Origin of the sequence: Pseudomonas sp. BN414, from assembly GCF_029871275.1 — a bacterium.
Lineage (GTDB): Bacteria > Pseudomonadota > Gammaproteobacteria > Pseudomonadales > Pseudomonadaceae > Metapseudomonas > Metapseudomonas resinovorans_C.
Genome location: NZ_SSOL01000075.1, coordinates 39,160 through 96,830, shown reverse-complemented (window position 1 = coordinate 96,830; position 57,671 = coordinate 39,160). Strand labels below are relative to the sequence as shown.

At 64.0% G+C, this 57,671-nt stretch carries 38 protein-coding genes and 1 tRNA gene (1 of these 39 running past the window's edge); 15 read left to right on the top strand and 24 right to left on the bottom strand.

Annotated elements, in window-relative coordinates:
* Nucleotides 1-1,279: the 3' portion of a deoxyguanosinetriphosphate triphosphohydrolase gene (locus tag E8E95_RS22920; RefSeq protein WP_280354135.1), read on the top strand. It extends 53 nt beyond the left edge of the window; only the last 1,279 of its 1,332 coding nucleotides appear in the window; the start codon falls outside the window, past its left edge; it ends in the stop codon at nucleotides 1,277-1,279.
* Nucleotides 1,280-1,303: 24 nt separating this feature from the next.
* Nucleotides 1,304-2,371 carry an FUSC family protein gene (locus E8E95_RS22915; protein WP_280354134.1) on the top strand — a complete coding sequence of 356 codons (1,068 nt, stop codon included), beginning with the start codon at nucleotides 1,304-1,306 and terminating at the stop codon, nucleotides 2,369-2,371.
* Between the two features lie 9 nt (nucleotides 2,372-2,380).
* On the opposite strand, the gene E8E95_RS22910 is transcribed toward E8E95_RS22915, so the two are convergent.
* Both E8E95_RS22910 and E8E95_RS22905 read right to left on the bottom strand, forming a co-directional pair.
* The gene (locus E8E95_RS22910) at nucleotides 2,381-6,001 is read right to left on the bottom strand and encodes a transporter substrate-binding domain-containing protein (RefSeq protein ID WP_280354132.1); all 3,621 of its coding nucleotides are present in this window, start codon (nucleotides 5,999-6,001) and stop codon (nucleotides 2,381-2,383) included.
* A 7-nt stretch (nucleotides 6,002-6,008) separates the two neighbouring features.
* The gene (locus tag E8E95_RS22905; RefSeq protein WP_280354130.1) at nucleotides 6,009-6,686 is read right to left on the bottom strand and encodes a response regulator transcription factor; all 678 of its coding nucleotides are present in this window, start codon (nucleotides 6,684-6,686) and stop codon (nucleotides 6,009-6,011) included.
* Nucleotides 6,687-7,037: 351 nt separating this feature from the next.
* Between E8E95_RS22905 and E8E95_RS22900 the strand changes: the two genes are divergently transcribed.
* Nucleotides 7,038-9,992, top strand: coding sequence for an HD domain-containing phosphohydrolase (locus E8E95_RS22900; protein WP_280354128.1), 2,955 nt, complete (start codon nucleotides 7,038-7,040; stop codon nucleotides 9,990-9,992).
* 175 nt (nucleotides 9,993-10,167) lie between these two features.
* On the opposite strand, the gene E8E95_RS22895 is transcribed toward E8E95_RS22900, so the two are convergent.
* On the bottom strand, nucleotides 10,168-10,509 hold the full coding sequence (locus tag E8E95_RS22895) for a 50S ribosome-binding protein YggL (protein WP_280354126.1): 342 nt from the start codon (nucleotides 10,507-10,509) through the stop codon (nucleotides 10,168-10,170).
* A 224-nt stretch (nucleotides 10,510-10,733) separates the two neighbouring features.
* Here E8E95_RS22895 and dacB point away from each other — a divergent pair, with 224 nt between their 5' ends.
* On the top strand, nucleotides 10,734-12,191 hold the full coding sequence (gene dacB, locus E8E95_RS22890) for a D-alanyl-D-alanine carboxypeptidase/D-alanyl-D-alanine-endopeptidase (protein WP_280354125.1): 1,458 nt from the start codon (nucleotides 10,734-10,736) through the stop codon (nucleotides 12,189-12,191).
* A 35-nt stretch (nucleotides 12,192-12,226) separates the two neighbouring features.
* On the opposite strand, the gene E8E95_RS22885 is transcribed toward dacB, so the two are convergent.
* Entirely contained in the window at nucleotides 12,227-15,004 is a 2,778-nt protein-coding gene (locus tag E8E95_RS22885) for a diguanylate cyclase (protein ID WP_280354123.1), read from the bottom strand.
* A 257-nt stretch (nucleotides 15,005-15,261) separates the two neighbouring features.
* Nucleotides 15,262-17,439, bottom strand: a complete 2,178-nt coding sequence (gene rlmKL, locus E8E95_RS22880) for a bifunctional 23S rRNA (guanine(2069)-N(7))-methyltransferase RlmK/23S rRNA (guanine(2445)-N(2))-methyltransferase RlmL (protein ID WP_280354122.1) — start codon at nucleotides 17,437-17,439, stop codon at nucleotides 15,262-15,264.
* 436 nt (nucleotides 17,440-17,875) lie between these two features.
* Here rlmKL and E8E95_RS22875 point away from each other — a divergent pair, with 436 nt between their 5' ends.
* Nucleotides 17,876-18,091: a ribosome modulation factor gene (locus tag E8E95_RS22875; RefSeq protein ID WP_120651711.1), complete on the top strand. Its 216-nt coding sequence runs from the start codon at nucleotides 17,876-17,878 to the stop codon at nucleotides 18,089-18,091.
* 91 nt (nucleotides 18,092-18,182) lie between these two features.
* Here E8E95_RS22875 and E8E95_RS22870 read toward each other — a convergent pair whose 3' ends face one another.
* A complete protein-coding gene (locus E8E95_RS22870; RefSeq protein WP_280354120.1) occupies nucleotides 18,183-19,208 on the bottom strand; it encodes a quinone-dependent dihydroorotate dehydrogenase in 1,026 nt (341 codons plus the stop codon).
* Nucleotides 19,209-19,265: 57 nt separating this feature from the next.
* Nucleotides 19,266-19,487, bottom strand: a complete 222-nt coding sequence (locus E8E95_RS22865; protein WP_280354118.1) for a DUF2835 domain-containing protein — start codon at nucleotides 19,485-19,487, stop codon at nucleotides 19,266-19,268.
* A 147-nt stretch (nucleotides 19,488-19,634) separates the two neighbouring features.
* On the opposite strand from E8E95_RS22865, the gene E8E95_RS22860 reads away from it, so the two are divergent.
* Entirely contained in the window at nucleotides 19,635-20,507 is an 873-nt protein-coding gene (locus E8E95_RS22860) for a DUF6685 family protein (protein WP_280354116.1), read from the top strand.
* 66 nt (nucleotides 20,508-20,573) lie between these two features.
* On the opposite strand, the gene E8E95_RS22855 is transcribed toward E8E95_RS22860, so the two are convergent.
* A complete protein-coding gene (locus E8E95_RS22855; RefSeq protein ID WP_280354114.1) occupies nucleotides 20,574-20,951 on the bottom strand; it encodes an NUDIX domain-containing protein in 378 nt (125 codons plus the stop codon).
* A gap of 325 nt (nucleotides 20,952-21,276) precedes the next feature.
* Nucleotides 21,277-26,139, bottom strand: coding sequence for an NAD-glutamate dehydrogenase (locus tag E8E95_RS22850; RefSeq protein ID WP_280354112.1), 4,863 nt, complete (start codon nucleotides 26,137-26,139; stop codon nucleotides 21,277-21,279).
* Between the two features lie 352 nt (nucleotides 26,140-26,491).
* Between E8E95_RS22850 and E8E95_RS22845 the strand changes: the two genes are divergently transcribed.
* The 6 genes from E8E95_RS22845 (at nucleotide 26,492) to E8E95_RS22820 (ending at nucleotide 33,364) form a co-directional block, all read left to right on the top strand.
* Nucleotides 26,492-27,508, top strand: coding sequence for a MoxR family ATPase (locus E8E95_RS22845; protein WP_280354111.1), 1,017 nt, complete (start codon nucleotides 26,492-26,494; stop codon nucleotides 27,506-27,508).
* 122 nt (nucleotides 27,509-27,630) lie between these two features.
* Entirely contained in the window at nucleotides 27,631-28,500 is an 870-nt protein-coding gene (locus tag E8E95_RS22840) for a DUF58 domain-containing protein (protein ID WP_280354389.1), read from the top strand.
* Nucleotides 28,497-28,988, top strand: coding sequence for a DUF4381 domain-containing protein (locus E8E95_RS22835; protein WP_280354109.1), 492 nt, complete (start codon nucleotides 28,497-28,499; stop codon nucleotides 28,986-28,988). The genes E8E95_RS22840 and E8E95_RS22835 overlap by 4 nt, the downstream gene beginning before the upstream one ends.
* On the top strand, nucleotides 28,981-30,000 hold the full coding sequence (locus E8E95_RS22830; protein ID WP_280354107.1) for a VWA domain-containing protein: 1,020 nt from the start codon (nucleotides 28,981-28,983) through the stop codon (nucleotides 29,998-30,000). Before E8E95_RS22835 ends, E8E95_RS22830 begins: the two co-directional genes overlap by 8 nt.
* The gene (locus E8E95_RS22825) at nucleotides 29,997-31,715 is read left to right on the top strand and encodes a VWA domain-containing protein (protein WP_280354105.1); all 1,719 of its coding nucleotides are present in this window, start codon (nucleotides 29,997-29,999) and stop codon (nucleotides 31,713-31,715) included. The genes E8E95_RS22830 and E8E95_RS22825 overlap by 4 nt, the downstream gene beginning before the upstream one ends.
* The gene (locus E8E95_RS22820) at nucleotides 31,715-33,364 is read left to right on the top strand and encodes a BatD family protein (protein ID WP_280354104.1); all 1,650 of its coding nucleotides are present in this window, start codon (nucleotides 31,715-31,717) and stop codon (nucleotides 33,362-33,364) included. Before E8E95_RS22825 ends, E8E95_RS22820 begins: the two co-directional genes overlap by 1 nt.
* Nucleotides 33,365-33,775: 411 nt before the next feature.
* Here the strand turns inward: E8E95_RS22820 and E8E95_RS22815 are convergent, their stop codons facing one another.
* The 10 genes from E8E95_RS22815 to E8E95_RS22770 all read right to left on the bottom strand — a co-directional run bounded on the left by E8E95_RS22815 (nucleotide 33,776) and on the right by E8E95_RS22770 (nucleotide 48,071).
* Nucleotides 33,776-36,151, bottom strand: coding sequence for an RND family transporter (locus E8E95_RS22815; RefSeq protein WP_280354102.1), 2,376 nt, complete (start codon nucleotides 36,149-36,151; stop codon nucleotides 33,776-33,778).
* An 18-nt stretch (nucleotides 36,152-36,169) separates the two neighbouring features.
* Nucleotides 36,170-37,243 (bottom strand): YCF48-related protein, encoded by a 1,074-nt coding sequence (locus tag E8E95_RS22810; protein ID WP_280354387.1) that lies wholly within the window; start codon nucleotides 37,241-37,243, stop codon nucleotides 36,170-36,172.
* A 216-nt stretch (nucleotides 37,244-37,459) separates the two neighbouring features.
* The gene (locus E8E95_RS22805; protein ID WP_280354100.1) at nucleotides 37,460-38,827 is read right to left on the bottom strand and encodes a DUF1329 domain-containing protein; all 1,368 of its coding nucleotides are present in this window, start codon (nucleotides 38,825-38,827) and stop codon (nucleotides 37,460-37,462) included.
* A 63-nt stretch (nucleotides 38,828-38,890) separates the two neighbouring features.
* Nucleotides 38,891-40,927 carry a DUF1302 domain-containing protein gene (locus E8E95_RS22800; RefSeq protein ID WP_179057907.1) on the bottom strand — a complete coding sequence of 679 codons (2,037 nt, stop codon included), beginning with the start codon at nucleotides 40,925-40,927 and terminating at the stop codon, nucleotides 38,891-38,893.
* A gap of 522 nt (nucleotides 40,928-41,449) precedes the next feature.
* Nucleotides 41,450-44,110 (bottom strand): aminopeptidase N, encoded by a 2,661-nt coding sequence (gene pepN / locus E8E95_RS22795; RefSeq protein WP_280354098.1) that lies wholly within the window; start codon nucleotides 44,108-44,110, stop codon nucleotides 41,450-41,452.
* Between the two features lie 106 nt (nucleotides 44,111-44,216).
* Nucleotides 44,217-45,047 (bottom strand): DUF2797 domain-containing protein, encoded by an 831-nt coding sequence (locus tag E8E95_RS22790; RefSeq protein WP_280354096.1) that lies wholly within the window; start codon nucleotides 45,045-45,047, stop codon nucleotides 44,217-44,219.
* Nucleotides 45,047-45,307, bottom strand: a complete 261-nt coding sequence (locus E8E95_RS22785) for a DUF1315 family protein (RefSeq protein WP_077525404.1) — start codon at nucleotides 45,305-45,307, stop codon at nucleotides 45,047-45,049. Before E8E95_RS22785 ends, E8E95_RS22790 begins: the two co-directional genes overlap by 1 nt.
* Nucleotides 45,308-45,346: 39 nt before the next feature.
* Nucleotides 45,347-46,213, bottom strand: a complete 867-nt coding sequence (locus E8E95_RS22780) for a rhomboid family intramembrane serine protease (protein WP_280354093.1) — start codon at nucleotides 46,211-46,213, stop codon at nucleotides 45,347-45,349.
* Entirely contained in the window at nucleotides 46,210-47,184 is a 975-nt protein-coding gene (locus tag E8E95_RS22775; protein ID WP_280354092.1) for a metallophosphoesterase, read from the bottom strand. Before E8E95_RS22775 ends, E8E95_RS22780 begins: the two co-directional genes overlap by 4 nt.
* Nucleotides 47,184-48,071, bottom strand: a complete 888-nt coding sequence (locus tag E8E95_RS22770; RefSeq protein WP_280354090.1) for an NAD(+) kinase — start codon at nucleotides 48,069-48,071, stop codon at nucleotides 47,184-47,186. The genes E8E95_RS22775 and E8E95_RS22770 overlap by 1 nt, the downstream gene beginning before the upstream one ends.
* Before the next feature lie 94 nt (nucleotides 48,072-48,165).
* On the opposite strand from E8E95_RS22770, the gene E8E95_RS22765 reads away from it, so the two are divergent.
* On the top strand, nucleotides 48,166-49,107 hold the full coding sequence (locus E8E95_RS22765) for a DUF1853 family protein (protein ID WP_280354385.1): 942 nt from the start codon (nucleotides 48,166-48,168) through the stop codon (nucleotides 49,105-49,107).
* A 69-nt stretch (nucleotides 49,108-49,176) separates the two neighbouring features.
* Here the strand turns inward: E8E95_RS22765 and E8E95_RS22760 are convergent, their stop codons facing one another.
* The 4 genes from E8E95_RS22760 to E8E95_RS22745 form a co-directional block, all read right to left on the bottom strand.
* Nucleotides 49,177-50,283: a cyclic nucleotide-binding domain-containing protein gene (locus E8E95_RS22760; RefSeq protein WP_280354088.1), complete on the bottom strand. Its 1,107-nt coding sequence runs from the start codon at nucleotides 50,281-50,283 to the stop codon at nucleotides 49,177-49,179.
* A gap of 4 nt (nucleotides 50,284-50,287) precedes the next feature.
* Nucleotides 50,288-51,253, bottom strand: coding sequence for a pyridoxal-phosphate dependent enzyme (locus E8E95_RS22755; RefSeq protein WP_280354384.1), 966 nt, complete (start codon nucleotides 51,251-51,253; stop codon nucleotides 50,288-50,290).
* 69 nt (nucleotides 51,254-51,322) lie between these two features.
* Nucleotides 51,323-52,693: a chromosome partitioning protein ParA gene (locus tag E8E95_RS22750; protein WP_280354086.1), complete on the bottom strand. Its 1,371-nt coding sequence runs from the start codon at nucleotides 52,691-52,693 to the stop codon at nucleotides 51,323-51,325.
* Nucleotides 52,694-52,944: 251 nt separating this feature from the next.
* Complete coding sequence (locus E8E95_RS22745) at nucleotides 52,945-54,981, bottom strand: NADPH-dependent 2,4-dienoyl-CoA reductase (protein ID WP_280354085.1); 2,037 nt, start codon at nucleotides 54,979-54,981, stop codon at nucleotides 52,945-52,947.
* 202 nt (nucleotides 54,982-55,183) lie between these two features.
* On the opposite strand from E8E95_RS22745, the gene E8E95_RS22740 reads away from it, so the two are divergent.
* Both E8E95_RS22740 and E8E95_RS22735 read left to right on the top strand, forming a co-directional pair.
* A complete protein-coding gene (locus E8E95_RS22740) occupies nucleotides 55,184-56,116 on the top strand; it encodes a hydrolase (protein ID WP_280354084.1) in 933 nt (310 codons plus the stop codon).
* Nucleotides 56,113-57,150: an AraC family transcriptional regulator gene (locus E8E95_RS22735; protein WP_280354083.1), complete on the top strand. Its 1,038-nt coding sequence runs from the start codon at nucleotides 56,113-56,115 to the stop codon at nucleotides 57,148-57,150. The genes E8E95_RS22740 and E8E95_RS22735 overlap by 4 nt, the downstream gene beginning before the upstream one ends.
* A 283-nt stretch (nucleotides 57,151-57,433) precedes the next feature.
* Here E8E95_RS22735 and E8E95_RS22730 read toward each other — a convergent pair.
* Nucleotides 57,434-57,510 (bottom strand) — tRNA-Asp (locus E8E95_RS22730).
* Nucleotides 57,511-57,671 lie beyond the last annotated feature (161 nt).

Genomic DNA, 57,671 nt, shown 5'->3' with positions numbered 1-57,671 from the left:
CACCGATGAGCTAGGCCGCAGCCCTTTCCACAAAGATCATGATCGCATCGTCTTTTCCGGCGCCTTTCGCCGCCTTGGACGCAAGACCCAGGTGCATCCAGTCTCCAGCAACGACCACATCCATACACGCCTGACCCACTCGCTGGAAGTGAGCTGCGTGGGACGATCCCTGGGCATGCGCGTTGGCGAAACCCTGCGTGACGCACTGCCGGATTGGTGCGATCCATCGGACCTCGGGGTCATCGTCCAGTCGGCCTGCCTGGCCCATGACATCGGCAACCCTCCTTTTGGTCATTCCGGGGAAGACGCCATTCGCCACTGGTTCGAGCAGGCTGCAGCGCGGGGCTGGCTGGACGCCATGAGTGAGGCCGAGCGAGCGGACTTCCTCAGTTTCGAAGGCAACGCCCAGGGCCTGCGAGTGCTGACCCAACTGGAGTATCACCAGTTCGACGGCGGCATGCGCCTGACCTACGCCACGCTTGGCACCTACCTGAAGTACCCCTGGACCTCGCGCCATGCCGAGGCACTGGGCTACAAGAAGCACAAGTTCGGCTGTTACCAGAGCGAGCTGCCATTGCTGGAACAGATCGCGGCCAAACTGGAGTTGCCGCGTCTCGGTCAACATCGCTGGGCGCGCCATCCACTGGTCTACCTGATGGAGGCTGCGGACGACATCTGCTATGGCCTGATCGATCTGGAAGACGGCCTGGAGATGGACCTGCTGGACTACGCGGAAGTCGAGTCCCTGCTGCTGGGGCTGGTGGGCGACGATCTGCCGGAGACCTATCGCCAGCTGGGCCCGAAGGATTCCCGCCGACGCAAACTTGCCATCCTGCGCGGCAAGGCCATCGAGCACCTGACCAATGCCGCCGCCCGCGCCTTCGTCGAGCAGCAGGACGCCCTGCTCGCCGGTACTTTGCAAGGCGACCTCGTGGAACACATGCACGGCGCGGCCAAGCGATGCGTGCTCCGCGCCAAGGCCATCGCTCGCGAGAAAATCTTCCAGGACAAGCGCAAGACGCTTCACGAAATCGGCGCCTATACCACCCTGGAAATCCTCCTGAACGCATTCTGCGGCGCCGCATTGGAGCAACATGGCGGGCGCACGCCGTCGTTCAAGAATCAGCGCATCCTCGACCTGCTCGGCAACAATGCGCCTGATCCTGCCTGGCCGCTGTATCAGTCCTTCATTCGGATGATCGATTTCATTGCCGGGATGACCGACAGCTACGCAACCGAAATGGCCCGCGAAATGACCGGCCGATCCAGCCCGACCTGATCCAGCGCCCTCAGGAGACGCTTGATGCGTACGTTGCTCAGACAAAGCCTGCACTGGCACGCGGGCGCACCCGCCTGGGGACCTGCCCTGGTTGCCGGCCTGGGCTGTGGGTTGCCGCTGGTGCTTGGCCTGTTCACCAGCCACACCGGCTTTCTCTGGGCCGCCACCGGCGCCTTCCAGGCATCACTGGCCAATCCCCTGCACCGCCTGGGCATGCTGCGCATGACGCTGCTCACCGGCTTGGGAGCGCTCGCTGCGGGGACGGGCTTCTGGGTGGCGAGTCATCCTTTGCTGAGCCTGTTCAGCTTCGCCCTGATGGGGCTCCTGCTCGCCGCTCTGCAACGATTCGGCAATGAACTGGGCAAGCTCGGTGCGGGTCTCGCGGTGTGCCTCTGTCTCGGCCAGGGTCAGGCGGGGCTCGGCAACCTGCACAATGGCATGGCAGTGGGGGCGCTGTTCGCAATCGGCGGGCTGTGGGTGATGCTGCTGGCCTTCGCCCTGCGGGCCTATCACGGGCTGCGGTTCTGGCCCGCACTTCCCGGCCCAGGCAACCTGGCGAAAGTGATGCGTCGTCTTGCGCAACGCGTTTCCCATCGCCTCTGGCTCATACACGCCCTGGCCTGCAGCCTTGCTGGGGCGCTCGCCGGGCTTGCGGTCAACCTGACGGGTATGCCGCGTGGCTACTGGCTGACGTTGACGGTACTGACCACGATCCAGATGGACCTCAACAGCAGCCTGCAACGTGGCATCCAACGGTGTGTGGGAAGCCTCGTAGGCGCCTTGATCCTGATCGGGATGGGGAGCTGGTTGCAGAGCCCTGCCCTGCTGGTGGCCTGCCTACTGCCACTGATCGTTCTCAGCCGGGCCTTCATTGCCCAGCATTACGGGCTGTTCGTGGTGCAGACCACCGTATGCTTCGTGCTGCTGGCCGAGAGCTTGTCCCGTGACTGGCATCTTCCGGAGCTGCGCCTGTACAACTCGCTGCTGGGCGCCGGGCTGGCGATGCTTGTAGCCTTCCTCGCTTACCGTGCGCGACTGCGCTGGGGCACCGGCCCGACGCCCACAATGGAAATGGCACGTCAGGTCGAGTAATCCCGGTCATCAGTCTTGCAGGTGATGCGCCAATTCGGCCTGCACGCTGCCCAGGCTTTTCCAGACTGCACGCGCCCGTCGCATCAGCTCGAGGCTCTCGGCACCGTTGTCATGAGCTCGACCAAAGGCCATGCAACGGTCCAATAGTGGCTCGGCGCCGATCAACTCCACAGCGCCCTTGATCCTGTGCACCAGGCGCTCCAGATCATCCCAGCGCTCAGCCTCCAGAAGGACTTCCATCTCCTCGGCATCGGACTCGTTGGCGCGGTACAGCTCCTGCAGCAGCATGCGGATCACTTCCGGCGAGCCCCCCGCAGTGCGATCCAGCAAGCTCAGGTCCAGGCGGATAGGCTGATCATCGCTGCAAGGTTCAGCGCCGTCGGGCAGCAGACGCTGGAGATAGCGCTGCAGGCCTTCCAGGCCGATGGGTTTGAACAGGCAATCGTCCATGCCGGCTTCGCGGCAGCGCGCCAGTTCCTCCGGTTGGGCATTGGCAGTGAGGCCGATGACCAGCGCTGGATGCATGCCTCGCGCGCACTCCAGTTCGCGAATGCACCGCGTCAACTCATAGCCATCCATTACCGGCATGTTGCAGTCGGTGATCACGAGGTCGAAATCCGAGGCACTCCAGATAGCCAGCGCCTTTTCACCATTCTCCGCCTGCTCGGCCAACTGCCCCAGCAGCTCCAGTTGCTGGACCAGCATCATTCGGTTGACCGGGTGATCGTCCACCACCAGCACACGAAAAGCCCCCGGCGGCAGTTCCCGAGCCTCATGCAGCTCCGCAACCGGCGGCAATGGTGCCAGCGCTGGCAGACCGAGGCTTACGGAAACACGTGTACCTTCACCCGGCCGGCTATACAGCTCGATGCTTCCCCCCATGAGTTTCACCAGCCGGCGGCAAATGCTCAGGCCCAGGCCCGTACCGCCTTGCCCCGCCCCCACGCCGCCAGCCAGTTGGGTAAATGGCTGGAACAGGCGCTGCTGGCCCTCCTGGGAAATGCCGATTCCGCTGTCCTCGACTACCACGGTCAGCTGCAGTTGTTCATGTCCTTTGCAGGAAGCCTGCAGACGAACGCGAACCGTGCCCTCATCGGTGAACTTGATGGCGTTGCTGATGAGGTTCGACAGGATCTGCTTGAAGCAGGAGCCGTCCACCATCACATCGTCCCGGGACTGGAGGTCCAGCTCTAACACCAAGCGCAAGCCTTTCTGCCGAGCCAGCCCCTCGAACACACGGACCACAGATTCGATCAGCGCGCGCGGTGACTCGCGCCGTGGCTCCAGAGTCATGCGCCCGGACTCGATCTTGGCGATGTCGAGAATGTCGCCAATCAGCGCCAGCAGCGAATCCGCTGACTCCCGCGCGACGAGAATGGCTTCGCGATCCAGATGCTCACGCTTCAGGGCAAGCTCGAGCATGCCGATGATGGCGTTCAGCGGCGTGCGAATTTCGTGGCTCATGGTGGCGAGGAAGCGGCTCTTCGCGACGCTCGCGGATTCAGCCTGCTCTTTGGCCTGACGGAGTTCATCCATCAGTCGATTACGCTCGGTGATATCCACCCAGCCACAAATCAGGCCGCGAATCCTTTTCTGGGCATCGCGATAGGGAATGGCCCAGTAGGAAACCTCCAGGGTGGTGCCGCGCAGATGCAACTGATGGTCGCTGAACAGCGCCTCGCCCTCATCCAGCGCGAGCCGGCTCAATCCCTCCAACTCTTCCAGCTCTGCCACGGTGTTCGTCTTGAGACCGGGCACTTCGGTCAACCGCAGACCGATCAGCGCAGCGCGCGGTACACCAAGGGCCTCGATGAAGCTGCGGTTGCATGTGATGGTGCGACCGTCGAGCCCGCGTACGGACAGGGGAAAGGGAATCCCATCGATCAGTGAACGCTTGAATGCCAACTGGTCGTTCAGGCGGCGCTCCTCCCGTTCACGCCGCCGCACCTGCCGACGCAGGTACAGCGCCCAGGACGCGAACACTATCGCCACCAGCAGAAAAGCGAAGCCAATCTGGTAAAGCCGCGACCGATACTCGATCCAGTTGCTCGGCTCTTCGGCCTTGGTGTACCAGCGGTTGATGATGCTACCCAGCTCGTCGGGCGAAACGGACAACAACGCTTTCTCGAGGATGCTTTGCAGTTCGGGCGCGCTGCGGGATACGGAGAAGGCGAAGCGACCCGGATCGCGGCCGATCGTGTCGGCGATGCGGAGGCGCCCGGGATAGTAGCGATTGATCAGGAAGGTGGATGACGCCATCGCATGCACCGCTGCGTCGGCCTTGCCCTCCGCGACGTTCGAAAGCCCCTGGATAGCGGTTTCGACCTCTCGCAGCTCCAGCTTGGGGTAATTCTCGCGAATGTACGGGATCAGCGAATGCCCGGCAGGAACCGCCAGGACGTGCCCATCGAGTTCCCCAAGCGATTGCGGAGCACTATCCGAAGCCCGTACCACCAGCACGCTGCTGGTGCTGTAGTAGGGTCGGGTGAAGCCGAGGTACTGGCTACGTTCGGGGGTGAAGAACAGCGTGGCAGCCATGTCGACGCGCCCGTCCCGCAAATCCGCGAGCATGTCCCTGGCGGTGGACCTGGCGCTGACCTCGAACTCGAGGCCAGTCCTCTGCTGGATCAGCTCCAGGAGGTCCGACACGATTCCACGGAAACGACCCTGCCTGTTGAAGAAGGTCAGCGGCTCGAACGTCTCGTCGACCACCAGCCGGGCGGGACCGTGCTGTTCCATCCAGCGCTGTTCGCGTTCGGTGAGTTGGGGGCGGAGATTGTCCAGGAACATGCCCGCGCCGCCGCCCCAGCGCTTCGCGACGCCCATCCGTGCGGTATCCGGGATGGCCGCGATCGCACTGTCGACGATCCGCTGTAGTCGTTCGTTGCCCTTGGCAAGGGCGAAGCAGATGCCAACGCCATCGAAGCCGGCGAAGTTCGTCATGCGCAGGTTGATGAGGTAGCCCTGTTTGATCAGGTAGTCGGCAGCCACGGCGTCGCCGATGAAAACATCGCTCTGATCGAACGCGACCGACTGCAAGGCCCTTCGCACTGAGCTGTGCTTGACCGGCTGTGCATCGGGGTAGAGCCGCCGGAGTAACTCCAGGCTCGGACCGTCCGCTGAATAGGCGAGGCGCAGTCCGCGAAGATTACCGCTCGCGGCACGACGGTCGTCTATGCGCGTCACCATCACCGGCTGATGATGCATGTAGGGGATGCTCTGGATCAGGCCGGGGCTGGCAGCGTCGCCTTCCATGCTGTTGCCCAGCAGGTCGATTGTCCCGTTGCGCAGCGCCTCTCGCGCCGTTTCACGATCCGGAAAACGCAACACCTCGGCCTTGACCCCGAGGCCCTGGACGATCAGCCGCAGGAAATCCGCAGTGACTCCTTCGTAGTCCTGACCACTCGCCGTGATGTCGAAGGGCGGAAAGTCCGGCTCGTTGGTACCGACCCGCAGCACGCGTTTTCCTTTCAACCAGAGCCGGTCCTCTTCCTCCATGGGCACTACCAGGGTGGTGGATTCGGACCGACCCAACAGCTTCAGGGAAAGATTCCTGTCGTCGCCAACGCTGTTCGAGGGCAGGAGTGAGCTCCCGAGCAAGAGGCCTGCCAGCAGGTAAAGAGTGCGCATGAAGGTGTCAGATCAGGGAGTTGCGGGTGGCGAACTCCACCAGTTCGATCAACGTCCGGGCGTTGAGCTTGAGCAACAGGCGAGTCTTGTAGGTGCTGACGGTCTTGTTGCTGATGAACATCTCTTCGGCGATTTCCTTGTTGCTCAAGCCATTGGCGAGGTACTTGAGCACCACGAGTTCCCGATCGGAAAGGCGGCCAATCATCTCGACTTCATCGGGCAAGCCGATCTGCCGTTTGCCCGACTTGATCACGTCGCTGGGGAAATAGCTGTAACCGGAGAGGACCGCCCGAACCGCAGCGGTGACTTCGGCGAGGTCGCCTTCCTTGCAGACGAAGCCTGCCGCACCTGCCTGCATGCAGCGCGTGGCGTAGTGGTTGGGGTTCTGTCCGGTGAGCACCAGCACCCGCAGGGGCAGGTCCAGGGCATTGAGCCGGACGATGACGTCCAGGCCGCCAAGCTTGGGAATGCCGATATCGAGGATCACCATGTCCGGCTGGTGCTCTCGCGCAAGTGCTATCGCATCGACGCCGTTGTCGGTTTCCGCGACCACTGCATAGCCTTCGCGGTCCAGCAACAGTCTGACGGCGAGGCGAATCACCGGGTGATCGTCGACGATGATGACCTTGTAGGCGGACTCGCTTCCAGGCTCGAGGAAATCGTCCAGATTGACCAGTTTGCTCACAGCATCGCCCCCTTGGCACGGTTTAGTGGCTGCCACGATAGAGAAGCGCGTTGCACTGTCGACCCCCGGACGGCACCAGTCGAGCGAATCAGGACGGGACCTACCGTAGCTTGCGTCCTGTCCTACAGGCAGGGGCTGATTTCAATAGCCAGGGCGGCCCGCTTCCCGCACGGCGAGTATCAAATCCATGGTCCTGTGTGCACTCGGGAGAGCCAGGCTTTCGCATTTTCCCGGATCATTTCCTGCCGACACTGACATAGCTGTCCTTCATGGCAGATTGCACGACGCGCGCAACAAGCCTCATCTATGCTGCTGTAGGCCATCAGGGACAGGGCTCAAGGAGCTTCCGCAATGCCGCAAAAGTTCGCTGAGCGTCGCTTTCCGCTGCACGTCCACATCAGTGCACTCTTCACCCTGCTGCTGCTTATCACCGGCGTCGTCCTCGGCCTGTTCAATTACCGGCAAACCAGCCAGATCATTCTGTCCAGCAGCGATGAGCTTTTCGGCCGCATCAGCGCAGAGGTGGAAACCGACCTGCAGCACACCTACCAGCCGATCCACCACCTGCTCAATCTGCTGGCCCTGAGCGACACCGACCAGAACCTGGACAGTGCCGCTCGCCTGGACGCCTTGCTCAAACCCCTGACCCAGGCACTGAGAGACAATCCCAAGCTGGCATCGCTGTATCTCGGTTATGACGACGGCGACTTCTTCATGGTCCGACACCTGCGCAGCGAGGCGCTGAAGAAGGCATTCAAGGCACCGGCGACTGCGGCCTACCAGGTGTGGAGCATCGAGCGAGACAACCAGTCCTCGGCGCGATCGATGACCTTCTTCGTCGACGACCAGCTCAACCAGATCGCCAGCCGCGAGGAGCCCAACGAGCGCTACGATCCGCGCGGCAGGCCCTGGTACTACCGCGCCCTGGAGCAGGATGGTGCGATCACCACGGCGCCCTACGTGTTCTTCTCCAGTGGCGCCGTCGGTACGACATTGGCCCGCCCGAGTGGCGGTGATGCGGTGATAGGCGCCGACCTGACCCTGGAAGATCTGTCCGCCACCCTGGCCAGCCATCGCGTCACCCCATCCACCGAGGTGGTGCTGTACCAGCCCGACGGCCGCGCCGTGGCCTATCCCGATACCAGCAAACTGGTGAAGCGACTCAACGGCGCTCCCGAGTTGGGTGAGGTGAAGGAGTTCAGTCCCCCGCTCGCGGCACTGATCGGACTCGCGGGACAGGATGACCTGCGCACCAGCCTGGAGATCGACGACCGCCGCTGGATCCTCGCCCGCCAGCACCTCAAGGAGGGCGGCCCGCAGGGTCTGCAGTTGGCGATCCTCTCTCCTGAGGACGAGCTCCTGGATGATGCTTACCGCATCCGCTGGCAAGGCGCGATGCTGACCCTGGCCATCCTGTTGCTGTGCATCCCGCTCGGCGTCCTGCTCTCGCGCGTCGTGGTCAAACCCCTACGAGCCCTGGTAACCCAGGCAGAGGCCATCCGCAGTTTCAACTTCAGCCTGCCTGCCATGGGCCGTTCGCCGATCCTGGAAGTCGACCAGTTGGCGGTGGCCACCGCACGAATGAGGGAAACCATTTCCAGCTTCCTCGAAATCGCCTCCAGCCTTTCGGCGGAAACCCGCTTCGACAATCTGCTGCGCCGCGTCCTCGATGAAACCATCGACATCAGCGAAGCCTCTGGGGGACTGCTCTACCTGATCGACAACCAGAAGGGTCGCCTGGAACCCCACGGACTGTTCCTCAACGATCAGGAGCAGGACCTGGACGCCCACGGTATTCGCGGCTTCGGCCTGGAGAGCCCCGCCCTGCCCCACTGGCTGGACCTCCCGTCCCACGGCGGCCCCAGCCAGGTATGCTCCTTCGGCTATGACCAGGCAGGGGCCTACCGCGACCTGCTGCAAACCCTGGAAAGCCCTCGCGTGCATCTGGTCAGCACCGGCCTGCATAACCGCCAGGGCGTCACCATCGGCGTACTGGTCCTGCTGCACCGCGATACCGGCAAGGAGTCGCGCCCCTCCATCCTCAAGCCCGAGCGCATTGCCTTCGTCGAAGCCATCTCCGGCGTCGCGGCACTGTGCATTGAAAGCCAGCGGCTGCTGGAGAAGCAGAAGCAACTGCTGGACGCTTTCATCCAGTTGATGGCCGGCGCCATCGACGCCAAGAGCCCCTACACCGGAGGTCACTGCCAGCGAGTGCCGGAAATCACCCTGATGCTGGCCCGCGCTGCCGCCGCCAGCAACGAGACAGCATTCCGCGGCTTCAACCCCACGGACGAGGAATGGGAAGCGCTGCATATTGCCGCCTGGCTGCATGACTGCGGAAAGGTCACGACCCCGGAATACGTCGTGGACAAGGCCACCAAGCTGGAAACCCTGAACGACCGCATCCATGAGATTCGCACCCGCTTCGAGGTGCTCAAGCGCGATGCCTGGGTGCGCTATTGGCAGGCAATCGCCGAGGGTGCCGAGGAGGCCGGGCAAGCGCGGCTGCGCGACGAGGAGCTGGCCAGACTGGACGATGACTTCGCGTTCATCGCCCACTGCAACCTGGGCGGCGAAGCCATGGCGGATGCCGACCAGGCGCGCTTGAAGGACATTGCCGCACGCACCTGGACTCGCACCCTGGACAACCGTCTGGGCGTGTCCTGGGAAGAGGCCCAGCGCTTGGCCCGCACTCCGCCCCAGCCGCTCCCGGTGGAGGAAAATCTACTGGCCGATCGCCCCGACCACGTGGTCGAGCGCCCCGCCAGTGAGCTGCTCCCTCCGGACAATCCCTGGGGCTTCAAGCTGCAGGTGCCTGCACACAAATTCAATCGCGGAGAGCTGCACAATCTTTCCGTCGGTCGCGGAACATTGACCGAGGAAGAGCGTTACATCATCAACCACCACATCGTGCAGACCATCCTGATGCTCAATCACCTGCCCTTCCCGGCTCATCTGGCGAACGTCGCGGAGATCGCCGGCGGGCACCACGAGAAGATGGATGGCACCGGCTATCCGAAGCGCCTGACCCGCGAAGAGATGAGCCTGCCCGCACGGATGATGGCCATCGCCGATATCTTCGAGGCGCTGACCGCCGTGGACCGCCCCTACAAGAAGGGCAAGACCCTTTCCGAAGCGCTGGGAATCATGACCGGCATGTGCCGCAATGCCCACATCGACCCTGACCTGTTCGGCCTGTTCATCCGCTCCGGGGTCTACATGGATTACGCCCGACGCTTCCTGAAACCGGAGCAGCTGGACCAGGTGGATGAGACGGCGGTGTTGGCGAAAGCGGGTTTGGCCTGATTGGGTGACATAAATCTTGTGGGGGCGAATTCATTCGCCAAGGGCAGCGAAGCTGCCCCGGACATGGCCAGGGCAGACCTTCGGCCTGCTTGGCGAATGAATTCGCCCCTACAGTAATTTGCAGACAACAAAAAAGGGCGCCACCAGGCGCCCCTTTTTCAATCCTTCAACCCAATCAGGCGTTGACGGAGTTTTCCGGGTACCACACGTCGATCAGCGGGCTGACGGTGGAACCGGCCAGTTCTGCGTGGCCCTTCTTCAGCCAGGCTTCGACCAGGTCACGCTGCTCGGCGGTAACCGAACCACGCTTGCCAAGGCAAACGAAACCGTAGTCTTCGGAACCGATGAAGCCCAGGCCATTGCCTTCGATCGCTTCGTCGATGAAACGCTCGAAGAACGCCGAAACCGCTTCCAGATCCAGGCCCTCCTTGTAGTTGAAGGTGAGTTCGAAACCCAGTTCCTGGAATTCATCGACGCAAAGCTTTTTGCGCAGGCGGCGGGAGCGATTGGTGGCCATATGGCAGTTCCTCGGCATAAATGACGGGCGGCACTCTAGCAGCTTCCGTCGCAACTTGCCCGCCCGCAGCGCGTGCCAGGTTGCACGGGCAGACGAAATGAGCGGCGAACTCGCCCAGTCGGGACAGGCTTACGGCATAATGCGCCGATTTCCCGAACCCTCATGGGAACAGTTGCCATGTCATTCTTTTTTGTTACCCGCCCTCGCCAGGAGGGCAATCTTTGATGTTGAAATCCATTCGTACCCTCGCCTTTGCCGCCCTGATCCTGCCCTGTGCCCTGCCCGCTTCCGCCGCACAGGTGAATACCAACCTGCCTGCCAAGGTGCAGAAGGCGCTGACCGCCAACAAGATCTCCGCCAACTCGCTGTCCCTGGTGACCCTGCCGCTCACCGGCCCGGGTGCGCAGACGCTGGTAAATGCCGATGTGTCGGTGAACCCGGCATCCACCATGAAGCTGATCACCACCTATGCCGCCCTGGAGCTGCTCGGTCCGACCTACCAGTGGAAGACCGAATTCTTCACCGACGGAACGCTGAAGGACGGCGTGCTCAACGGCAACCTCTACCTCAAGGGTGGCGGCGATCCCAAGCTGAACATGGAGAAGCTCTGGCTGATGATGCGCGACCTGCGCGCCAATGGCGTGCGCCAGGTCACCGGCGACCTGGTGCTGGATCGCAGTTACTTCAACCACCCGCAACTGCCCTCCTTCAACGATGACGGCGGCGACGACAACAAGCCCTTCCTGGTCGGCCCTGACTCGCTGCTGGTGAACCTCAAGGCAGTACGCCTGATCGCCCGTGCCGAGAGTGGCAAGGCCAACCTGGCCATGGAGCCGCCGCTCGAGAATATCCGCATCGAGAACAAGCTGCAGGTGACCAAGGCCACCAAGTGCCCCTCCTGGCCAGACGTGCGCTACAACCCGGTGACCCAGTTCGATGGCACCACATTGATCGCCAGCGGCAAGCTGCCGGAAGGTTGCAGCGCCCAGACCTACATGTCCCTGCTCGACCACCCGGGCTATGCCGCCGGCGCCGTGCGCGCGTTCTGGAAGGAACTGGGCGGCAGCATCAATGGCAAGGACCGCCAAGGCGACGTACCCAAGAATGCCAAACTGCTGGCACGCTCCTTCTCGCCGGACCTCGTTGAAGTCATTCGCGACATCAACAAGTACAGCAACAACACCATGGCCCAGCAGGTGTTCCTCAGCATCGGCGCGCGCTATCGCACCGACGCCGATGGCGACGATGCCAAGGCCGCGCAGCGGGTGATCCGCAACTGGCTGGCGAAGAAAGGCATCACCGCGCCGCACCTGGTGATGGAGAACGGCTCAGGCCTGTCGCGCCAGGAGCGGGTCAGCGCCCGTGAAATGGCCACCATCCTCCAGGCCGCCTGGCAGAGCCCCTACGCCGCCGAATTCATCTCTTCGCTGCCACTGGTGGCGATGGACGGCACCATGCGCAAGCGCCTGCGCCGCACCGCTCTGGAAGGTGAGGCCCACATCAAGACGGGTACGCTGAACACCGTGCGCGCCATCGCCGGTTTCAGCCGCGACAGCAATGGCAACACCTGGGCAGTGGTGGCGATTCTCAACGACTCGCGTCCCTGGGGTGCCTCGGCGATCCTCGATCAGGTGCTGGTGGACCTCTATCGCCAGCCGAAGAGCGTCGCTGGCGCCAACTGAACCCGCATGGCCGCCCCGCGCGGGCGGCCATCGCGTCAGTCGGCTATCTGGATTCGATTACGCCCCGCCTGCTTGGCCGCGTAGACCGCAGCATCGACTCGCCGTAGCAGGTCATCCGCACTCTCCCCTTCGCGCCAGCCGGCGCAGCCGAAGCTGGCCGTTACCGACCCTACTCCCGCCACGTGCTCGCGCGACAGCGCTTGCCACAGCGCCTGGGCCACCTGGAATGCCTGGTCGACGTTGGTATCCGGACAGAGCACGACGAACTCCTCGCCACCCAGCCGGCAGAGCACGTCGATGCGCCGCAGGCGCTCGCCCACCCGCTGGCACAGCGTCTTGAGTACCCGGTCACCGGCCTCGTGCCCATGGCAATCATTGATCTGCTTGAAGTGGTCGACGTCGAGCATCACCAGCGCCAGCGGTCCTTCGCGACGTTCGGCGCGGGCGATTTCCAGGTCCAGTCGCTCCTGGAAGTAGCGCCGGTTGTAGACACCGGTCAGGGCATCGGTGACCGAGAGTGCGCGCAACTCCTGCTCCACCAGCTTGAGACCGGTGATATCGGTGATGTAACCGTGCCAGAGGAACGCCCCATCCTCGCCACGCTCCGGGACCGACTCTCCCCGCAGCCAGCGCAAACCCTGGCGCGGCAACAGCACACGGAAGTCCTCGCGCCAGGGCGCCAGCGCTTCCGCAGACCGCCGGATGGAGGTCTGGACCCGATCGACGTCGTCAGGATGGATGCGCTCCAGCAGCCACGTGGCATCGTCACGCACCTTCTCCGATTCGACTTCGAAGACTTCGAGGATTCCCGCGCTGGTGTAGGGAAAGCTGAAGTGCTCGTCCGGCTCCATGCGGAACTGATAGAGCACACCGGGCACCCGTGCGCTGAGTTTCTCCAGCAGGCGGTCGCGCGCCTCCAGCGCCTGCTGGACATGCTTGCGTTCGGTGACGTCGATCGCCACGCCCAGATAACCCACCAGCACATCGCGTTCGTCGCGCACGCCGGTGAGTATCAGGCTGCAGGTCAACTGGCTGCCATCGCGGCGCTGGAAAGTCCATTCGTGCTCGTCGTAACGATCGCCGGCAGTCACCTCTTCCACGTAGGCCTGATAGTCGGGAATCAGCTTGCCGAGTTGTTGCCCCAACTCGCGGCAGCGCGCTTCCACTTCGCTCTCGACGTGCAGCGCCACCGGGTGGCGGCCGATCATTTCCAGCGCGCGATAGCCGAACATGCGCTCGGCGCCGACATTGAACTGCAGGATGGCGCCACGCAGGTCGGTACTGATGATGGCGACCTGGGTCGCGGCGTTCAGCAGGCTGCGCAACTGCCCGTGAGCCATGGCCAGCTGCAGTTCCACCGCCTTGCTGGAACTGATGTCGGTCTGTGTGCCGATCATCCGCAAGGGCATGCCCGTGGCGTCCCGATCGACCACCCTGCCGCGGTCCAGTACCCAGAGCCAGCGGCCATCCTTGTGCAGCATCCGATGCTGGCTCTGATAAACCGTGCTGGCACCGCGCAGGTGACGCTCCAGTTCGGCGCGCGCCTGCGGCTGGTCTTGCGGATGGATCAGGCGAGCTCGCGCCTCCAGGCTGTCGCCCACGTCCTCCTCGGTGTAACCGAGCATGCTCTTCCAACCGCGGGAGAGGAATACTCGCCCACTCTGCGGCTCCCAGTCCCAGACGCCGTGCCCGGCGCCATCGAGGGCAAAGCTCCAGCGCTCTTCGCTCAACTGCAGCTCGATCTCCCGTTCGCGCAGTTCCATCGTGCGTTGCGCCACCAGCGCCAGAGCGTTTTGCCGTTGGTTGACCATCAGCAGCAGGTAGCCCGCCAGCAGAAAAGTGAAAGCCAGGCCGCTGATTGCGACCAGCTTGGCGGTGGACAGTGGCGGCCCCTCCAGGAAGGCCGCGCTCGGCACCACTTCCAACAGGTACTGGCGGTCGCCGAACGGCACCACGCGGCGAAGGCGCAGGTCGCTCTCCGGTACCTCGGCGCTCTGGTAGATCAGTTGTTCATGGCCATCCTCGCTGACGTCACTCACCCGCATCGACAGGTTCGCCAGGTTGTCCGGTGCGATGGCAGCTTCCATTTCCAGATTGAGGCTGAGCACCGACACCACGAAACCGCGCAGCCCTGAATCCTTCGGCAGGTTGTCGTCATACACCGGCGCCAACATGACCACGCCGCTGGCTTCACGCTCCACGGCACCCATCACCCTTACCCGCTCGGTGACGGTCACGCCGTGAGTCTTCCGCGCCTTGGCAATGGCGGCTCGCCGCTGGGGACTGGAGTTCAGGTCCATCCCCAGCGGCACCTGGTCGATGCGCGACGTCACGCTGTAGTAGACGGGGAAGTATTCGTTGCGTGGGGGGCTGGGTACCAGGCCGTCCCCCTTCAGGTCACGTATGGCAAAACCGGCCATGCCTTCCTCGCGCCCCCGGGATTCGAAGCGCTCGCGCTCGCTCCCCGTAACGCGCGGGACCCAGGAGTACACGAGCGTGTCGCCCAGCAGTGGGCCGACGAAACCCTGGAATTCGCTGAGGGTGACTTCATGGGAATTGCCGAAGAACCGCTGGACGGCATCCAACTCCTTGAGTTGCCCGTCCAGGCGCTCCTGGATGCGACTGATGCGTTCGGTGGCGGCGAGGCTGAAGCGCTCACGCAATTGCGCCTCTTCGGCGCTGCGCACTGCCTTGCTGAGCAGGAGGGTGAGCGCCGCACCGCCGAAGATGGCCAACAGGCAAACCAGCCACACCAGGGGGCGGCCGGACAGCAAAGCCGACAGGTTCAGTTTTTCCGTCGCAAGCGACTGCATGCTTACTTCTCGAATCTGGGTGTGGAAATACCGTCCCTGTGAGGATGAACATAGCTAGGTAGTGGCACTTTGCCTAGGCGCGAACGCAGGCAGCCGACCGTCCACGGTAAACGCCGGACGGCCGGAGCTGGCTGGAAGCGATGAGAGGGGCTTTGCGGGGATTTTGGTGAGGTGTTGCAGGCGGGAACGACGCGGTGGCGAGGGCCGCTCAAGGTGGAAGTCCGTGTCCGGAACTCCGCCTGGCGGCCCAGCCTGAATCAGCGAGTGGTCAGGCGCCAGGCGCGGTGGATCTTCGCATTGCGGGCGAAGTCCGGGTCCAGGGTTTCGGCGCTGATCTCGCTGACCGCATAACGCGATACCAGGCCCTCATCCAGCTGGAACTTGCGGAAGTTGTTGGAGAAGTACAGCGCGCCGCCCGGCGCCAGGCGCGCCATGGCCAGGTCCAGCAACTGGACATGGTCACGTTGAACGTCGAATACCCCTTCCATGCGCTTGGAGTTGGAGAAGGTCGGCGGGTCGATGAAGATCATGTCGTACTCGCCGCGATCCTCCGCCAGCCAGGCCATCACATCGCCCTGCTGCAACTTGTGCTTGTCGGAGAAGCCGTTCAACGACAGGTTGCGTCGCGCCCAGTCCAGGTAGGTTTTCGACAGGTCCACGCTGGTAGTGCTGCGCGCGCCGCCCTTGGCTGCATGGACGCTCGCCGTGGCGGTGTAGCAGAAGAGATTGAGGAAGCGCTTGCCGGCGGCTTCGCGCTGGATGCGCAGGCGCATCGGGCGATGGTCGAGGAACAGGCCGGTATCCAGGTAGTCGGTGAGGTTCACCAGCAGCTTCACGCCGCCTTCGCTCACTTCCATGAAGCGCCCTTCGCTGCCCTGGCGCTCGTACTGGCGAGTACCGCTCTGGCGCTCACGCCGCTTGACCACCACGCGGGACGGGTCCACATCCAGCGCCTGGGGAATCGCCGCCAGTGCATCGAGCAGACGCGCCTGGGCCTTCTCCGGATCGATGGAACGCGGCGGCGCATACTCCTGCACGTGCACCCAATCGCCATAGAGGTCGACCGCCAGGGCGTACTCAGGCATGTCCGCGTCATACAGGCGATAACACTGGATGCCCTCCTTGCGCGCCCACTTGCCCAGTTGCTTGACGTTTTTCTGCAGGCGATTGGCGAACATCTGGCCGCCTTCGGAGAGGCGCGCCGGCTCCGCGCGCGGGGCACTATGGTCGCCGTCCCCGGTTGAACGACGCTCACCGGTCACGAACTGTTCCGGCAGCACCTTGAGCAGCAGAAGCTTGCACGCCAGGGCACCGTTCCAGAAAGCGTATTGCTTGTGGCTACGGATACCCATGCGTTTGCCCAGCTCGGGCGCACCGGTGAACACCGCCGCTTCCCAGCCCAGGCAGGCCTGACGCAGGCGTTCACCGAGGTTCTGGTAGAGATAAAGCAGGCTGGCTTCGTCGCCGAGGCGCTCGCCGTAAGGCGGGTTGCTGACGACCAGGCCCTTCTGGTTCTGGTCCGGGCGCGGCTCGAAGGTGGCGAGCTCGCCCTGGTAGATCTTCACCCAGTTGCCGAGGCCGGCGCGCTCGATGTTGTTGCGGCCGGGCTGGATCAGGCGCGGGTCCGCCTCATAACCGCGAATCCACAGCGGCGGTTTGGCCAGGCCGGCGTCGGCGCGCTCACGGGCCTCTTCGTGAAGTTTCTTCCACAGCGCCGGGACATGGCCCAGCCAGTTGGAGAATCCCCAGCGCTCGCGCTTGAGGTTGGGGGCAATGTCGGCCGCCATCATCGCCGCTTCAACGAGGAAAGTACCGACACCGCACATGGGGTCGGCCAGGGCCCCGCCTTCAGCGGCAATCCGCGGCCAGCCGGAGCGAATCAGAATGGCTGCCGCCAGGTTTTCCTTGAGCGGCGCGGCCCCCTGCTGCAGACGATAGCCGCGCTGGTGCAGGCTGTGCCCGGCCAGGTCGATCGACAGGATGGCCTCGCCCTTCTCCAGGCGCAGGTGGATGCGCAGGTCCGGGTTCACCTTGTCCACGGATGGGCGTACGCCATCGGCGCCACGCAGCTTGTCCACCACCGCGTCCTTGACCTTGAGCGCGCCGAAGTGGGTGTTGTCGATGCCCGAACCGTGGCCGCTGAACTCCACCGCCAGGCTGCCGCTGGGCATCAGGTGATCGTGCCAGTCCACCGCCAGTACGCCCTGATAGAGGTCTTCGGCGTTCTGCACCGGGAAGCGCTTGAGTACCAGCAGCACCCGGTTGGCCAGACGCGACCAGAGGCACAGGCGATAGGCAGTTTCCAGGTCAGCCTGGCCGCGCACTGCAGCAACCTGCTCGCGTACTTCCTGCAGGCCGAGTTGAGTAGCCTCTTCGACCAGCAGGCCTTCCAGGCTCTTCGGGCAGGTGAGGAAAAGTTCGTAGCGATCCGACATTGTGGAATCCAGGGCCTATGCAGGCGATCAGCGGCACAGAACCTGATCTGTGCGGTAAGAAAATGTGTGACCAAAGGTCGCGGAACGGCCCTTCGTCGGAATGAAAAATCGTTTGTTTCGCGCGCCAAACCAAATAGCACTACGACATCACCGCTCTGGCCAGCCCCGAAGCCACGGGGCTTAGACCGAAAAGTGGCAAAAAACGTTTCCGTCAGCTTATGGCGGTTGCCACCATCAAGTTACGTCCTTATGACAAAACGATCATTCACAGGCCAGAGGGCATTGGTTAGAACTCAGCTTAACCCGCCGCCGCAATGGCAGTGGGATGAAGGCGCGTCACGCCGGCAACGCGTCTTCGAAGGCAGAACTTTTTTCTGCTGCGGTTCCGCCATTGGAACCAATGGACATAACAGTCAACAAATGAGGGCTACACCCTATGAGAAGACTTAAGCGTGATCCGATGGAACGAGCATTTTTGCGCGGCTATCAGCACGGCATCAACGGCAAATCCCGCGATCTTTGTCCTTTCACCCATCCCACCACACGGCAAGCCTGGATCAATGGTTGGCGCGAAGGCCGTGGCGATAACTGGGATGGCCTCACCGGCGCTGCCGGCATTCATCGACTGAACGAACTCCACGCCGTCGGCTGACACAGGATCACACCGACTTCACCAAGCACGCCCCATCCGGGCGGCGGGCGCAAGCCCAGGGGCTCCCAAGCGGGAGCCCTTTTTATTGTGCTCAGTTTCGTGGCAGACCGGCGATGGCATCCACCGCCTCGCGAATCAGGGCCGGTCCCTTGTAGATGAAGCCCGAGTAAATCTGCACCAGGCTCGCACCGGCGGCGATCTTCTCTGCCGCGTGACGCCCTTCGGTGATACCACCCACAGCAATGATCGGCAGGCGACCACCCAGTTCACCCGCCAGCACTTTCACCGTCTGGGTGCTCTTGTCGCGCACTGGCGCGCCGGACAGCCCACCCGCCTCGTCGCCGTATGGCAACCCTTCGACACCTTCGCGGCCAAGGGTGGTGTTGGTGGCGATCACCGCATCCATGCCGGACTCCAGCAGCGCCTTGGCAACCATCGCGGTTTCCTCGTCGCTCATGTCCGGGGCGATCTTGATAGCCAGCGGCACGTGCTTGCCGTACCGGGCGGCCAGGGCCTCCTGGCGGGTGCGCAGGGCCTCCAGCAACTGCTTCAGCGAGTCACCGAACTGCAGGCTCCGCAGTCCGGGGGTGTTCGGCGAGCTGACGTTGACCGTCACGTAGTTGGCGTGGTCGTAGACCTTGTCCAGGCAAATCAGGTAGTCGTCGACCGCGCGCTCTACCGGGGTGTCGAAATTCTTGCCGATGTTGATGCCCAGTACGCCGTCATAGTGGGATGCACGTACCCGGGCCAGCAGATGGTCGACGCCCAGGTTGTTGAAGCCCATGCGGTTGATGATGGCTTCGGCCTGGGGCAGGCGGAACAGGCGCGGCTTGGGATTGCCCGGCTGCGGACGCGGCGTCACGGTGCCGATCTCGACGAAGCCGAAACCGAGCTGGCCAAAGCCGTCGATGGCGTCACCGTTCTTGTCCAGGCCAGCGGCGAGGCCTACCGGGTTGGGGAACTCCAGCCCCATCACCTTCACCGGCAGGCTCGCCGGTGCCTTGGTCAGCAGACGGTTGAGGCCGAGACGGCCACCGGCTCCGATCAGGTCGATGGAGAGTTCATGGGAGGTTTCCGGGGACAGGGAAAAGAGCAGCTCGCGGGCCAGTTTGTACATGGTCGGTCGGGCATCGATCGGCGATATGGGCCGGCGATTATAGCTGCGCCGCCCCCTTCAGGCGAGGCGATGCAGGCTCAGGAGCTTGCCATCGGCCGAGAATTCCAGCTCGAAGGTGCCGCAAACGCCGGAGTGACCCAGATGCGGGCGCAGATGATGGGCCGGCAGGCTGACCTTCCGGCCATCGCGACTGCGTAGCAGCACACGGTTGGCCCGACCTTGATAGACTGCGCGGAATTCGTCCGCAGTCAGGGAAATATCCAGCATCACGCTGGGCATGGAGGCGTCCTCGACAATGAAGAGCAGGATTCTGCCACACCGTCCGTTCGTCCTGATTCCCCGCCAAGCGGAATTGTCCGACACCCGGTTCGCGCGGCCGGCAAGCCTCTGCCACACTGCCTGCCGTGACCGAGGAGTTTTCAGGCCATGAGTCAGATGCAGCCACCACCCCCATTGAGCGCCCGCCTGGCTGCAATCGCCCAGCGTTTTGGCCTTGGCAAGGCTCCGCGCCGCGTGTTCGAGCGCGCCAGTCAACTGCATCTGCCATTCCAGCAACTGCCCTGTCCCCAGGAAACCATCTGGTGGCAGGCAGGCCCGCCCCTGCAGCGTTTGGTGGAGCTACCGCGCAGCGCGTTGTCCGGCCCCGTCCAGGATGACAAGGCCGAAGCCCATGCCGTGCTGGTGGGCGTGATCAAACGCAGTGAGCAGCACCTCTCCACTTTCGACCTGCGCCAGGTCGATGGCTTCTGCGGCCAGGAAAACGAGCCGGCGCCCATCGCCAGCTTCGAGGACTACCTGACCGGCCTGCCCAGCCGCAAAGTGCGGATCATCAGCTACAAGGACTTCATCAAGGCCATCAGCCTGCCGTTGCCACGTTTCCTCGCCGGTTCGCCCATCAGCCTGTTCCGGGCCAATTGGTGCGGCAAACGCATGTTCTGGAACGGCGACCAGCATTCGGAAGCGTTTGCCGCGTCCATCGCCTACGCCCGCTTGCGAGAGCTGGAAGCTACCCTCCCCGCCGAGATCACCGACTACCGCATCGACGCTGGCGGCCTCGAACTGCTGGATGACCGCTACCATGTCCTCGCCATGCCCGTGCAGGCCTGGAGCGACCCCTCCTTCATGGGCCTGCTGCTGGATGGCGGCATTCCCTATTCCCGCCTGACCATCCTGCGCCATGCGGGCGCGCCGGAATTCATCCTGCTGCCCAAGAAACACGCCGACGCCACCGCCCTCGGCGAAGGCCTGCGGCTGGCCGGCGCGGCGGATGTCGTGAAGTACCTGCGAGCTCTGGCCTGAGGGCCGGACACACTCCCCCACCGAAAGCGACTCTTCCCTCAGTTCGCCCTCGCTCAGTTCCAGGCCTTACTGGATCTTCTCGCCATGTAGCCTGAGCAGCGCCATGTTGGTCGGTTTCACCGACACGCTTCCCAGCTCGTCCAGAGTGAACCAGCGGCATTCGACGATTTCGCCGTCGGGGTGAGGCTCAAGGGATTCGGGCACAGCCATCCGATAGAAATGGTGGTCTTCCGCCTCGAACACATGCCGCCCGAGGAACTGGGCATTCTCGAAGGGCAACGTCGTTTCCTCCCTCAGCTCGCGCCGAGCGGCCTCGACCGGCAGCTCGTTCACTTCGATCTTGCCGCCGGGCAAGGACCATTCCGGTGCCTCCTTCCGCACGAACAGGATCCTGTCGGCCTGGTGGCAAAGGACAGTTGCATGCAGCTCTATGGGTGCAGTCATGATTTCTCCTCCTCTGTTTCCTAAGGGCCAGGACAGGAGAGGAAAAGTTCAGGCAAAGTCGAACCCACCGGCTGAGTCCATTGCATAAGCGCCCATGGACGGAAAACGCCTGAGGCCATTTCAGGGGACTGAACCCGAATCCCGACTCCGATTGTCAGGTTGAAGTCGGATCTTCTGTAGGAGCGAGCTTGCTCGCGAAGCATCGTGCTCGGACTGTTCGCGAGCAAGCTCGCTCCTACCGGAAGTATTCGTGACTCCCCGTCGGACAAAAAAAGCCCCGCCGAAGCGGGGCTGAGAGCACAAAACCTTTACGAAGCCACAGGCATCACGGAATGCAGATGCCGTGCTGGCCGCTCTGGGCCAGGTCCATGAGTTCGCGGTTGGCCACCGCGTACATGGCGTAATCAGTCGCTGTGGCGGCGCGCAGTTCGATCAGCATGGCCTTCCAGCGCTCCACCAGGGCGCGATGCTGGTCCAGCCACAGCGCCACGCGCTCCTCGATGTCCGCCGGACCTTCGTTCATCTGCAGGACGGAGATGGTGATCGCACGCTGCTGCCAGTCCAGGTCGTCACGGAAAGCTTCCCGCGCCAGCGCTTGCCAGTTGTTCTCCACCGGCAGGCTGGTGATCTGCTGCAGGTACCAGGACAGGTCCAGTGCGCCGCCCACCGCGAAGTAGGCAGTGGCCACTTCGGCAGTGTCCTTGCCGGTGACATCCGATGCCTCGATGATCGGCAGCAGCGTGTAGAGGTGGCTGGTACCCGCCACGACACGAGCCAGGTCCTCCGGCGCGCCGGCTTCCACGTAGGACTGGAAGCGTGCAAGCCACTGCTCGCGGGACGGGCCTTCGAGCAGTTCGTCCAGACGGCCGGCCAGGGCCTCCACACGCGGGGCAAAGTGGTTGACGTCGCGCGCTGCGTTCTGGTCTTCGCGACGGCTGCGCAGGAACCAGCGGGTAGCACGGCGGCCGAGGCGCATCAGCTCATCCATCAGGGTCAGCTGCAGTTCGGCCGGCACCTTGTAGTCCAGCGCCTCGATCTGCTTCCACCAGTGCGGCAGGCGGAACACGTCACGCACCACCACGTAGGCGCCAGCCACGTTGGCCGCGCTCATGCCAGTGGACTCCTTCAGGCGTTGCACGAAGGTGATGCCCATGTGGTTGACCAGGTCGTTGGCGATCTGGGTGCTGATGATTTCGCGCTTCAGGCGGTGGCGACGCATGGACTCGCCGAAGGTCTCGGCCAGACGTGACGGGAACGCGGTTTCCATTTCCTGGGCCAGGTAGTCGTCGTCCGGCACCAGGGATTTGAGCAGCGACTCCTTGAGATCGATCTTGCTGTAGGAGATCAGCACCGACAGCTCGGGGCGGGTCAGGCCCTGGCCATTGGCGATGCGCTCGTTCAGCTCCTCGTCTGCGGGCAGGAACTCCAGGCCACGGTCCAGCTTGCCGGCCGCTTCCAGAGCGTTCATCAGGCGCTTGTACTCGCCGATCTTCTCGCGAGCGCGGCGTTGCGCCAGGGACAGCGCCTGGGTCTGCTTGTAGTTGTTGCCCAGCACCAGGTTGCCCACGTCGTCGGTCATTTCGGCCAGCAGCTTGTTGCGCTGTTTGCCGGTCATGTCGCCGTTGGCCACGATCTCGTTGAGCAGGATCTTGATGTTGACCTCATGGTCCGAGCAGTCCACGCCGCCGGCGTTGTCGATGAAGTCGGTGTTGCTGGCACCGCCATTGAGGCCGTACTCGACGCGACCCAGCTGGGTCATGCCGAGGTTGCCGCCCTCGCCCACCACCTTGGCACGCAGTTCGCGGCCATCCACGCGCAGGGCGTCGTTGGCCTTGTCGCCGACGTCGGCGTGGCTTTCGCTGCTGGCCTTGACGTAGGTGCCGATGCCGCCGTTCCAGAGCAGGTCGACCGGCGCCTTCAGCAGTGCGTTGAGCAGTTCGGTCGGGGTCAGCTTGTCGGCCTCGATCTCGAAGCGCTGCTGCATCTGCGGGCTGATGGCGATGCTCTTGGCGCTGCGCAGGAAGATGCCGCCACCCTCGGAGATCAGCTTGGTGTCGTAATCGGCCCAGGAGGAGCGCGGCAGATCGAACATACGTTTGCGCTCAGTGAAGCTGGATGCCGCGTCCGGGTTCGGGTCGATGAAGATGTGCATGTGGTTGAAGGCCGCGACCATCTGCAGCTTGTCCGACAGCAGCAGGCCGTTGCCGAAGACGTCGCCGGCCATGTCGCCGATGCCGATCACGGTGACATGATCCTTCTGCACGTCGATGCCGCGCTCACGGAAGTGCCGCTGCACCGACACCCAGCCGCCCTTGGCGGTGATGCCCATGCCCTTGTGGTCATAGCCGGCCGAACCACCAGAGGCGAAGGCGTCGCCCAGCCAGAAGCCGTATTCACCGGCAATGCCGTTGGCGATGTCGGAGAAGGTCGCGGTGCCCTTGTCGGCCGCCACCACCAGGTAGGGGTCGTCGGCGTCGTGGCGCACCACGTTGGCCGGCGGCACCACCTTGCCTTCCTTCAAGTTGTCGGTCACGTCCAGCAGGCCGGAGATGAAGATGCGGTAGCAGGCGATGGCCTCGTTCTGGATGTCGTCGCGGGTGCCACCAGCCGGCAGGCGACGCGGAATGAAGCCGCCCTTGGCGCCCATGGGCACGATGACCGCGTTCTTCACCTGCTGCGCCTTCACCAGGCCCAGCACTTCGGTACGGAAGTCTTCCTCGCGATCGGACCAGCGCAGGCCGCCACGGGCCACGTCGCCGAAGCGCAGGTGCACGCCCTCGACGCGCGGGCAGTAGACGAAGATTTCGAACTTGGGCACCGGACGCGGGATTTCCGGAATCAGGCGCGGACTCAGCTTGAAGCTGAAGTACGACTTGTTCTGGCCGGATGCGTCGGGCTGGTAGAAGTTGGTGCGCAGGGTCGCCTTGATCAGGTCCAGATAGCGACGCAGGATGCGGTCTTCGTTGAGCACCGCAACGTTGTCCAGCTCACCGAGGATGGCCTGCTCCAGCTTCTGCTGCTTGTCTTCCAGGTCGTCCGTCGCCAGCTTGCGCGCCAGGTAGAAGCGGGTCTTGAACAGGCGCACCAGTTCCTTGGCAATGTTGGCGTGGTTCAGCAGGGTGCTGGCGATGTAGGAGAGGTCGAAGCCCAGACGAATCTGTTTCAGGTAGCGCGCATAGGCACGCAGCAGGGCAACGTCGCGCCACGGCATGGCGGCGGTCAGCACCAGGCGGTTGAACGCATCGTTCTCGGCATGGCCGCCAACGATATGGACGAAGGCGTCCTGCAGGGTGTCGTTCAGCTCCTGCAGGTCCACCTCATCGCCCAGGGCGCTGGTGAAGGCGAAGTCGTGAATCCAGTACTGGCGGCCATCCTGGCGAGCCAGTCGGTAGGGGAACTCGCCCAGCACACGCAGGCCGAGGTTCTCCAGGATCGGCAGGACGTCGGACAGCGCCAGCGGGGTGTCGGCGTGGTAGAGCTTGCAGTGCAGCTGCTGCTCACCCTGGGCCAGCGGCTGGTAGAAGCTCATCACCAGCGGACGCTCGTCGGACAGGCTGTGCAGGTGCTGCATGTCCACCACCGCCGAGTGTGGGGCGAAGCGCTCGCGATAGCCAGCCGGGAAGCCTTTCGGGAAGTCGGCCAAGACACGGGTGCCCTGCCCTTCGCCGAAGCTTTCGTTGACCAGGCTGGCGTAGTCGTCCTTCCAGGAGCGGCAAGCCTGGATGACTTCTTTCTCCAGCAGCGCGATATCGACGTTCAGCTTGATCTTCGGGTCCAGGCGCAGGATGAACTGCACGCGCGCCAGCACGGACTCGGAGAAGAAGGTCCAGAACTCGCAGTCAGTGGCCTGCAGGCGATCCATCAGGATCTGCTGGATCTTCAGGCGGGTTTCGGTGGAGTACACGTCGCGCGGCACATAGGCCAGCGCATAGGCGAAACGGCCGTACGGATCACGGCGCAGGAACAAGCGAATCTTGTTGCGCTCCTGCATCTGCACGATGGACATGGCGGTGCTGAAGAGATCAGCCACCGGGGTCTGGAACAGGTCGTCACGCGGCAGGACTTCCAGAACCTGGGCCAGTTCCTTGCCCAGGTGAGCCTTGGCATCGAACCCGGAACGGCGCTGGATTTCCGCCACCTTGCGACGGATGTAGGGAATGTGCTCGACGCTTTCGGCATACACGGCGGAGGTGTAGAGGCCCATGAAGCGGCACTCCTTGATCACCTTGCCCTTGGCGTCCAGCTCACGGATGGAAACGAAGTCCGGGTAGGCCGGACGGTGCACACGGCTTGGCTCGGCTGCCTTGGCGAAGGACAGCAGATTGGGCTCGCGCAGGTACTCGAGGGCCTCGGTCTCGATGTGCACGTCGTCCTTCTTCAGGCCCGCGCGGCGAAGCTTGGAAACCCCCAGCAGGGACTTCTCGTCATAGACCAGATGACCGCCGTTCTTGTCGTCGGCCACGGTGAATTCTTCATAGCCGAGGAAGGTGAAGTGGTCGTCCAGGATCCAGTCCATGAACACCTTCACTTCCTTCAGCTCTTCGCCATCGACCTTCAGCTTGGCCTTGTCCAGCCAGGCCAGCAGCTCCTGGGCCTTGGCCTTCATCGGCTTGAAGTCGGCCACGGTCACACGGACTTCACCCAGCACTTCCAGCAGGGCTTTCTCCAGGGTCTTCATGGCACCGTTGTTGGCGCAGCGGTCGATCTCCAGGTACATCAGCGCTTCCTGGCGCACATCCTTGCCCTGGGTGCCCTTGGGCAGGACTTCCTGCAGTTCACCCTTGGCGTTGCGGCGCACGCTGAGCACGTTGTTCTGCAGGGTATGGATGCTGTAGCCGCGACGGTTCAGCTCCATGCGCACCGAATCCACCAGGAAGGGGATGTCGGGGTGCAGGACTTCCACGGCAGTGTGGGTGGACTGCCAGCCGTGCTTCTCGTAGTCGGGGTTGAACACCCGCACTTCAGGGCTGGCGGGGTCGAAGCGTTCCAGCAGGCGCCAGGACGATAGGGTGCAGCCGGCCAGGTCGGACATTCGGCGCTGGGTCAGCTCGTCGAGCGCGATGATGCCGAAAAATTGATCGGCGAACAGGGAAACTTGTGGCAATGCCTGTTCGCTGACGTGCTGCGCCAGGGCCGCTTGCAGTTGATGCTGGAAGTCGGCTTTGCTGGCCGCCGTGAAGAACGCCATGGTTGTGCTCCGCTAGGCTCGTTTTGTTGGGATTAAGCGTAGAACGCTTAAAAGGCGGAGAAAGGGCCACAGGTCGATCCGGGCAGTGCGACCCTGCTCCGGGCAAGCGCCGGGAAACAACTGCGACCCGGCGGTCACCATTGCCGCGAAAGCTTAACGAGGGAGCAATGCCGCGCGCTTACGGCGCTGCGACATATTCGTTCAATGAGCGTCCGCCTATACCCATGTACAAGTGCTTCTGCGGCGGTAAGCGAAGGAACCCGGCAGCGACGCCAAATATCCATACCCGTCACGGAACCAACGCCTGAATTCAGGCTCTTCTAGGCCGCCTCCCCTGGTCTGGATTAAAGTTATGCATCAACACCGGAGGGCCTACAGCTCTCTTTTCCCCAGCTCAACGAGTTCATCGATGGAACACCGTGACGCGCTAGTCGCCCTTCGAAACTTCCTTTCCACCCAGATCCTCGGCCAGGAAAAGCTCATCGACCGCCTACTGGTCGCACTGCTCGCCGACGGCCACCTGCTCGTGGAAGGCGCGCCCGGCCTCGCCAAGACCAAGGCGATCAAGGACCTGGCGGACGGTGTGGAAGCGGAGTTCCATCGCATCCAGTTCACTCCGGACCTGTTGCCAGCGGATATCACCGGCACCGAAATCTACCGCCCGGAGAACGGAAGTTTCGTCTTCCAGCAAGGGCCGATCTTCCACAACCTGGTGCTGGCGGACGAGATCAACCGCGCCCCCGCCAAGGTGCAGTCGGCCCTGCTGGAGGCCATGGCTGAGCGCCAGGTATCCATTGGCCGCTCCACCTACGCCCTGCCACCGCTGTTCCTGGTGATGGCGACCCAGAACCCGATCGAGCAGGAGGGCACCTATCCCCTGCCCGAAGCGCAGCTCGACCGTTTCCTGATGCACGTGCGCATCGGTTTCCCGGACGCCTCGGTGGAACGCAAGATCCTCCAGCAGGCCCGAGGCGAGGCACTGCACGGCGAGACGCGTGCCGAACACCAGGTCAGCCAGCAGGCGATCTTCGCCGCGCGCAAGGAAATCCTCGGGCTCTACATGGCCGACGCGGTGGAGGAATACCTGGTGCACCTGGTCATGGCCACCCGCACCCCGGCCAAGTTCGACAGCGAGCTGGCCGAGTGGCTGGCCTGGGGCGCCAGCCCGCGAGGCTCCATCGCCCTGGATCGCTGCGCCCGCGCCCATGCGTGGATGGCAGGTCGCGACTTCGTCAGCCCGGAAGACATCCAGGCGGTGCTCTTCGATGTGCTGCGTCATCGCCTGATCCTCTCATTCGAAGCCGAAGCCGCCGGTATCGACCAGGACCGGGTGATCCAGCGCATCCTGGATGTGGTAGCGGTGGCTTGATGCGCTTGAAAGCGGCGGCCTGGAAATTCCGGGTCAGGAAACGCCGTCCGGCGACGCCTGGCCTCGCGCCGCCCGCTGCCAGCGCGGAAGGCGTGCACGTGGACCTGGCGGACCTGATCGAAATGCGCCATCGGGTCCGGGAAGTGCAGCTGTTCTCCAGCCCCGCCCGGCGTAGCCCGCTGATCGGCCTGCACCATTCCAAGCTGCGTGGCCGCGGTGTGGACTTCGACCAGGTGCGTATCTACCAGGCCGGCGACGACGTGCGCACCATCGACTGGCGCGTCACCGCGCGCACCCAGGAACCCCACACCAAATTGTTCCATGAAGAACGCGAACGGCCAGTGTTCATCATGGTCGAGCAAAGCCAGCGGCTGTTCTTCGGCACCGGGCTGGTGTTCAAGTCGGTGCTCGCCGCGCAGGCCGCCAGCCTCATCGGCTGGGCCGCCCTGGCGCACAATGATCGGGTCGGGGGCCTGGTGTTCAGCGAACAGGACCACCACGAGATCAAGCCCCGACGCAGCAAACAGAGCCTCCTGCAACTGCTGAACCGCCTGGCCCGGGCCAACCAGGCCCTCGGCAGCCCGGGCGGCGCCCAGCGCGAAGGCTTCAGCCTGGCGCTGCGCCGCGCCCGCGAGGTACTGCGTCCGGGCAGTCTCGTCGTGATTCTCTGCGACGAACGCACCCTCTCCGATACCGCCGAGCAACAGATCAGCCTCCTCTCGCGTCACACCGACCTGATCCTGATGCCGGTGTCCGATCCGCTGGACCATGCACTGCCAGCCGCTGGCCTGCTGCGTTTCGCCGAGCAAGGTGCCCAACTGGAACTGGACACCCACGCCAGCGATTTGCGCCAGGCCTATCGCGAGATGGGCGAGGCGCGTGTCGCACGCTGGGAGCGCCTGGCCCAGCGACTCCGCGTACTACTGCTGCCGCTGTCCACCCAGGAAGACATGATCGAGCAGTTGCGCGACTACCTGGGCGGCAAGCGATGAACCCGCTGGACGGGCTGGAGCCCCTGATCACGCCAGCGCCAATCCCCTGGTGGCCACCGGCACCCGGTTGGTGGTGCCTGCCGCCCCTGCTCGCGTTGCTGGGATGGGCCATCTGGCAATGGTGGCGACGCCGCATGCACCCAGCCACCGAAGAAGCCGAACAACCCCTGGACCCGCTGCGCCAGGCCGCCCTGGAGGAACTGGCGCGCCTGCCCAAACCCTACGACGGCGCACCCGCTGGCCCCTGGCTGCAGGAACTCAACGGCCTGCTCAAACGTCTATGCCGCATGCACTATCCCGGAGACCAGAGCCACACCCTCAGCGGCCGCGCCTGGCTGGCCTACCTCGACAACCGTTGCCCGGCCGCCGGCCTGACACGCTGGATGCTCCTGGTCGAAGGTGCCTACCGCCCGCAGTGCAAGCTGGACGACAAGGCCATTGCCGGCCTGTACCAGTCCGTCGAGACCTGGATCCGCAAGCATGTTTGAGTTCGCCTGGCCCTGGATCTTTCTCCTTGCCCCGCTACCCTGGGTGCTGCGCCTGCTATTGCCACCGGCGGACAGCGGTGAAGCGGCATTGAAGGTGAGCTTCCTCGCCGACCTCGAAGGTCTGGTGGGCCGGCGCGCCCGGGCCAACCTGCCGGCCTGGCGCCAACAGGCGCCCTTCGCCCTGCTCTGGCTGTTGCTGCTTTGCGCCGCCGCGCGCCCGGAATGGGTCGGCGAGCCGCAACCGCTACCCACCAGCGGAAGGGACCTGCTACTGGCGGTCGATGTGTCCGGATCCATGGACTACGCCGACATGCAATGGGAAGAAGAAACCGTGAGCCGACTCACCCTGGTGAAACACCTCATGGGCGAGTTCATCGACGGCCGTCGCGGTGATCGCATCGGCCTCATCCTGTTCGGCAGCAAGGCGTACCTGCAGGCACCCCTGACGTTCGACCGCCAAACCGTGCACACCTGGCTCGACGAGGCTCTCATCGGCATCGCCGGCAAGAACACCGCCATCGGCGACGCCATCGGCCTGGCGGTGAAACGCCTGCGCCAGCGTCCGGCCGACAGCCGCGTACTGGTATTGATCACCGATGGCGCCAACACCGGCGGCGAGATCGACCCGCTGACCGCCGCGCGCCTGGCTGCCGAAGAGAAGGTGAAGATCTACACCATCGGCATCGGCGCCGATCCGGAGCAGAGTGACGTACTCGGCATCCTCGGCCTCAACCCGAGCATGGACCTGGACGAGCCGACCCTCACCGCCATCGCCGAACAGACCGGCGGCGCATACTTCCGCGCGCGCAACAGCAAGGAGCTGGAGGAAATCGAGGAAAGCCTCGACCGCCTGGAACCAGTGACCCAGCGCGCCAGCCAGGCCCGCCCGGCGTTTTCCCTGTACAGCTGGCCCCTGGCCGGCGCGCTGCTGCTGAGCATCCTGCTGGTCTGCCACGTGCTTTGGCCCCATGCCCTGCAACAACGCCCGCATTGGCTGGGGAGGCGCCCATGATGGAGCTCTGGCCCCACTGGCTGCGCCCTGCATGGCTGCTTCTGCTGCCGATTCTGGGCTGGCTGCTCTGGCAGCTCTGGCACCGCGAACGGCGCAGCGGCCGCTGGGAGCAACTGCTGCCGCGCGCTTTCCAGCCCTGGCTGCTCAGCGGCGGCAGCCAGCGCAACAACCGGCTGCCCTGGCTCGCCCTCGGCCTGGCCTGGCTGCTGTGCCTGCTGTCCCTGCTCGGTCCCACCTGGCAACAGATGGAACAGAGCACGCAGAAGCGCGCCGACCCGCTGGTCGTGATGCTGGAGCTGACCCCATCGATGCTCGCCGGCGACATCGCACCCAGCCGCCTCGAACAGGCCAAACGCAAGCTGCGCGACCTGCTGGACGCGCGCCGCGACGCGCAGACGGCGATCGTCGTCTATGCCGGCAGTGCCCACAGCCTGGTCCCGCTCTCCGACGACCTGATGACCAGCCTCAACCTGATCGAGTCCCTGAAGCCCTCGATCATGCCGCAGCAAGGGCATCGTGCCGACCTGGCCGTGGCCAAGGCGCTGAAGCTGCTGGAACAGGGCGCGCTGGGTCAGGGGCGGCTGCTGCTGATAACCAGCGGCCTCGACGAAGAGGAGCAAGCCGGAATTCGCAAAGCGCTCGGATCACGCGCCGAGCGTCTGGTCATCCTGGGCATCGGCACCGCGGCCGGCGCCCCCATCGCCCAGGAAGACGGTGGCTTCCTCAAGGACGAACAGGGCGCCATCCTGCTGCCCAAACTCGACGGTTCCCAACTGCGCCGGTTCGCCGCCAGCCTGGGTGGTCGCTACGCCGAAGTCCGCCTGGACGAAGGCGACCTGCGCAACTTGGAGCTGCTCGATGGTCCCAGGAGCCTGCGCGAGAGTGGCGAGATCGCCCGTCTCGCGGCCTGGGCCGATCAGGGCCACTGGTTGTTGCTGCCCCTGTTGCTCATCGCCGCCTGCGCCGGTCGCCGTGGCTGGCTGTTCTGCCTGCCGCTGCTGCTGGTACTTCCGCGACCGAGCCTGGCCATGGATTTCGAAGACCTCTGGCTGCGCCCTGACCAGCAAGGCCAACGTCTGCTGGAGGCTCAGCAACCCGACGAAGCAGCCAAGCGCTTCATCGATGCGCGCTGGCAGGGCGTCGCCCTCTACCAGGCTGGCGACTACACGGATGCCGCGGCGCGTTTTGCCCAGGGCGATTCGGCCGCCGACCACTACAACCGCGGCAATGCCCTGGCCTGGGCCGGCGAACTGGAAGCGGCGATAGACGCCTATGATTCGGCCTTGCAACGCCAGCCGGACCTCGCCGCAGCAACGAAGAACAAGGCGCTGGTGGAAGACCTGCTGCGCCAGCGCGAGGCCGAGCGCGAAGCGGGCGACAAGGCATCGCAGAACGGTGAAAAGCAGCCTGGTCAGGGCGGCGAGGCAAAGGCTGCGCAACAGCAGGCAGGCGAACAGAACACCGAGCAGAACGCTGCGCAACAGGCTGGCAACGAAGCCCAGGCAGGTGGATCGACGCGACCGGGCCAAGGCGGCACCGCCGAGCAAGCCACCTCCCAGAACGCTGCGCAAAGCCAGTCCGCCAGTAACGAACCCCTGGGTGACGAGCGTCGCCAGGCCCTCGAACAATGGCTGCGACAGATTCCGGACGATCCGGCCGAACTGCTGCGCCGCAAGTTCTGGTACGAACAGCAACAGCGCCAGGAAGAACAGTGATGACGCGCCTGCTATGCACCCTATTCCTCAGCCTGACGGCACTGGCAGCGCAAGCCGCCGGCTTCACCGCCTCCGTCGACCGCACGCGGCTGAGCGAAGGTGAAACCGTCGAGCTGACCCTCGAGTCCTCCGACCCAACCCTGTTCGGCAAGCCCGATCTGACACCACTGAACGACACCTTCGATGTGCTCGCCACGCGCCAGATCAACCAGCTCGGCACCTTCAACGGCAAGAACGACCGCGCCACCCGCTGGATCATCACCCTGCAGCCGAAGCAGACCGGCTTCGTCACCATCCCGGCGCTGAAGCTGGGCGACGTTCACAGCGCGCCCATCACCCTTAACGTCCAGAAGGCCGAGAAAAGCGACACGTCCAGCGGCAGTAACCTGGCCCCGGTCTTCATCGACGCCAGCCTCGACCAGGAAAGCGTCTACGTACAGGCGCAGGCCATCCTCACCCTGCGTATCTACCATTCCGTGTCGCTCTACGACGACAGCAGCCTCAGCCCGCTGCAGATGGACGACGCCCGCGTCGAGCAACTGGGCGATCCGCGCACCTACGAGAAAGAGATCAATGGCGTTCGGCATGGCGTGATCGAAGTGCGCTATGCCGTCTTCCCGCAGAAGAGCGGCGTCATGAACATTCCCCCGCAGGTGTTCAGCGCGACCCTGGTCGATCCGGGTAGCGATACCGGCTATCAGCCCTTCGGCCCCCGCCCGGGCAAGCTGACCCGGGTGAACTCGCCGCGCATTCCCCTGACGGTCATGCCAAAGCCCGCCGAGTATCCGGCCGATGCCCCCTGGCTGCCCGCGCGCAACCTGACCCTGGCCGAGTCCTGGAGCCCCGATCCCGCAAGCGTGCAGACCGGTGACTCGCTGACCCGCAGTCTGATGCTGAACGTGGAAGGCCTCTCCAGCGCACAGATACCGCCGCTGCCGGCGACACAGGCGAAAGGCTTGCGCCGCTATCCCGACCAGCCGCAGCTGGGCAACAAGACCGACGACCGGGGACTCCTTGGCAGCCGCGAAGAGCGCGAAGCCCTGGTGCCCACCACCAGTGGCCGCCTGGAACTGCCCGCGGTAACGGTGATCTGGTGGAACACCCGTGACAATCGCCTGGAGCGCAGTGAAATTCCAGCGCGCACCCTGGAAGTCGCCAGCAACCCCGAACTCGAATCAGCACCTGCGTTGTCCGTGGGCACACAGGTCGGCAACGCCATTGGCCAGGCGCGTCTCTGGCCCTGGCAGCTCGCCACCGCGCTGCTCGCCTGCACGACCCTGCTGGGCTTCGGCCTCTGGTGGCGCGCGCGTCGCCAACCCGCGATCCTGCCTACGATCCAGACCGGCCCGAGCCCACGTACCCTGCTGGATGAACTGCGCCGGGCCTGCCAGTCCAACGATCCCCACGCGACCCGCCAGGCGCTGGACAACTGGGCTCGCCAGCAACCGGAAACCCTCGCTGACATGGCCGCTCGCTTCGTGCCGCTGTCCGATGCCATGGACGGGCTCAACGGCGCGCTGTACAGCGAAGCCGGCCTGCACTGGCAGGGCGAAGACCTCTGGAAAGCCATCCGCGCCCTCCCCGCCCTCGTGGTGGAACAGCAAACCACGGGCGAGCCTAGCCAGCTGCCGCCGCTGTATCCGCGTTGAGGTCGCGCGTTCGCAGCCTGTAGGAGCGAGCACCCCGGATGAGGCCCAGGAGAGTCCTCGATCTGGATCGTTGGGCTTCGCTGCGCTCTGCCACAACCTACGGGTGCTCCCTTGTGGGGGCGAATTCATTCGCCAAGCAGGCCACAGGCCTGCCGTAGGTTGGTCCGAGCGGAGCGAGGCCCAACGCGAAAGCTCGATCTGGACCGTTGGGCTTCGCTGCGCTCTGCCACAACCTACGGGTGCTTCCCTGTAGGGGCGAATTCATTCGCCAAGCAGGCCACAGGCCTGCCGTAGGTTGGTCCGAGCCTGCGAGGCCCAACGTGGGGGCTCGACCATGAACGGTAGCGGGACAATCCACGCCCATAAAAAAACCGCGGCCTGGGCCGCGGTTTTCTTTTCAAGCAATCAGGCTCAGTGGGCCAGCAGCGAACCACCGACCTTGCCCGCGAGTTTCTCGGGCTTGATCAGGAAGCGCGCCAGGGCCGGCAGCAGCCACAGTGCACCGAACATGTTCCAGAGGAGCATGAAGGTGAGCATCAGACCCATGTCGGCCTGGAACTTGATGGCCGAGAAGATCCAGGTGGCAACACCGATCGCCAGGCAGAGGCCGGTGAAGAGCACCGCCTTGCCGGTGGACTTCAGGGTCTGGTAGTAGGCTTCTTGCAGCGGCAGGCCGGCACGCAGGAAGCTCTCCAGGCGGCTGTAGATGTAGATGCCGTAGTCGACACCGATACCCACGCCCAGCGCGATCACCGGCAGGGTCGCCACTTTCACGCCGATACCCAGCCAGGCCATCAGCGCGTTGCCCAGCACCGAGGTGAGGATCAGCGGCAGCACGATGCACAGCGTGGCGGCGATGGAGCGGAAGGTGATCAGGCACATCACGGCAACGCAGATGTACACCAGGATCAGGATGGTCAGCTCGGCCTGGGCGATCACCTCGTTGGTGGCCGCTTCGATACCGGCGTTACCCGCCGCAAGGAGGAACTGCAGGCCATCCTTGTTGTGGTCCTTGGCGAAATCCTCTACGGCGGTCACGGCACGGGTAAGCGTCTCGGCCTTGTGGTCGTTGAGGAATACCAGCACCGGGGCCAGCGAGCAGTCGGAGTTGTACAGGCCTTCAGCACGGCTGATGGAGTTGTTCAGCACGTCCTGGTTGCGGGACAGGGTTTCCCACTTCAGGTTGCCCTCGTTCATCCCTTTGATCACCTGCTTGGAGACGGTGACCATGGAGATGGCGGACTGCACGCCCGGAGTGTTCTCCATCTTCCACATCAGCTCGTCCACCGGCGCCAGGGTCTCATGGGTGGAGCAGCCTTCGGGGCCGGTCTTGACCATGACTACCAGTACGTCGGAACTGGTGGAGTAGTTGTTGATGATGAAGTTGTTGTCCTGGTTGTAGCGCGAGTCCGGACGCAGTTCCGGTGCACCCTGGTCGAGGTCGCCGATCTTCAGGTTCTGGCCGTACCACAGGCCGCCAGCGAAGGCGATCAGGGCGATGACCACGGAGATCGGTGCCACGACCGGGTGAGCGAAGTTGGACAGCAAGCGCCAGAACGGATGGTCGCGCACCGCGTCCTTCTTGCTGCGTTCGATGGCCTTCTTGCTGATGCCGACGTAGGAGATCGCAACCGGCAGCAAGATCAGGTTGGTGAAGACGATCACCGCCACACCGATGGAAGCACCGATAGCCAACTCGCGGATCACGCCGATGTCGATGATCAGCAGGGTGATGAAGCCCACGGCGTCGGCGAGGATGGCGATCATGCCCGGCAGGAACAGCTGGCGGAAGGTGCGCCGTGCTGCGGTCAGGGCGTTGTCGGCGTCACTGGATTGCAGGGCGATACCGTTGATCTTCTGCACGCCGTGGGAAATACCGATGGCGAAGATCAGGAAGGGCACCAGCATCGAGTACGGGTCGAGTCCGAAGCCTACGGAGTGCATCAGGCCCAGCTGCCAGATCACCGCCACCAGGGTGGTGGAGAGCACGGCGATGGTGCTGCGGATGCACCAGGTGAACCAGTAGAGCAGCACCAGGGTGATGAGGAAGGCGATGCCGAAGAACATCACCACCATGATCAGGCCATCGATCAGGTCACCCACCTTCTTCGCGAAGCCAACCACGTGGACCTTCACGTTGGGGTTCTGGGCCTGATACTTCTCGCGAATCTTCTCTTCCAGCTCATGGGAGAACTGGCGGTAGTCGAGCTTCATCAGCTTGCCCTGGTCGTTCGGGTCCGGATAGGACTCGAGCAGCGGCACGTCGACGATGCTGGACTTGAAGTTGTTGGCTACCAGGCGGCCGATCTGGCCGGACTTGAGTACGTTGTTGCGCAGCTCTTCCAGGCTGGCCTCCGAGCCGTCGTAGGTCTGCGGAATGACCTCACCACCGGCGAAGCCCTCCTCGGTCACTTCAGTCCAGCGTACGCTCGGACTCCACAGGGACTTAAGGCCGGAACGATCCACACCGGGAATGTAGAAGACCTCGTCATGGATCTGACGCAGGGTTTCCATGTACTCCTTGGTGAAGATGTCGCCGTTGACCGCTTCCACCGAGATACGCACGGTGTTGCCGAGGTTGGCCAGGTCATTGCGGTGTTCCAGCATCTTCTGGATGTACGGATGATGCAGCGGGATCATCTTCTCGAAACTGGTGGAAGGCCGTACGTGCATGGCCTGCCAGAAGAGGAAGATGCTGACCAGCAGGCAGATGACGATCACCGCCGGCCGGTTGTTGAAGATCAGGCGCTCCAGAAAGGTCGCCTTGTCCTGGTGATGGGTACTCATCGAAACTCTCCGCCTTTCTTATAGTTGGCCCAGCTCGGCGCCGGTCGGCGACGCTACGCGTACACCGCCCTGTCCCACCAGGATCAGGTTGCCTTTCTCGTCGGCGATGACACTGGCCAGCGACATACGATCGCTGCGGTTCACCACGGCGAAGGTGCGACCGCTGTCGATGCTCTTCAGCACGCTGCCGCCATGACCGACCACCACCAGGCTGCCATCGGGCAGCAGTGCGCCGCCGGACAGGCCGAACTCCAGTTCACCGTTGCCGGCTTTCAGCGGGATGGTCTCCCAGGTGTTGCCGAAGTCAGTGGAACGGAACAGGTGGCCGCGCAGGCCGTAGGCGACGACCACGCCCGGCTCGGCAGTGCCGAGTGCGCCGAACAGCGAGCCCTCGTACGGGCCTTCGAGGCGCTCCCAGGTTTCACCCCAGTCGGCGGAACGGAACATGCTGCCCGCCTCGCCCACCACGAACAGGCCGGAATCTTTCACGGCGGCGATGGCGTTGAGGTGGTACTGGTCTTCGTTGTCGAGGCGGTCGCTGACGTCTTCCCAGTTCTTGCCACCGTCGCGGGTGGTCAGCATGGCGCCGTAGGAGCCCACGGCAAAGCCGGTGCTGGCGTCCTTGAACCAGACGTCCAGCAGCGGCGCTTCGCGCTGCAGGTCTTCGAACTGGAGGGTCCAGGTCGCGCCGCCATCCTGGCTGACGAGGATCTGTGCGTCGTGACCAACAGCCCAGCCTTGCTTGTCATCGACGAAATAGACAGCGGTGAGCATCTGGCGGGTAGGCACCTTGGCCTGGGTCCAGGACTTCCCGTTGTCGTCGGAATAGAGAATGTGGCCACGGTCGCCAACGGCCACCAGGCGTTTGCCGGCATGGGCGACGTCGAGCAGGAGGCTGCTCACGGCCTTGGGCGATTCGATGGAGAGGACGGGCGCATCAGCGGCCAGCGCGGATACGGAGACGGGCGCAGCGGCTACAGCAAGGACAGAGAGCACACTGAACAGCGAGAGCGCTTTGGCCAGCGGCGAATGAAAGCGGAACGTCGGCTTGTGGAGATTTTCCACGGCAAGGCCTGACGGGGTGCGCCGCATGACGGGCTCACTCATACACCTTTCCCCTTTTTGTTATAGGTGGATGCTGCCCAGGGCAGGCAGCGCCCTAATCCTAGCCAGCTTTGGAAAGCGTGCACAATCAGCGGGACGTTATGTTTTGTTAAGCGCTGGTGGCGCTCTGTAACACGGCATTCCCGTTTCCCAAAAGAAAAAGGCCGCTACACGTAGCGGCCTTTTTCCTGGAGCTTCAAGCGATCAACGAGTACCGCGGCGACGCAGGGCGGACGGCTTGAAGTAGCCATCGTCCGGAGTGGCCTGGGTGAAGTCGATGGTGGTCGGCTCTTCGTTGTCCAGGTTCTGCACGTGGTAGCGGCGGGCCTGCAGGTCGTGGAACACGTCGAGTGCGGACCAGGTGGTCGGCAGGTCGTAGTAGTTCTTCAGGTAGGCAACCGATACGCGCCACAGCTCGCCACGGCCGTCGTACTGGTCGACCACTGCGGCTTGCCAGCTGTCCTCGTCGAGGAACAGGGTGCGCTTGGAGTAGATGTGGCGGGCGCCCGACTTCAGGGTGCCTTCCACGACCCACACGCGGTGCAGTTCGTTGCGGGTAAAGGCCGGATTCAGGTGGCCGGGCTGCAGCAGGTCCTTGTACTTAACCTCGGGGCTGGAAACCTTGTAGTTGTTGTACGGGATGTAGATTTCCTTCTTGCCCACCAGCTTCCAGTCGTAACGGTCCGGAGCGCCGTTGAACATGTCGGTGTCGTCGGCGGTGCGCAGGCCGTCGGCAGCAGCGATCGGAGTGTCGTAGGCGAGGTTCGGTGCGCGGCGCACGCGACGCTGGCCGGCGTTGTAGCCCCAGGCCTGACGCGGTTCCTTCACCTGGTCGAGGGTTTCATGGACCAGGGTGGCGCCACCAGCCAGGCGAGCCGGGCTCTTGGTGAAGGACAGGTAGTAGAACAGGATGTTGTTCAGGTCGGCGTAAGTACCTTGCGGGTTGTAGTACTTGAACCGGGCTTCCTGCTGCGAGGTCACCAGGGAGTAGTCGCCATTGCGCTGCACGGCCACTTCCGAAGCGCGGCGCACGATGTAGGAACCGCGATAACGGGTGATGTGGTTCCACAGGGCCTCGACGCCATTCTGCGGGATCGGGAACGGAATACCGCCATAGGCATCGGAGAAGCCGTTGCCGCCGTCCAGCAGTTTGGCGGAGGTGGCGTTCTTGACGGTGTTGTCATACACCCACTGCGGCGCGGAGCCGGAGCGGCGGGTCTGGTACACCGGCATCTGGAAGCTGTTCGGGTAGGCGTTGAACAGGGCGATCTGACCGGGGGTCAGGTTGGCCTTGTACTGGTCCAGGTTCGCCTTGGTGATGGTGAACAGCGGTTTGTCTTCCGGGAACGGGTCCGGGTGGTGCTGGCCGGACTTGTAGCCAGCCGGAGCCTGGGTGATACCACCGGTCCAGGCCGGGATGGTGCCGGCAGCGTTGCCGGCCTTCTCGGCACCGAAGGGGGTCAGGCTGGCGCCGAGTTTGGTGGCGTCCTGGGCCGAAACCGAGGCCAGGGCGCTGCTGGCGGAGAGCGCCAGGGCAACCGCGGCGCTAATCAGCGAAAGCTTTTTCAGCATGGGGGTTCTCCGTGATGAGTCTGTATCGGGCGCCCCGGGGCGCCCGTATTGTTCTTGTTGGGATTAGAACGAGTACTTGACGTTGACGCCGATGTTGTCGCGGTCACGTACCGAGTTGTTCTGGCCGCCGCCGTAGAACTCGGTGTACTGGAGTTCGGCTTCCAGACTGTTCAGGTAGGTTGCCTTGACGCCCAGGGTGTATGCCTTACGGCCTTCGATGAAGCTGCCGGTCTGGTAGGAGTTGCCCTCGAAGTCGTCCTTGTAGACGACGTAGGGGGAGATGTTCACGCCGGCATAGACATCGTTCCAGGTACCGGACACCAGCAGGGTGTAGCCGTAGGCGTTCTTGTTGACCTGATCGTCACGTTCGCCGCCGGAGACGTAGGAGTTGTTGCCACGGCCGGAGTAGTAGCGCTTCTGGCCGTTGAACGCGGTGTACTGCAGGTCGCTGCCGCGCAGGTGCTCGGAAGCCAGCTCCGCCACGCCGATCAGAGAGTCGAAGGACAGCGACGGACCGAAGTTGTAGATGGTGCCCAGAGAGGTGTTGAAGGCTTCTACGCGTTCGGAGTTGTGGATCGAGTCGCCCAGTTGCACGTCCTGACCGCCGATGTTGACGGTGCGGCCGGAGGCCAGTTGCGGCGCCTGGAGCAGCAGGTCGCCCAGCAGGTCGTTGGTGGTGGCGATACCGATCGGCAGGTTCGGGCGGTAGGCCAGTTCACCGAACACCGAAGCGTCGCCCACGGTGGTGTTGAAGCTGAAACCGTACATGCGGATGTCTTCGGCGTATTCACGCTGTGCCTGCACGGCGTTCGCCACATCCATGGTCGCCAGGCCGCCGGCTGCGGTAGTAGCGGCGGTAGTCAGCGCGTTGGAGTATGCACGCGCCAGGGCCGGGTTCAGCGCCGGGTTGGCCAGCACTGCACGCAACTGAGCAACCGAGATGCCCGCCTGGGCCGCAACTGCCTGCTGAACCTGCGGAGCGATCGCGGTAGAAGCGGCGCCAGCGATCTGGGCAAGGTTCAGACCCGCGTAATCACCCAGGTTCGCCGCAATGGTCGGCTCTTTGGCGTGGTAGTTGACGAAGTAGAAGCCGAACTCGGTGGAGTTCAGTTCTTCAGCGATATAGCGGAGAGCCACACCGAATTGGCCGTCGTTCTTGGCGTTGATGTCCGGACCGATCGAGGCCACCTTGATCACGCCATTGGCGTCCACGTTGCGGCCGCCCTGAAGGCCACCGATACCTGCAGCGCTCAGGCCGCCATAGAGGGGAGCGAGCGGTTGCAGCGCGGGCTGGGTGGAGTACGCGGTATTACCGCCATCAGCGAACAGGTCAGTCTCGGAGTAGTAGGTGCCGACCGGGTCGATAGCCGATTCTTTCCAGTTCCACTGGTAGAAGGTTTCCATCGACAGGTTTTCGGTCAGGCCGACGTTGAAGCTCAGCGCCTCGACCGGTACCAGTACTTCCTTCAGCTCGGAGCCCGGCAGACGGAACTTGGCGGCGTCGACCGGGTTGGTGGTGTTCACGCCACCGCGGTAGAAGATGCCCTCACCCCAGTTGAACACTTGCTTGCCTACGCGGCCGGTGACCGGCATGTCGGCCACGTCCCAGTTGCCATAGAGGTAGGCGTCGAGGATCTGCGCATCACGACCGGCCTTGTGGCGGGTTTCGTAAGTGAAGCTGTCGTCCTTCGGGAAGTTCTGGCTCGGCTGGACCGGGTTGTTGTTGTCCAGGTAGTCGTTGCGCTTGTCCATGATCTGGGTGTCATAGAAAGCGGTGCCACGAACGAACATGCCGTAGTTCTTGTAGGTCGCTTCCAGGTCGGAAGTGATCTTGTAGACCTCGGAGACCAGGCCGGTATCGAAGTTGCGGTTACCGTCGTTGGTATTGATGTCGTTGTTGGTCTTGTCCTGGCCCTGTACGCGCCACAGCTGGCCGTAGGAAACGGTGGTATCCAGGGAACCGGAAATTTCGTCGTTGGCGAAGCTGAATTCCACCGCCTGGGCCTGGGCGGCCACCAGGATCGGCAGGATACCGGCGAAGGCGAAACCTGCCTTGGCCGGTGCGAAACGCAACGTGGGCTTGCGGGACTTGAGCTCCATCGAGTCTTACTCCGTGGACTGATCACTTTGTTATTGGCAGCCCGTCAGGCGGGCTTGTTTGTCCAGCCGCTTGGCGGCCTTGTTTGGCTTCGGCAGGAAATCCCCAGCGCAGAGCGCACCCCGCTTCGAATTGCACCGAAACGGGGCCAAATCGTCAGCGGCGTTGCAACCATGGTGCCAATTCGCAAATGAGCGTCAGAAAAGTTCCGCGAGCTTCACGACAATTTTTTGTCAAACAAGTGACTGATCATCCACTGATCAATTTCGATTTTTCTGTCCGATCTTGTCGGACGATCTGGCTCGATTTGTCACTCAAGATCACACTTGAAGGGCATGTACGTTCATACCAAAAGCTGTCTGGTCAAGCCTTTTATGGGCGTTTAAGACCGCTTGCGCATAACAACGGGCCGATTCATTTCTTTGAGTAACAAAAAAGTGTTACCGGAGCTAACCGGTAACACTTCTTGAAGGAGAGATTTCGGAGGGATGACAGCCCGCTTGCGCGGGCTGCCAGAGAGGGCGTCAGGCGAGGCTTTTGCTGACCACTTCGAAGACGTCGCTGGAGAGTTCGCCGGAGGCGAGGATGCGCTCCAGTTCGGCTCTCATCAGTTGCTGGCGACCGCCGTCGTACTTGCGCCAGCGGGTGAGCGGCGCCAGTTGGCGGGAAGCGATCTGCGGGTTGAGGGCATTCAGCGTGATCACATGGTCGGCGAGGAAGCGGTAGCCGGCACCATCGGCGCGGTGGAAGTTCACCAGGTTCTGGTTGGCGAAGGCACCGATCAGGGCACGCACCTTGTTCGGGTTCTTCAGGGTGAAGGCCGGGTGCTCCATCAGTGCCTTTACCCGCTCCAGGCCGCCGGGCAGGCCGCAGCCGGCTTGCACGCTGAACCACTGGTCCATCACCAGCGGATCTTCCTTGAAGTACTCGGCGAAGCGCTCGAGGGCCTCCGCCTTTTCCTTCTCGAAGCCCGAATTGACCAGCACGGCCAGGGCCGACAGGCGCTCGGTCATGTTATCGCAGTCGCTGAACTGCTCCTCGCAGGCCTCCAGCACTTCCGGCTTGCCGCTCTGCATCAGGTAGGAAAGCGCGATGTTCTGGAGGGTGCGTCGAGCGATATGCGCCGCCTCGGCCACATAACCGGTTTCGCGAGACAACCCACGATTAGCCTGGAAGCGGGCCAGCAGCGGCTGGAACAGGGCTTCGCCGATGGACTGGCGGGCGAACTCGCGTGCGGCGTGGATAGCATCCACGTCGGCCACTTCGCTGATCTCGGTGAGATAGGCCTCGCTCGGCAGGGACAGCATTTCCGCGACCATTGCCTGATCGAGCGACTCGTCCTCCAGCAGGGTGCGGAAGGCGGTGATCAGGCGCGGGTCCAGCACCAGCTTCTCGCCGCGCTGATGCTGACCGATCAGCTCCTGCAACACCTGCACCGACAGCTGCTGGCCGGCCTCCCAACGGTTGAAGCCGTCGGAGTCGTGCTGCATGAGGAACATCAGCTGGTCACGGTCGTAGGGGAAGGCGAGCTTCACCGGCGCAGAGAAACCACGCAGCAGCGACGGCAGCGGACGCTCCGCGATATCGACGAAGGTAAAGGTCTGCTCAGCCTCGGTGACCGACAGCACGCGATTGCCGCCCAGCGCCTTGGCTTCGCCCGCGAGACGCAGCGGCAGGTCGTTGCCGGCTGCGTCCAGCAGTCCCAGCTCCACGGGAATGACGAAGGGTTGCTTGTCCTTCTGCCCCGGAGTGGCCGGGCAGCTCTGGCGGAAGGTCAGGCTGTAGGTCCTGGCGGCGGCGTCATAGCTGTCTTCCACCTGCAGGCGCGGCGTGCCGGACTGGCTGTACCAGCGCTTGAACTGGGAAAGGTCGACGCTGTTGGCGTCTTCCATCGCCTTGACGAAGTCGTCACAGGTCACGGCCTGGCCGTCGTGGCGCTCGAAGTAGAGGTCGGTGCCCTTGCGGAAACCTTCGGCGCCCAGGAGCGTGTGGATCATGCGAACCACTTCCGAGCCCTTCTCGTAGACGGTCAGGGTGTAGAAGTTGGAAATCTCGATGAAGGAATCCGGGCGCACCGGATGGGCCATCGGGCCGGCATCCTCGGCGAACTGGTTGGTACGCAGGAAGGCGACGTCTTCGATGCGCTTGACGGTGCGCGAGTTCATGTCGGCGGAGAACTCGGCATCACGGAATACGGTGAAGCCTTCTTTCAGCGACAGCTGGAACCAGTCGCGGCAGGTCACGCGGTTGCCCGACCAGTTGTGGAAGTACTCGTGCGCAACAACCGCCTCGACGCGCTGGTGCGCAGCGTCAGTAGCGGTCTCCGCCTTGGCCAGCACGCAGCTGGAGTTGAAGATGTTGAGCCCCTTGTTCTCCATGGCGCCCATGTTGAAGTCATTGACCGCGACGATCATGAAGATGTCCAGGTCGTACTCGCGGCCATACACCTCTTCGTCCCAGCGCATGGACTTCTTCAGGCTGTCCATGGCGTGCTGCACCTTGTCGATGTTCTCCGGCTCGACGTAGATGCGCAGGGTCACGTCGCGCTTGCTCATGGTGTTGAAAACGTCTTCCACGCACCAGAGGTCGCCCGCCACCAGGGCGAACAGATAAGCCGGTTTCTTGAAGGGGTCTTCCCAGGTCGACCAGTGGCGACCGCCCTCCTCCGCCCCGCTGGCCACCGGATTGCCGTTGGACAGCAGTACCGGATAGCGATGCTGCTCGGCGCTGACGGTGGTGGTGAACGTGCTCATCACGTCCGGGCGGTCGAGGTAGTAGGTGATCTTGCGGAAGCCTTCGGCCTCGCACTGGGTGCAGAACATCTTGCCGGACTTGTACAGGCCTTCCAGGGCCGTGTTGGTTTCCGGATGGATGCGCACGGTGCTGTCGAGGGTGAAGCTCGCGGCCACCGGCTGCAGGGTCAGATGGCTGTCGTCCACCTGGTAATCGGCGGCGCCCAGTTCGCGGTCGTCCATGGAGAGCGACAGCAACTCCAGCTGCTGGCCGTCCAGCACCAGCGGCGGCAGGCCCTCGGCTGCGCGCTCGGGGTTGCGGCGCATCACCAGCTGGGCGTGGACCAGGGTGTGATCCTCGTACAGCTCGAAGGTCAGGTTGGTCTCGTCGATCAGGTAATCCGGGGCCTGATAGTCCTTGAGGTAGATGACTTTCGGTTGCTCGGTGCGCATGGTCGTCTCTTCGATTACGGGGCGGCCCCGAAACCCTGGGCCGCGCATGATGAAAGGGGTCAAGGTCGGAGTATGGACTATTCCCCTGCCGACCTTATGCCGGAACCTACGCTGCGCTGATGGCCAACTGGTAGGCCGTGTACTTGCGCAGGTTGATTACGCCGGTATCGAGGATCAGGTACTGGCCCTTGATGCCCCGCAGCGTACCCTCCACCACTGGCGTCTTGTCCAGATCGAAGCTGACGACCTTGGTCGGATAGGCATCCACGGGATAGCTGATCTCGATGGGCTGGATATCCGTTACCGGCTGGATGGCCTGCAGGCCGAAGCGGTCCTGCAGGGCACGAATGCCGTCGGCGAGCTGGTCGAGGAGCTCATCGCGAACAGCCGCCAGGTCCAGCGGCGGGGCCTCGCCCTTGAGCATCGCGCGCCAGTTGGTGCGGTCGGCCACCTTGCTGCGCAGCAGATCCTCGACGAAGCCCGATTGCTGGCGGGTGGCCACGCGCAGAATCGGCAATGCCTGGCTGGCGCCCTGGTCGATCCAGCGGGTCGGCACCTGGCTGGCGCGAGTGATGCCCACCTTGATGCCCGAGGAGTTGGCGAGGTAGACCACGTGGTCGGTCATGCAGAAGCGCTCGCCCCACTCCGGCTCGCGGCAGGTGCCCGCCTCGAAGTGGCACTTTTCCGGGCTGACGATGCAGCTGTCGCACTGCGCCAGCTTGGTAAAGCAGGGATAGCAGTAGCCCTGGCTGAAGCTCTTCTTCGTCTTGCGTCCGCAGTGGGTGCAATGAATGGCACCGAGGAATTCCAGGCGCAATTGCTTGCCGATCAGGGGATTCACCGCGATATCCGCCTCGTCGAGACGGAAGCCGTATTGCACGGGTGCTTCAAGGCGCACCGACATTTTGCTGAGTGCGCCGCGTCCTAGTTCCAGCATCAGTGAACCGAATTCGACTTGAACAGAAGGTTGGGGATGGGATCGGACTTGGAGCTGCACTCCTGCGGGCCCATGTAGCCGGTACGCTCTTCTTCCGGCAGATTCTTCAGCTCCCAGGCAATTACCGCCTGCAGCGACAGCTCTTTCTGTTCCTGGGTCAGCTTGCGGCCGTCCGGCCACTTGCCGATCTCAACGGCCAGCTTGAGGCTTTCGTAGACATCCTGGGTGATGTTGCTGATCAGATGGGCAAAAGACGACATGGGTGATTCAGGTCCTGGGAGTGGGACGGAGCGCGCATTCTACCGGCGCAGGCGCGCCAATGCACCGCCAAGCAGCCCGGTGGCGCAACCAGCGACCAGGCCACCCACGTGGGCGCCGTTGGCGATGGCACCGAACCCCAGGGCAGTGATCAGACCGGACAGGCACACCAGCAGCCAGATCAGCATCATCAGCATCACCCCCGGTGGCAGCCGGTAGGCCGGACAGGGCGCCAGGCGCTGGAATACCCAACAGTGGCCAAGCAGGCCGTAAAGCACGCCGGATAGCCCACCGAACAGCGATGCGCCGCTGACGAAATACTGCGTGTAATCCGACACGAGACTGAAGCCCAGGGTCAGCACCAGCAGCACCGGACCGCCCTGGCGCGACTCGATGCGGCGACCCAGCTCCCAGAACCACATGCCGTTCATCGCCAGGTGCAGGATGCCGAAGTGGATCAGCATCGGCGTCACCAGTCGCCACCACTGTCCTGCAGCCAGGCCTTCGTCCAGGGAGGAGAAGTAGATGTAGTCGCCCTGGATCTCGAAGTCCTGGAAGCTCAGCCAGCGGATGACCGAGAAGTTGTCGCCCAGGTTGGTGAGCGCGGCGACCACCAGCGTGACCAGCAGCACCAGGCTGGTAATGGGGCGGGCCAGGAGCTCGGCGAGGAAACCCGCGCGCGGCGCCTCCTGCGGCCTTTCCTGCTGGAGCTGGAAGTGCGGATCACCATCGGGAAAGCGCGCATAGAGCCCGCGCACCTGTTCCGCCAATTGCTGGCCCGGTACCCAGAGAACCTGCTCGCCGGATTCCTCGCTGACGCGGTAAGGCACGTCCAGGCGCTGCAGCAAGGCGATGAAGCCGGAAAGATCCACATTCAGCGGTAAACGCAGGACTTCAATCGCACTCATTGGGGTTCCTCGGGGCGCTCCACTTCGACCCAGACGAACTTGTCCGGATCCAGCCGGCTTTCCTGGTCGAGCCGATAAGCCACCAGCTTGCCGTACATCACCGCGCTGTAATCCAGGCAGGCCAGGTTGCCGCGAATCGGCGCCGGCCGGCCGCGCCGCCAGTAGTGGCCGACGAACAGCATGGGCTCCTGCGGGCCGTAGCTGAGCAAGCGCGACTTGTGCGCCTTGGACAACGGCTGGCTGGCCACCTGTTCGGGCAGCGCATCGGGTTGGAACACCACGTCGCCATAGGTTTGCGGGTCTTCGGCCCAGAATTTGGTGCGGAACACCGAACGGGTGAAGCCGTCGCTACCGGTCAGCGTCATGCCGCCGGGCAGCGGCAGGTCGGTGCCGCGCAGCAGGCGGTCGAACACGCGGCTGGCAAAGCTCGCGGGATCGGCCGCGGCCTTGATGAAGGCTTCGTTGATTCGCCCGTCCGGGTGCATCTCGCGCAGGGCCGCGATCAGCTCGCCGTCCCAGCACGCATGGACCATGCGGAAATGGCCACCGTCCAGGAACAGCGGCAGCTCGTAGAACCAGCCGAGGAAGTCCCGCCAGTCCGCCGGATGGCCTTCGAACTGCTCCAGAGTTTCCTTGATCAGCCGGGTATGGCGCGGCGTGTGCTCACGGACGAAGTGCCGGCCGCTACCGGGCGACGCGGGCGTGCTCCAGCCAAGCGCGTTGTACTCATGGTTACCCATGATGCACAGGGCCTGCCTGGCTTCGACCATGGCGTGGACCGTGTGCAGCGCCTCGCGGATGCGCGGGCCGCGGTCGATGATGTCGCCGAGGAACAGCGCCATGCGCTGCGGGTGCCGCCAGACACCACCCTGCTTGCGATAGCCCAGGCGGTCGAGCAGACGCTCCAGGGTATGCGCGCAACCATGGACGTCACCGATCAGATCGTAACCACGGCCGGGATCGAGGCTCATCAGTCGCCTCCACCCAGTCGGCTGCCCCAGCCCAGTTTGGTCCGGCAGACCTCGTAGTAGTTGTGATCCAGCGGGTGGATCAGGCGCAGCTTCTGCGGTTTCTTGCCGACCGTGATGGTATCGCCGGGCGCACAGGTGAAGTGGTTCTGGCCGTCGCAGGACACCAGCGGGTAGATCTGCAGATTGGGCGAAACCACGATTTTCAGTTCACTGGTGCTGTCCACCACGATGGGCCGGCTGGACAGGGTATGCGGGTACATGGGCACGACGACGATGGCGTCGAGCTTGGGATGCATGATCGGACCACCGGCGGACAACGCGTAGGCGGTGGAGCCGGTGGGCGTGGCGATGATCAGGCCGTCGGCCTTCTGGCTGCAGACGAACTGGCCGTCGATGTGCAGTTCGAACTCGATCATCCGCGTCGACTTGCCGGGATGTAGCACCACATCATTCAGCGCGTCGCCCTGGCCGATGGCCTCGCCGTGGCGACGGACTTCGGCTTCCAGCAGGAAGCGAGTCTCGACGCTGTAGCGGCCGTCCAGCACCTCGGCCACCTTCACTTCCAGCTCGTCGGGACGAATGTCGGTGAGGAAGCCGAGGCTGCCACGGTTGATCCCCAGTACCGGCACGTTATGGCGCGCGAGGGCGCGAGCGGCGCCGAGCATACTGCCGTCGCCGCCGACGACGATCACCAGGTCGCACACCTCACCGAGGATCTTCCGTGACGACGTCTGCAGGCCATGGCCCGGCAGCACTTCGGCGATGGTGTCTTCGAGGATGACGTGGAGATGGCGGTCCAGCAGGAATTTTTTCAGCCGGCGAATGGTGTCGAGCACATGGGAACTGCCCAGGCGACCGATGATGCCGATATTGCGGAATTGCTCCATGGGGCTCCAGGGCGGCATTGGCGGGGTGAGGAATGGCGAAATTATGGGGGATAGCAGCGGACAGCGGCAAACCGCCGTCGGCTATGCTCGCAACATGCACGCCTTCGAATCGCTGACCGACCTGCCCCGCCAGCTATGCCACCCCGCCGTGCGCGACCTGGCCTGGGTCCTCGTGTCCCCGCCGCTGCTGGCGCAAACGCCCTGGCGCCAGCGCCATCCCCTCAGCGCCAGCGGCTGGGCGAGCCGTCCTGAAAGCCTCGCCGACTGGCTCCGCGCATTGGACCGCCAACCCGAATCCCTCGACCAGTGGCTGGCCCAGGCCGCCAGCCGGCGCCTCGGCCTCTATTACGAACGCCTGTGGCAGTTCGCCCTGGCCCAGGCGCCGGATGTGACCCTGCTGGCCGCCAACCTGCCGATCCGCATCGCCGGCCAGACCCTTGGCGAACTCGACCTGCTGCTGCGTGACGACGAAGGCGTGCATCACCTCGAGTTGGCGATCAAGCTCTACCTCGGACCGCGCCACGGCGATGGCGGCAACCCATCGGAATGGCTCGGGCCGGGCAGCCACGACCGCCTCGACCTCAAGCTGGAGCACCTCAGCCAGCATCAGCTGCCCCTGTCGTCGAGCCCGGAAAGCCGTCAGGTGCTCGATCAATTGAACGCTCAGCCGACCAGCGCCGAACTCTGGCTGGGCGGCTACCTCTTCTACCCCTGGCCAGGCAACTGCACCGCGCCGCAAGGCGCCAATCCGGGCCACTTGCGCGGGCACTGGCTGCGTCACAACGATCTCGAGGACTTCCTCGGCCAGGCCGAAGGCCCCTGGCAGCCCCTGCCCCGGCAATCCTGGCTATCCCCGGCGATCAGCGAAGCCAGCGAGTGCTGGACGACGGAGCGCTTCGCGGAGTGGCGCGAACAGCTCCAGCCGGATAGCCCGGCGCGCCTGCTGGTTCGTCTCGCAGCAGATGGCGACGGCCGCTGGAAGGAAGCCGAACGCGCATTCCTGGTCAGTGATCGCTGGCCACTCGCACCGCTGTAATCCACTTTCGTAGCGCCCACAAGGCAGATCGCCCCAGTTATGGGGCCGGAAATTTCCACGCGCTATCGATCAACGGCTGCGTTCGACACGACCGCCCGAGCGGGCCAGGTAACCGGCGCCGGTCTCGCTGATCAGTGCATCGCGCTGCAAGGCAGGCAGGGCATCCAGGCCGTCGCGCAGGGCGTAGGCGCGAATACCCAGTTGGGAAAGCGTGAACACCGCACTGGCGCTGCGTTTGCCGCTATCGCAATAGCACAGGTAAGTTGCGCCGCCATCCAGCAACCGCGCCTTCAGGCGCAGCAGGTGCAGGGGCATATTCAACGCCTTGGGAGCATGGGCGCGCTCGTACTCTTCCTGCAGGCGCACATCCAGCCATTGGCCACCGCCGCCCAGCATGCGTACGGCCTCGCCCAGGCTGACCTCATCCACCACCGGCGCCTTCAGGAGTTCGAGGAAGTCCGCCCGGTCCAGCTGCTGCAGGACGCTGTCCTCCAGCAGGGTGACACTGGCGTTGCGCGGGCAATCCCCCAGCAGGGCTTCCTCGCCGAAGCAGGCGCCCACGTCCAGCTCGGCCAGCAGCTGCCGCTCACTGCCTTCGCCACGGATGACTTCAGCCCGGCCGGACTGCAGGAAGTAGCAACAATCGCCCTCCTCCCCCTCGCCCATCACCCGGCTGCCCGCCGGCAGCTCTACCCGCCGCAGACGCTCCAGCATGCTGCGCACATTGGCCGGCGGAACCCTGGCCAGCAATGGGCTGGCAAGCAGGGTTTCCAGCCATTCGCCTTCGCCTGCCGGACTGAGGTCCAGCAACAGGTCCAGATGGGTCGAGCTCCACGTCAGCTGGCTCGCCAGGGTAGCGCTGTCGATGGCCAGCAGGGAGCAGTCACGCAAGGCCAGCGCTTCATGCAGGCGCGGCAAGGTGGGGGAAATGGGGTGGCAGCTGGCTTCGCTGCCGGCTTCCAGGCGTGTCTCGACACCCTCGGCATCCCGCAGGAGCAGTTCGCCGGACAGCAGGTACCAGGTGACGCGGGCCAGATCGCCCCGCCGGAACAGCAGCTGGCCCGCGAGCAGGGGTTGCGGAATCAGTTGTGGACGCAACTCGCGCCATTGCTGGTCGCTTAGCGCATTGAGCGGGACCAGGCTACGCAGCTGCTGGGGATTCAGGGGTTCGCTCATGGAGTCATCCTTGTCCTTCCACTGCCCGGTCAGTGTAGCCGGCCAGTCGCAACATATCGGAATGCAGGGCCCGACGACCTTGCAGGCCGCCCGTGTGGAGCAGCACCAGGCGGCTGCCGCTGGGAATCCGGCCAGCCTGTGCTTCGTCGTGGATCGCCAGCAGGGCCTTGGCCGTATAAAGAGGTTCCAGCTCCAGCCCGCCATCCCTTTCGCTGTCCAGCAGGAAGCGCGCGAGCACTGCGTCCACCCGCGCAAAGCCACCCCGGCTGGCGTCGATCAGGCGATAGCCACGGTCGGTGCGCCCGGCCTCGGCAAGGATGGCACTCACCTGGTCGGCTACGCCGTGGTCAGGCGGTACTGCCAGGGCGCCGACCACCGGATGGTCGCCCGCCTCGCCCATCACCAATCCCGCGAGGGTCGTGCCGGTGCCGGCGGCGGTCCAGAGGCTGTGGTAGTCGTCCCATCCCAGGGCGGCCAGTTGCTGGCGGATCATCGCCACCAGTCCGGCGCAGCCTTGGGCGCCCATCAGGCCACCACCGCCCTCGGGCACTGGCTGATAGTGCGGGTAACGCTCCAGCCACGAGCCCCAGAAGCCCGGTTGGTGGCGTGCCCGGTAGCCGCCGTAACCCAGCCAGTGCAAGGCCATGCCGAATCGTTGGAGGTCGCGCACGGTGGGCGTGTCCTGGGGCTCTCCACGCAGCAGGCCAACCGTGGGGAACCCGAATCGGGCACCCGCCGCCGCCAGGGCATGGAGATGATTGGAGTGCGCGCCGCCCAGGCTGATCACACCTTCAGCGCCATCACGCGCGGCCTTTGCCAGGTAAGGGGCCAGCTTGAACCACTTGTTGCCGGATACCAGCGGGTCGAGTGCATCCAGGCGCAGCACGGCCAGTTGCAGCCCGGCCGCCGTCAACCAGGGCAGGCGCAAGGGCTCTAGCGTGGCGTGGGGGTTCCAGTCAGGCAGGATCAGGGGCAAAGGTCAGGTCCGTCGGCGTCCGTTCAGGGGCGCAAGGATAAAGCAGGCGCGCGTGCGGATCGCTCAACCAGCGGTCCGCAGTCGCCCTCCCACGCGGTGCCGGGGGCAGCAGTTGGACTCGCCGGCAACGAAGCGGCTGGGCGCCTCGATACGGTCGATGGGCATGCTGCAACGATCGCCGTTGGGCAGGCTGGCTTCACAGGTGGGCTGCTGGTAATGGGCCAGCCACTGGCGGTACTGGTTTTCGGATACGAAGCACTTGGCTGCGGCGTAGGCCTGCGGATTGTCCTGGTAGCGGGCGATGTCCGTCAGCGGGATGGTCAGGTGGCCAGCGCCCGGATGATAGACCACGAACACCACGCCCAGTTGGGCCAGACGTTCCAGCATCAATTGCCCTGACTGGCCTTCAAGCGCATCGCATTCCTGACGCAAACGATTGACCTCGGCCTGCAGTTGGGCGTCGAGCTGGTCGCGATAGGCCAGTTCGACATCGCGAATGGCCAGTTGCTCGCGGTATTCGGTCACGGCAGCGGCGACCCGCGCCTGCAACTCGCCTTCGAACTGCGCGCGAAGGATGTCCGCCTCGGTGCGGCCATGGCGTTCCAACGCACGCAATTGCACGTTCATTTCCTCACGGCTGGCCTGGAAGCGCTCCAGCTCGCCGTCGAGCTTGGCCTGCAGGCCGGCGTTGACCTCTTCCTGCTGGCGCAGGGCGTGTTGCAAGGTGCGAATCTGATCCTGCAGGGCCGAACTGCTCTGGTCGGCGGCATGGCGCATCCGCGCAATGGCTTCTTCGTTCTGCTGGCTGAGGGAGCTGAGGCGCAGACGCTGCTGGCGGACCAGTTGGGCCGTCTTCAGGCGATGCTCCTTTTCCATCTTCTCCGCCAGTTGTTCGGCCATCTCCTTGGTGATTTCCGGCGGCGCGTACCAGCTGTCTTCCGGTGCCACCTGGAGCTTCTCGGCATCCAGGACCTTGGGCAGTTCCTCCTCGACCAGCAGACCGAGGCTGTTGCCCTTGATGGCGTCACGCAGCAGGGCGAGGTCGTTGCGGTCGGAATTGAGGCTGGGGTCCCAGAGATGCATCTGCTGCCAGGACACCGGGCACTGGCTGCGGCACGCCAGGCGAATGGGGCCGGCACCGAGGTCGGGGCCACGTCCTGCGCGCTCGGCCAGTTGCCGCAACGGCAGGTTCCAGCCGGTATCGGCACGGCCGTCTTCGTCGAAATCGAGGTAGAAGAACACCACCGCCCGGACTTGCAGGCGCGGGTTGACCATCAGGTAGGCCAGTTGCATCTGGCGGTCGGAGAATTCCGGAAGACCGACCACGCCGTCGAGGATGGCTTCGAACTCCGAGTGAAGCATCTGCTTGCAGATGCCGCGGTCGTTGAAGAACACGACGGCTTCCACCAGTTGCGGCTTCTTCAGCATGCTCATCGCTCTACCTCTGGCTCTGCGCGGTGACTCACGGCGGGCGTTGACGGGGGCGTCCGGTTTTCGTCCGCACACACTAATCCGGACTTTAGAAAAGTCTAGGGGATATTAGGCATCGGGCAATGTGACTGGGTTGGCAGAGCCCAGTCGCCGGGACCCGTCGGACCGGCGGCAAGGCAAAAGTGTGACGTGGTTGGAGCTTGAAGCGAAACCGCCCGGCGATAAGCCGGGCGGTTGGGGGGCGGAGGTGTGACTCAGAGCTCTGCGGCGAGGCGCGAGCCCTGATTGATGGCGCGCTTGGCATCCAGTTCGGCAGCTACGTCGGCGCCACCGATCAGGTGCACGCTCTGGCCGGCGGCGACCAGGCCATCCTGCAGTTCACGCAGCGGGTCCTGGCCGGCGCAGACGATCACGGTGTCCACCGGCAGTACCTGCGGCTCGCCCTCGGCCACGCGGATGTGCAGGCCGGCGTCGTCCACCTTGAGGTACTCGACCGAGTTGAGCATCTGCACCTGCTTGTTTTTCAGCCCGGTGCGATGAATCCAGCCGGTGGTCTTGCCGAGGCCATCGCCTACCTTGGACTTCTTGCGCTGCAGCAGGAACACCTGGCGCGCCGGTGCATGGGGCTGGGCCTTGATGCCGGCGATACCACCGCGAGCTTCCAGGGCGCCGTCGATGCCCCACTCCTTCCAGAAGGCGGTGCGGTCGAGGCTGGTGGACTCACCCTGATGGGTGATGAACTCGGAAACGTCGAAGCCGATACCACCGGCGCCGATCACGGCAACCTTCTGGCCGACCGGTTTACGCTCGAGGATGGCGTCCAGGTAGCTGATCACCTTCGAATGCTCGATGCCGGGAATTGCCGGAGTGCGCGGGCTGATGCCGGTGGCGAGGATGATCTCGTCGTAGCCGCCCTTGGCCAGGTCCTCGGCCGAGACACGGGTATTCAGGCGCAGGTCGACGCCGGTGGTTTCCAGCTTGCGCTTGAAGTAGCGCAGGGTTTCAAAGAACTCTTCCTTGCCCGGCACGCGCTTGGCCACGTTGAACTGCCCGCCGATCTCGCCAGCGGCGTCGAACAGGGTCACGCTGTGGCCACGCTCGGCTGCAACGGTGGCGGCGGAGAGGCCGGCGGGGCCGGCGCCGACCACGGCGATCTTCTTGGCCTGGGCCACCGGGATGTAGTTCAGCTCGGTCTCGTGGCAGGCACGCGGGTTCACCAGGCAGCTGGTCAGCTTGCCGCCGAAGGTGTGGTCCAGGCAGGCCTGGTTGCAGCCGATGCAGGTGTTGATCTCGTCGGCGCGGCCTTCGGCGGCCTTGTTGACGAAGTCCGGGTCGGCGAGGAACGGACGGGCCATGGACACCATGTCGGCGTCGCCCTCGGCCAGAACCTGTTCGGCCACTTCCGGCGTGTTGATGCGGTTGGTGGTGATCAGCGGGATCTTCACCTCGCCCTTGAGCTTGGCGGTGACCTTGGTGAAGGCCGCGCGCGGCACCTTGGTGGCGATGGTCGGGATACGCGCCTCATGCCAGCCGATACCGGTATTGATGATGGTCGCGCCGGCGGCTTCGATGGCCTTGGCCAGGGTGACGATCTCGTCCCAGGTGCTGCCGCCTTCCACCAGGTCGAGCATGGACAGGCGGAAGATGATGATGAAGTTCGGGCCCACGGCCTCACGAACGCGACGGACGATCTCGACCGCCAGTCGCATGCGGTTCTCGTAGCTGCCACCCCAGCGGTCGGTACGCTGGTTGGTGTGGGCGGCGAGGAACTGGTTGATGAAGTAACCCTCGGAACCCATGATCTCGACGCCGTCGTACTCGGCCTGCTGGGCCAGCACCGAGCAGGTGACGAAGTCCTGGATCTGCTTCTCGATCCCCTCTTCATCCAGCTCGTTCGGCTTGAAGGGGTTGATCGGTGCCTGGATGGCCGACGGCGCTACCTGCTTGGGGTTATAGGCGTAACGGCCAGCGTGGAGGATCTGCATGCAGATCTTGCCGCCCGCCTCATGGACCGCGCGGGTGACGATCTTGTGCTTCTCGGCCTCTTCCACGGTTGTCAGCTTGGCCGCGCCGGCATAGACGCCGCCTTCCGCGTTCGGGCCGATGCCGCCGGTGACCATCAGGCCGACGCCACCACGGGCGCGCTCGGCGAAATAGGCCGCCATGCGCTCGAAGCCATGGGGTTTCTCTTCCAGGCCGGTGTGCATCGAGCCCATCAGGGTGCGGTTGCGCAGGGTGGTGAAGCCCAGATCGAGCGGGGCGAGCAGGTGCGGGTAATGGGTGGCGGTCATGGTTCCTCCACAACAGGCGGTGCTATTCACGGAATGCCTCGGCTTCAGTGGGCCGGGGTCGGTTATGGGGCAGAAGATAAAGAGCCGGGATTGCTCGCTCAATGATCAGAACTGACAAGTTACTGATCCAAACTGACAGCCACCCTTGGCAAGTGGCGGTACGTCCCCTACCCTGATCGGCATTCCCCGGCCCGGAAATTCCATGCGCAAATTGCTGATGCCCCTGATCGCCGCCGTCCTGGTGAGCTGCCTGACCGCCTATGCGGTATGGACCGGTGAACGGCCGCGCGCCCACTATCTGTCAGACCTGCGCGCCAACCTCGCCAGCGACGTGGGCACCGCCGGTGCGAGCGGCAACCTGTTGGCGATCCGCCCGGCGCTGTACCCCAGCGACTACCGCGACCCGGACCTCCTGCGCATGAAACTCGCGGCCGCCCTCGACCGGGCGCGCGCGCAGGGCCTGCTGAACGAGAAAACCGTAGTCGCCCTGCCCGACCACATCGGCACCTGGCTGTTGCTGCGGGATGAAAAGCACAACCTCTACCAGGCACGGAGCTTCGCCGAGGGCGGCCGGTTGCTCACCCTCAGCCATCCGACCTTACTGGGGCGCCTGTTCCTCCAGGGCCAGGACCTCGAAGAGGCACTGCTGCGCGCCAAGGCCCGGCGCATGGCGCGGGACTACCAGAAGCTGTTCAGCCGCCTGGCCAGCGAATACAAGGTCACCATCCTCGCGGGCTCCATCCTCCTGCCTTCCCCCTACTTCAAGGAAGGCAAGCTGCGTAGCGGTCACGGCGCGCTCTACAACCTGGCGCTGGCCTTCTCGCCGGACGGACTGTTGCTCGGCGAGCCCTTCAGCCAGCCCTGGCCCCAGAGCGCCAGAAGCGAATCCCGCCAGAAACTGCAGACCGCCAGCGGCGAAGTGACCATCGCGCGCAGCTGGAGCCAGGGTTATCCGCAGAATCTGGTGACGCTGAGCGACGGCCAGTCCAGCGCCAGCGAGGCACTTTTCCTGCGCGGCCGTCTCTGGCCCCTGCACAATGCACCCGCAGGTAGCGAACTGACGCCGACCAGGGCGCCGCAAGCCAGTGAGACGCCGGGCAGCCACCTGCTGAATGCCTGGATGAGCGCCCGATGAAAACGCAACGGGTCAAGCTGGGCGATCTCTCCGTGAGTTCCGTACTCAGCATGGCAGCGGCACTGGAACAAGCCGGCCACTGCGCGACCGACCTGCTGGAGCGCTTCGGCCTGGACGCCACGCGCTTCGCCGAACCCCACGGCCGCTTGTCCATCCCGCGCTTCATGCGCCTCGGCCACGCCGCCATCCAGCTCAGCGGCAATCCCGCACTGGGCCTCGCCATGGGCCGGCTCAGCCGCTTGAGCCAGCTCGGGCTCGCAGGCGTCTGCGCCCAACAGGCACCCAACCTGCGAGAAGCCGCCCGCGCCCTGACCCGTTTCGAACTGCTCTACGCCAGCAACTATCGCGGACAATCGAGCTTCCACGAAGACGCCAAGGGCGCCTGGCTGCGCTTCTATTCCATCAGTCCCTACAACGCCTACAACCGCTTCGTCGTGGATTCGGTGCTGGCGGGCTGGCAGAGCCACCTGAGCCAACTGGCAGGCACGGGCATTCGCATCGAGAAAGTGGAGATCGAGTTTCCGGCCCCGGATTACGCCGAGCGCTACACCGAGCATTTCGGCTGCCCCGTGGAGTTCGAGGCCAGCGCCAACCAGCTGCGGCTGTCACAGGAGACCCTGGCGCTGCGCGGTAGCGAACACTGCCCCAGCACTTGGCGGCAATTATTGGACATCTGTGAGCGGGAACTGCAGCAGCTGACACGCACCCGCAGCCTGCGCGAGCGCATCACCCAGTTGCTGGGGCCGCTGCTGCACGGGCGCGAGCCGGATCTCGAAGAAGTGGCGGCACGCCTGCAAATGCCGAGCTGGACCCTACGCCGCAAGCTCGCCGAAGAAGGCACCCAGTTCCGCGCCATCCTCAATGAAACGCGCCGCGACCTGGCCATGGCCTATATCCGCGACACGGAACTGGCCTTCGGCGAAATCGCCTACCTGCTGGGATTTGCCTCGGCCGAAGCCTTCCAGCGCGCCTTCAAGCGCTGGAGCGGCAGTACGCCGGGCGAATTCCGCCGCGCCCAGCGCCAGGCAGGCTGATCACATCTCGGTGGCGTCGTCGGCCGGTTCGACCGAGTCCTGCTCATCAGCGTGAAAGTCGAGAATCTCTTCCTGGTAATCGTCCATTGGCTGCTCCTCCTGTGGCGATGTGATTCAGGAAACAAAGTCCATGCCAATAAGGTAACGAGCGCAGGTGACCGGAAAATTACCCCTGCCTTTGCCATGGGAGCCAGAAATGGCCGGCGGGATGTTCTTGGGGACAGACAAAACGGACAGGCAAAGAAAAAGCCCTCAGGTATTGCTACCTGAGGGCTTCTCTATATGGCGCAGCGGACGGGACTCGAACCCGCGACCCCCGGCGTGACAGGCCGGTATTCTAACCGACTGAACTACCGCTGCGTGTCGGTTGGACTTGCGTCCGGTGAAACCTTTGCATCGTCTGACAGACTGGCCCAGTGGACCTTCCTGCCTCATGCCCGAGCAACTCGAACATGGGAAATATGGCGCAGCGGACGGGACTCGAACCCGCGACCCCCGGCGTGACAGGCCGGTATTCTAAC

What these genes read in the sequence shown, in the direction of transcription:
- E8E95_RS22915 (WP_280354134.1), top strand. Translation starts at nt 1,304, where the DNA reads ATGCGTACGTTGCTCAGACAAAGCCTGCACTGGCACGCGGGCGCACCC.
- E8E95_RS22910 (WP_280354132.1), bottom strand. Translation starts at nt 6,001, where the DNA reads ATGCGCACTCTTTACCTGCTGGCAGGCCTCTTGCTCGGGAGCTCACTC.
- E8E95_RS22900 (WP_280354128.1), top strand. Translation starts at nt 7,038, where the DNA reads ATGCCGCAAAAGTTCGCTGAGCGTCGCTTTCCGCTGCACGTCCACATC.
- E8E95_RS22895 (WP_280354126.1), bottom strand. Translation starts at nt 10,509, where the DNA reads ATGGCCACCAATCGCTCCCGCCGCCTGCGCAAAAAGCTTTGCGTCGAT.
- dacB (WP_280354125.1), top strand. Translation starts at nt 10,734, where the DNA reads ATGTTGAAATCCATTCGTACCCTCGCCTTTGCCGCCCTGATCCTGCCC.
- E8E95_RS22885 (WP_280354123.1), bottom strand. Translation starts at nt 15,004, where the DNA reads ATGCAGTCGCTTGCGACGGAAAAACTGAACCTGTCGGCTTTGCTGTCC.
- rlmKL (WP_280354122.1), bottom strand. Translation starts at nt 17,439, where the DNA reads ATGTCGGATCGCTACGAACTTTTCCTCACCTGCCCGAAGAGCCTGGAA.
- E8E95_RS22875 (WP_120651711.1), top strand. Translation starts at nt 17,876, where the DNA reads ATGAGAAGACTTAAGCGTGATCCGATGGAACGAGCATTTTTGCGCGGC.
- E8E95_RS22870 (WP_280354120.1), bottom strand. Translation starts at nt 19,208, where the DNA reads ATGTACAAACTGGCCCGCGAGCTGCTCTTTTCCCTGTCCCCGGAAACC.
- E8E95_RS22865 (WP_280354118.1), bottom strand. Translation starts at nt 19,487, where the DNA reads ATGCCCAGCGTGATGCTGGATATTTCCCTGACTGCGGACGAATTCCGC.
- E8E95_RS22860 (WP_280354116.1), top strand. Translation starts at nt 19,635, where the DNA reads ATGAGTCAGATGCAGCCACCACCCCCATTGAGCGCCCGCCTGGCTGCA.
- E8E95_RS22855 (WP_280354114.1), bottom strand. Translation starts at nt 20,951, where the DNA reads ATGACTGCACCCATAGAGCTGCATGCAACTGTCCTTTGCCACCAGGCC.
- E8E95_RS22850 (WP_280354112.1), bottom strand. Translation starts at nt 26,139, where the DNA reads ATGGCGTTCTTCACGGCGGCCAGCAAAGCCGACTTCCAGCATCAACTG.
- E8E95_RS22845 (WP_280354111.1), top strand. Translation starts at nt 26,492, where the DNA reads ATGCATCAACACCGGAGGGCCTACAGCTCTCTTTTCCCCAGCTCAACG.
- E8E95_RS22840 (WP_280354389.1), top strand. Translation starts at nt 27,631, where the DNA reads ATGCGCCATCGGGTCCGGGAAGTGCAGCTGTTCTCCAGCCCCGCCCGG.
- E8E95_RS22835 (WP_280354109.1), top strand. Translation starts at nt 28,497, where the DNA reads ATGAACCCGCTGGACGGGCTGGAGCCCCTGATCACGCCAGCGCCAATC.
- E8E95_RS22830 (WP_280354107.1), top strand. Translation starts at nt 28,981, where the DNA reads ATGTTTGAGTTCGCCTGGCCCTGGATCTTTCTCCTTGCCCCGCTACCC.
- E8E95_RS22825 (WP_280354105.1), top strand. Translation starts at nt 29,997, where the DNA reads ATGATGGAGCTCTGGCCCCACTGGCTGCGCCCTGCATGGCTGCTTCTG.
- E8E95_RS22820 (WP_280354104.1), top strand. Translation starts at nt 31,715, where the DNA reads ATGACGCGCCTGCTATGCACCCTATTCCTCAGCCTGACGGCACTGGCA.
- E8E95_RS22815 (WP_280354102.1), bottom strand. Translation starts at nt 36,151, where the DNA reads ATGAGTACCCATCACCAGGACAAGGCGACCTTTCTGGAGCGCCTGATC.
- E8E95_RS22810 (WP_280354387.1), bottom strand. Translation starts at nt 37,243, where the DNA reads ATGCGGCGCACCCCGTCAGGCCTTGCCGTGGAAAATCTCCACAAGCCG.
- E8E95_RS22805 (WP_280354100.1), bottom strand. Translation starts at nt 38,827, where the DNA reads ATGCTGAAAAAGCTTTCGCTGATTAGCGCCGCGGTTGCCCTGGCGCTC.
- E8E95_RS22800 (WP_179057907.1), bottom strand. Translation starts at nt 40,927, where the DNA reads ATGGAGCTCAAGTCCCGCAAGCCCACGTTGCGTTTCGCACCGGCCAAG.
- pepN (WP_280354098.1), bottom strand. Translation starts at nt 44,110, where the DNA reads ATGCGCACCGAGCAACCGAAAGTCATCTACCTCAAGGACTATCAGGCC.
- E8E95_RS22790 (WP_280354096.1), bottom strand. Translation starts at nt 45,047, where the DNA reads ATGCTGGAACTAGGACGCGGCGCACTCAGCAAAATGTCGGTGCGCCTT.
- E8E95_RS22785 (WP_077525404.1), bottom strand. Translation starts at nt 45,307, where the DNA reads ATGTCGTCTTTTGCCCATCTGATCAGCAACATCACCCAGGATGTCTAC.
- E8E95_RS22780 (WP_280354093.1), bottom strand. Translation starts at nt 46,213, where the DNA reads ATGAGTGCGATTGAAGTCCTGCGTTTACCGCTGAATGTGGATCTTTCC.
- E8E95_RS22775 (WP_280354092.1), bottom strand. Translation starts at nt 47,184, where the DNA reads ATGAGCCTCGATCCCGGCCGTGGTTACGATCTGATCGGTGACGTCCAT.
- E8E95_RS22770 (WP_280354090.1), bottom strand. Translation starts at nt 48,071, where the DNA reads ATGGAGCAATTCCGCAATATCGGCATCATCGGTCGCCTGGGCAGTTCC.
- E8E95_RS22765 (WP_280354385.1), top strand. Translation starts at nt 48,166, where the DNA reads ATGCACGCCTTCGAATCGCTGACCGACCTGCCCCGCCAGCTATGCCAC.
- E8E95_RS22760 (WP_280354088.1), bottom strand. Translation starts at nt 50,283, where the DNA reads ATGAGCGAACCCCTGAATCCCCAGCAGCTGCGTAGCCTGGTCCCGCTC.
- E8E95_RS22750 (WP_280354086.1), bottom strand. Translation starts at nt 52,693, where the DNA reads ATGAGCATGCTGAAGAAGCCGCAACTGGTGGAAGCCGTCGTGTTCTTC.
- E8E95_RS22745 (WP_280354085.1), bottom strand. Translation starts at nt 54,981, where the DNA reads ATGACCGCCACCCATTACCCGCACCTGCTCGCCCCGCTCGATCTGGGC.
- E8E95_RS22740 (WP_280354084.1), top strand. Translation starts at nt 55,184, where the DNA reads ATGCGCAAATTGCTGATGCCCCTGATCGCCGCCGTCCTGGTGAGCTGC.
- E8E95_RS22735 (WP_280354083.1), top strand. Translation starts at nt 56,113, where the DNA reads ATGAAAACGCAACGGGTCAAGCTGGGCGATCTCTCCGTGAGTTCCGTA.